The 43,907-nt window shown below is 73.3% G+C and carries 31 protein-coding genes and 1 other RNA gene (1 of these 32 only partly in view); 23 read left to right on the top strand and 9 right to left on the bottom strand.

The features are described from left to right. Positions 1 to 160: 160 nt before the first annotated feature. Positions 161 to 1,324, bottom strand: a complete 1,164-nt coding sequence (locus IE245_RS07065) for a hypothetical protein (protein ID WP_189945843.1) — start codon at positions 1,322 to 1,324, stop codon at positions 161 to 163. Between the two features lie 333 nt (positions 1,325 to 1,657). Here IE245_RS07065 and mtrA point away from each other — a divergent pair, with 333 nt between their 5' ends. The 6 genes from mtrA (at position 1,658) to IE245_RS07035 (ending at position 9,235) form a co-directional block, all read left to right on the top strand. Then, on the top strand, positions 1,658 to 2,335 hold the full coding sequence (mtrA, locus tag IE245_RS07060; protein ID WP_030498730.1) for a two-component system response regulator MtrA: 678 nt from the start codon (positions 1,658 to 1,660) through the stop codon (positions 2,333 to 2,335). Between the two features lies 1 nt (position 2,336). Next, on the top strand, positions 2,337 to 4,340 hold the full coding sequence (gene mtrB / locus IE245_RS07055; RefSeq protein WP_189945842.1) for an MtrAB system histidine kinase MtrB: 2,004 nt from the start codon (positions 2,337 to 2,339) through the stop codon (positions 4,338 to 4,340). Continuing rightward, positions 4,330 to 6,204 carry an LpqB family beta-propeller domain-containing protein gene (locus IE245_RS07050; RefSeq protein ID WP_373305284.1) on the top strand — a complete coding sequence of 625 codons (1,875 nt, stop codon included), beginning with the start codon at positions 4,330 to 4,332 and terminating at the stop codon, positions 6,202 to 6,204. Before mtrB ends, IE245_RS07050 begins: the two co-directional genes overlap by 11 nt. 229 nt (positions 6,205 to 6,433) lie before the next feature. After that, positions 6,434 to 7,288, top strand: coding sequence for a ComF family protein (locus IE245_RS07045; protein WP_189945841.1), 855 nt, complete (start codon positions 6,434 to 6,436; stop codon positions 7,286 to 7,288). 294 nt (positions 7,289 to 7,582) lie between these two features. After that, entirely contained in the window at positions 7,583 to 8,269 is a 687-nt protein-coding gene (gene hpf / locus IE245_RS07040) for a ribosome hibernation-promoting factor, HPF/YfiA family (RefSeq protein WP_229851113.1), read from the top strand. A 201-nt stretch (positions 8,270 to 8,470) separates the two neighbouring features. Next, complete coding sequence (locus IE245_RS07035; protein WP_189945840.1) at positions 8,471 to 9,235, top strand: response regulator; 765 nt, start codon at positions 8,471 to 8,473, stop codon at positions 9,233 to 9,235. 142 nt (positions 9,236 to 9,377) lie between these two features. On the opposite strand, the gene IE245_RS07030 is transcribed toward IE245_RS07035, so the two are convergent. Continuing rightward, complete coding sequence (locus tag IE245_RS07030) at positions 9,378 to 10,580, bottom strand: winged helix-turn-helix domain-containing protein (protein ID WP_189945839.1); 1,203 nt, start codon at positions 10,578 to 10,580, stop codon at positions 9,378 to 9,380. A 9-nt stretch (positions 10,581 to 10,589) separates the two neighbouring features. Next, complete coding sequence (locus tag IE245_RS07025) at positions 10,590 to 11,228, bottom strand: GNAT family N-acetyltransferase (protein ID WP_189945838.1); 639 nt, start codon at positions 11,226 to 11,228, stop codon at positions 10,590 to 10,592. A gap of 239 nt (positions 11,229 to 11,467) precedes the next feature. On the opposite strand from IE245_RS07025, the gene secA reads away from it, so the two are divergent. Further along, positions 11,468 to 14,269 carry a preprotein translocase subunit SecA gene (gene secA, locus IE245_RS07020; RefSeq protein ID WP_189945837.1) on the top strand — a complete coding sequence of 934 codons (2,802 nt, stop codon included), beginning with the start codon at positions 11,468 to 11,470 and terminating at the stop codon, positions 14,267 to 14,269. A gap of 53 nt (positions 14,270 to 14,322) precedes the next feature. On the opposite strand, the gene IE245_RS36730 is transcribed toward secA, so the two are convergent. Further along, on the bottom strand, positions 14,323 to 15,018 hold the full coding sequence (locus tag IE245_RS36730) for an Rv3235 family protein (RefSeq protein WP_229851112.1): 696 nt from the start codon (positions 15,016 to 15,018) through the stop codon (positions 14,323 to 14,325). Between the two features lie 217 nt (positions 15,019 to 15,235). On the opposite strand from IE245_RS36730, the gene IE245_RS07010 reads away from it, so the two are divergent. Then, entirely contained in the window at positions 15,236 to 15,742 is a 507-nt protein-coding gene (locus IE245_RS07010; RefSeq protein ID WP_189945836.1) for a DUF6912 family protein, read from the top strand. Between the two features lie 24 nt (positions 15,743 to 15,766). Continuing rightward, the gene (locus IE245_RS07005; protein WP_189945835.1) at positions 15,767 to 16,429 is read left to right on the top strand and encodes an HAD family hydrolase; all 663 of its coding nucleotides are present in this window, start codon (positions 15,767 to 15,769) and stop codon (positions 16,427 to 16,429) included. A 45-nt stretch (positions 16,430 to 16,474) separates the two neighbouring features. On the opposite strand, the gene IE245_RS07000 is transcribed toward IE245_RS07005, so the two are convergent. Further along, positions 16,475 to 17,029 (bottom strand): DJ-1/PfpI family protein, encoded by a 555-nt coding sequence (locus IE245_RS07000; RefSeq protein ID WP_169084264.1) that lies wholly within the window; start codon positions 17,027 to 17,029, stop codon positions 16,475 to 16,477. A 427-nt stretch (positions 17,030 to 17,456) separates the two neighbouring features. On the opposite strand from IE245_RS07000, the gene IE245_RS06995 reads away from it, so the two are divergent. Then, the gene (locus tag IE245_RS06995; protein ID WP_189945834.1) at positions 17,457 to 22,418 is read left to right on the top strand and encodes an NAD-glutamate dehydrogenase; all 4,962 of its coding nucleotides are present in this window, start codon (positions 17,457 to 17,459) and stop codon (positions 22,416 to 22,418) included. Between the two features lie 51 nt (positions 22,419 to 22,469). Here the strand turns inward: IE245_RS06995 and IE245_RS06990 are convergent, their stop codons facing one another. Beyond that, positions 22,470 to 23,798 (bottom strand): glycosyltransferase 87 family protein, encoded by a 1,329-nt coding sequence (locus IE245_RS06990; protein WP_373305283.1) that lies wholly within the window; start codon positions 23,796 to 23,798, stop codon positions 22,470 to 22,472. Positions 23,799 to 23,862: 64 nt separating this feature from the next. Continuing rightward, on the bottom strand, positions 23,863 to 27,261 hold the full coding sequence (locus tag IE245_RS06985) for an FHA domain-containing protein (protein WP_189945833.1): 3,399 nt from the start codon (positions 27,259 to 27,261) through the stop codon (positions 23,863 to 23,865). Positions 27,262 to 27,876: 615 nt separating this feature from the next. Between IE245_RS06985 and IE245_RS06980 the strand changes: the two genes are divergently transcribed. The 4 genes from IE245_RS06980 to IE245_RS06965 all read left to right on the top strand — a co-directional run bounded on the left by IE245_RS06980 (position 27,877) and on the right by IE245_RS06965 (position 33,791). Further along, complete coding sequence (locus tag IE245_RS06980) at positions 27,877 to 29,682, top strand: serine/threonine-protein kinase (RefSeq protein ID WP_189945832.1); 1,806 nt, start codon at positions 27,877 to 27,879, stop codon at positions 29,680 to 29,682. A gap of 148 nt (positions 29,683 to 29,830) precedes the next feature. Continuing rightward, positions 29,831 to 31,081, top strand: coding sequence for a serine/threonine-protein kinase (locus IE245_RS06975; RefSeq protein ID WP_189945831.1), 1,251 nt, complete (start codon positions 29,831 to 29,833; stop codon positions 31,079 to 31,081). Between the two features lie 83 nt (positions 31,082 to 31,164). Then, positions 31,165 to 32,274, top strand: coding sequence for a peptide chain release factor 2 (gene prfB, locus IE245_RS06970; RefSeq protein ID WP_189945830.1), 1,110 nt, complete (start codon positions 31,165 to 31,167; stop codon positions 32,272 to 32,274). Between the two features lie 365 nt (positions 32,275 to 32,639). After that, a complete protein-coding gene (locus tag IE245_RS06965) occupies positions 32,640 to 33,791 on the top strand; it encodes a hypothetical protein (RefSeq protein WP_189945829.1) in 1,152 nt (383 codons plus the stop codon). 86 nt (positions 33,792 to 33,877) lie between these two features. On the opposite strand, the gene IE245_RS06960 is transcribed toward IE245_RS06965, so the two are convergent. Then, complete coding sequence (locus IE245_RS06960) at positions 33,878 to 34,060, bottom strand: hypothetical protein (RefSeq protein WP_189945828.1); 183 nt, start codon at positions 34,058 to 34,060, stop codon at positions 33,878 to 33,880. 236 nt (positions 34,061 to 34,296) lie between these two features. Between IE245_RS06960 and ftsE the strand changes: the two genes are divergently transcribed. From ftsE to ssrA, 5 genes are all read left to right on the top strand, one after another. Next, positions 34,297 to 34,986 carry a cell division ATP-binding protein FtsE gene (ftsE, locus tag IE245_RS06955; RefSeq protein ID WP_031008389.1) on the top strand — a complete coding sequence of 230 codons (690 nt, stop codon included), beginning with the start codon at positions 34,297 to 34,299 and terminating at the stop codon, positions 34,984 to 34,986. Between the two features lie 21 nt (positions 34,987 to 35,007). Beyond that, positions 35,008 to 35,925, top strand: coding sequence for a permease-like cell division protein FtsX (gene ftsX, locus IE245_RS06950; protein WP_189945827.1), 918 nt, complete (start codon positions 35,008 to 35,010; stop codon positions 35,923 to 35,925). A gap of 78 nt (positions 35,926 to 36,003) precedes the next feature. After that, positions 36,004 to 37,170: a S41 family peptidase gene (locus IE245_RS06945; protein WP_189945826.1), complete on the top strand. Its 1,167-nt coding sequence runs from the start codon at positions 36,004 to 36,006 to the stop codon at positions 37,168 to 37,170. Between the two features lie 18 nt (positions 37,171 to 37,188). Next, on the top strand, positions 37,189 to 37,725 hold the full coding sequence (gene smpB / locus IE245_RS06940; RefSeq protein ID WP_051716858.1) for an SsrA-binding protein SmpB: 537 nt from the start codon (positions 37,189 to 37,191) through the stop codon (positions 37,723 to 37,725). 80 nt (positions 37,726 to 37,805) lie between these two features. Then, positions 37,806 to 38,174, top strand: a transfer-messenger RNA (tmRNA) gene (gene ssrA, locus IE245_RS06935). Between the two features lie 73 nt (positions 38,175 to 38,247). Here the strand turns inward: ssrA and IE245_RS06930 are convergent. After that, positions 38,248 to 39,492, bottom strand: coding sequence for an MFS transporter (locus tag IE245_RS06930; RefSeq protein ID WP_229851111.1), 1,245 nt, complete (start codon positions 39,490 to 39,492; stop codon positions 38,248 to 38,250). Positions 39,493 to 39,576: 84 nt separating this feature from the next. On the opposite strand from IE245_RS06930, the gene IE245_RS06925 reads away from it, so the two are divergent. The 4 genes from IE245_RS06925 to IE245_RS06910 all read left to right on the top strand — a co-directional run. Beyond that, positions 39,577 to 40,545, top strand: coding sequence for a LysR family transcriptional regulator (locus tag IE245_RS06925; protein WP_229851110.1), 969 nt, complete (start codon positions 39,577 to 39,579; stop codon positions 40,543 to 40,545). 233 nt (positions 40,546 to 40,778) lie between these two features. After that, on the top strand, positions 40,779 to 42,134 hold the full coding sequence (locus tag IE245_RS06920) for a nitrate/nitrite transporter (protein WP_189945824.1): 1,356 nt from the start codon (positions 40,779 to 40,781) through the stop codon (positions 42,132 to 42,134). 84 nt (positions 42,135 to 42,218) lie between these two features. After that, positions 42,219 to 43,337, top strand: coding sequence for a uroporphyrinogen-III synthase (locus IE245_RS06915; RefSeq protein ID WP_189945823.1), 1,119 nt, complete (start codon positions 42,219 to 42,221; stop codon positions 43,335 to 43,337). A 65-nt stretch (positions 43,338 to 43,402) separates the two neighbouring features. Beyond that, a protein-coding gene (locus IE245_RS06910; protein ID WP_189945822.1) for a GNAT family N-acetyltransferase crosses the window boundary here: on the top strand, positions 43,403 to 43,907 show its 5' portion. 14 nt of this gene lie beyond the right edge of the window; the window shows 505 of its 519 coding nt (coding positions 1-505); it begins with the start codon at positions 43,403 to 43,405; its stop codon lies off the right edge, out of view.

Below are 43,907 nucleotides of genomic sequence, written 5' to 3'. Positions count from 1 at the left end.
AGAGTAGGACGCCGCCGAACAATTATTGTGGGAAAGCCCCGCACCCTTGTGGTGCGGGGCTTTTCCGCGTTCACGGAACCCGCATCGGTGCGGTGCCCGCCGGTATGAGTACGGCCCCCGTCTCCTCGGATCGGAGAACGGGGGCCGTTGTGATGGGGGATCAGTCGTCGGTGCCGGCCGCGGCCTTGGTGAGTTCCAGGTCCAGGGCCTCGCGGCGGATGCGCTGGTCGACGTAGAGGAAGACGGAGACCCCTGCGGCGATCGGGTACGTCAGGGAGCTGGTGACGATTCCGCCGACGGCCATGATCGAGAGGTACGTCCACGTCAGCTCGAAGCCGCCGTCGACGGCGAACGCGATCGCGGTGAACGGGATCGTCAGGAGCATCGTGAAGATCATGATGAGGAGCTGGGTCAGCACCGTGATGCCGAAGACCCGCCACCAGGAGCCGTCGACCAGCTTCGCCGAACGCTTCAGCGCCGCCACGACGCCCTGACGCTCCAGCATGAGCGCCGGGGACGCCAGGCCGAAGCGGATCAGCAGCCAGACGACGGCCACGAAGGCCGCCGTGCCGCCGAGGAAGGCGAGCGTCGCGCCGCCCGCCCCGCCGAGCAGCAGACCCGGGAGCATCGCCACGAAGGCGAGCGCCCCGGCGCCGAGCGGCAGGGCCAGGGACAGGACCAGGAGCTGCGGCAGACGCGGGCTCGCCTCCCGCCAGGCCTCGGAGACCGTCACGGGCCGGCCCAGGATCGCCCGGCTGACCACGATGGTGAGCAGGGCGCTCGTGAAGACCGAGGCGGCCACGGACACCAGCATCGTCGGGGCCAGCTCGGTGACGGAGGCCCTCAGATACGCGGAGGCCGCCTCCAGCTGCTCCGTCGGGGACGCGTCCGCGTGCAGGTCCGGCAACTCCGCGGAGAGGTACCGCTGCACGAACACCAGCGCCACCTGGGTCACGACGGCCACCGGGACCGTCACCGCCAGCACCGTACGCCAGTAGCGGCGGAGGGTCTGGACCGCGGCGTCGAGGATCTCGCCGACGCCCAGCGGACGCAGGGGGATGACGCCCGGCTTCGGGGCCGCCGGGGCGCCGTAGCCGCCCCAGCCGCGCTGCGGAGGCGGGCTCCCCCAGGCCCGGCCGGGAGCCGGCGGTTGGTTCGGGCCGCCCGGAGGCGGCGACCAGCGGCCGGCGGGCGGCTGGTCCTTCGACCACTGGGGGCCGGAGCCCTCCGGCTCCGGCGCGGAGGGCTGCCCGGGGATCGCGGAGCCGTCCTGGCCGTCGGAAGGGGCGGATCCGGGCGTGTTCCGGCCCGGAGTGTCGTTCACGGTCGTCCACCTCGAAGGATTGGGTCGCGGTGCCGGTCGGCGAACCGGCCTGGTCACGGCGGCCGTCCACGGTCGGGCGGCGGGCCGGCTGCCATCGTGCCACGGGGAACCCCGCCATGGACCGGGCAGGAAGCACCGTCCCGGACATGGGCGTCCGCGGCCCGGCGGGGTACGGTTCAGGGCGACCACGGGGGCACGGGGGGTGACAGTCGTTACTGGCGGCGGGGCGCCCGGACACGGGGAGTCAGAGACTTCGTCCGGGACGTTGTCGCAGGTCAGTGAGGTATCTCACCAGCCGCCTTGAGACTGATACGGAAATGGGATGATGTCGATATGAAGGGACGCGTTCTCGTCGTCGATGACGACACCGCACTGGCCGAGATGCTCGGGATCGTGCTCAAGGGCGAAGGGTTCGAGCCGTCGTTCGTCGCGGACGGCGACAAGGCCCTCGCCGCATTCCGGGAGGCCAAGCCGGACCTGGTGCTGCTCGACCTCATGCTGCCCGGACGGGACGGCATCGAGGTCTGCCGGCTCATCAGGGCCGAGTCCGGCGTGCCCATCGTGATGCTGACGGCCAAGAGCGACACCGTCGACGTCGTCGTGGGCCTGGAGTCCGGGGCCGACGACTACATCGTCAAGCCGTTCAAGCCCAAGGAGCTCGTCGCCCGCATCCGGGCGCGGCTGCGGCGCTCCGAGGAGCCCGCGCCGGAGCAGCTCACCATCGGCGACCTCGTCATCGACGTGGCCGGGCACTCCGTGAAGCGGGACGGCCAGTCCATCGCGCTCACGCCGCTCGAGTTCGACCTGCTGGTCGCCCTCGCCCGCAAGCCGTGGCAGGTGTTCACCCGCGAGGTGCTCCTGGAACAGGTCTGGGGCTACCGGCACGCGGCCGACACCCGGCTGGTGAACGTGCACGTCCAGCGGCTGCGCTCCAAGGTCGAGAAGGACCCGGAGCGGCCGGAGATCGTGGTGACCGTCCGTGGCGTCGGTTACAAGGCGGGACCGAGCTGACATGAGCAAGGGCAGTGCTGCTCCGGAGTCCCCGGCCCCCGGGGGCCGTACCGGGCGGGCTGCCGGACCGGGACGGGGGGGCTCGCGTTCCGGCCGCCTCAGGCGCGGTGGACGGCTCCTCCAGGACGGGACGCCGGGAGGCAGGGTCTTCCGGATCGTCGCCCGCCTGGTGCGCCGGCCACTGCTGCCGGCGGTACGGCTGTGGCGGCGGAACATCCAGCTGCGGGTCGTCGCCGGCACCCTCCTGATGTCCCTCGGTGTCGTGCTGCTCCTCGGCCTCGTCGTCATCGGACAGGTCCGCAACGGCCTCCTGGAGACCAAGGAGAAGGCCGCCCAGATCCAGGCCGCCGGCGGATTCTCCGCCGCGCAGGACCGGGCCGCGACCACGCCGTTGACGCCCGGGCAGCAGGACGGCGTACGGGCCGGGTCATCGGTGAACTGGCGCTCCACCCTCGTCGAGCAGCTCGCCAGCGGCGGGCAGAACGCGTTCAACGTGGTGGCGCTCTCGCTGGACTCCGGCGACACCGCGAGCCGCGGCGCCCGCGCCTCCGGCGAGGTCGACCCCGCGCGGTCCGTCCCCGTCGACCTGCGGCACTACGTGGCGCAGGGCAACTCGCCGTTCCAGAAGTTCGGGCGCATCCACTACACCAGCGACAAGCCGTCCGAGCCGGGCCTGGTCATCGGGAAACGGCTCAACGACGCCGAGGGCAAGCAGTACGAGCTGTACTACCTCTTCCCCCTCACCCAGGAAGAGGACTCCCTCTCCCTGGTCAAGACCACCCTGGCGACCGCCGGACTCTTCGTCGTCGTCCTCCTCGGAGCCATCGCCTGGTTCGTGGTGCGGCAGGTCGTCACCCCCGTACGGATGGCCGCCGGGATCGCCGAGCGGCTCTCCGCCGGACGGCTCCAGGAACGGATGAAGGTCACCGGCGAGGACGACATCGCGCGCCTCGGCGAGGCCTTCAACAAGATGGCGTCCAACCTCCAGCTCAAGATCCAGCAGTTGGAGGAGCTGTCGCGGATGCAGCGGCGGTTCGTCTCCGACGTCTCGCACGAGCTGCGGACCCCGCTGACCACCGTACGGATGGCGGCCGACGTCATCCACGAGGCCCGCGTCGACTTCGACCCCGTCACCGCGCGCTCCGCCGAACTCCTCGGCGACCAGCTCGACCGCTTCGAGTCGCTGCTCTCCGACCTCCTGGAGATCAGCCGCTTCGACGCGGGAGCCGCCGCCCTGGAGGCCGAGCCGATCGACCTGCGGCAGGTGGTGCGCCGGGTCATCGGCGGCGCCGAGCCTCTCGCCGAACGCAAGGGCACCCGGATCGTCGTCGTCGGCGACGAGCAGCCCGTCGTCGCCGAGGCCGACGCCCGCCGCGTCGAACGGGTGCTGCGCAACCTGGTCGTCAACGCCGTCGAGCACGGTGAGGGCCGCGACGTCGTCGTCAAACTGGCCGCGGCCGGCGGGGCCGTCGCCGTCGCCGTACGCGACTACGGCGTCGGACTGAAGCCGGGCGAGGCCACCCGGGTCTTCAACCGCTTCTGGCGGGCCGACCCGGCACGCGCGCGCACCACCGGCGGAACGGGCCTCGGCCTGTCCATCGCCGTCGAGGACGCGCGGCTGCACGGCGGCTGGCTCCAGGCGTGGGGCGAGGCCGGCGGCGGTTCGCAGTTCCGGCTCACCCTGCCGCGCACCGCCGACGAGCCGCTGCGGGGATCGCCGATACCGCTGGAACCGGAGGACTCCCGGCGCAACCGGGAACAGGCCGCCACGGGCCGGGCACAGGAGACGGGGCGCACCGCCTCCGTACCCGCCCAGCCCGCCGGGGAACGGGCCCCGCTGCCCGGCGTGCCGCCGCGCGTCCCGGCGCCGCCGACCGCGGCCGTCGACCCGGCGGCGCTGCCCGGCAACGGCGCCCGGGTGGTGGCACGGACGGCGGCCGAGACGGAACAGGGCACGGACAGGGCGGGAAACGCGAAGCGGGAGGACGGCACACGTGAGCGCTGACGCGCGGAGGCGGGCGGGGCGGGGACGGGCCGGACGGGCGCTGGTGCTCGCAGCCTGCGGCGGAGTCCTGGCCACGGGCTGCGCCACCATGCCCGACAGCGGCGACGTCCAGGACGTACGCGGGGCCAACCCCGGCGACTCGCAGGTGCGGGTCTACGCGGTCGCCCCCCGGGAGAACGCGGACCCGGACGAGATCGTCGACGGCTTCCTGGAGGCCATGACCAGCGACGACCCCGGGTTCGCCACCGCCCGCAAGTACCTGACCCGGCAGGCGGCCGAGTCCTGGAAGCCGGAACAGAGCATCACCGTGCTCGCCACCGCGCCCGACCGCAAGAGCGCCGACCGCAACGCCGACCCCGAGAACCAGGGACGCGCGTACCCGATCTCCGGCCGGAAGATCGCGACCGTGGACGCCCGGCACGCGTACCAGCCGAACAGCCCCGTCGAGTACACGCAGACGATCCACGTCGTGCAGGAGACCGTGGCCGGCGGCAAGGACAAGGAGTGGCGGATCGACGGCCTGCCGCCCGGCCTGGTCCTCGGCGAGGCCGACTTCCTGCGGAACTACCGCTCGGTCAACAAGTACTACTTCGCCTCCGGCGAGGACTGGCTGGTCGCCGACCCCGTCTACATCCGGCAGCGCCAGGACCCAGTCACCCGCATGGACACGGTGACGCAGACCGTGAAGGCGCTCCTGGAAGGACCGACGCACTGGCTGAGGCCCGCCGTCGACTCGCCCTTCCCGTCCGGGACGGAGCTGAAGGCGGACGTCACCACGCTGACGACCGACGACCAGTTCACGCTCAAGGTGCCGCTCAACGCGAAGGCCGACCGGTTCGGCGGCGAGGTGTGCCGGCGGATGGCGGCCCAGATGCTCGTCACGCTAGGCGACCTGCCCTCCGTACGGGTCGACCAGGTGGAGCTCCAGGCCGACGGCGGCGGCGCCGTGTGCCGCCTCGGGAAGGGGCAGGCCGCGGAGTTCCGGGCCGTCAGGGACACGGGGCAGGACGAGACGCCGTTCTTCGTCGACGACGACGGCCGGATGACGGCGCTCGCCCCCGGCGGGAAGGACGGCGTCCCGCCGGCCCCCGTGCCCGGCCCGCTGGGCAAGGGCGCGGTGCCGCTGGGCTCCGTCGCCGTGGCCCGCGGCGAGACGCGGGCGGCCGGCGTGTCCGAGGACGGCACCGCGATGTACGTCTCCTCGATCACCACCGAGCAGGAGCAGCTGCCGCCCGTCTTCAAGAGCGCGGCCGTGGGCCCGGCGGCGGTCCGCGACGGGCTCTCGCAGCCCAGCTGGGACGGCCGCCGGGGCGACCTGTGGGTCGCCGACCGCGCCAAGGGCCACCAGCGGCTGGTGATCGTGCCCGACGGCACCGGCAAGTGGTTCGAGGTCCGCACCCCGTGGCTGACCGAGGACACCCGGGTCGAGTCGCTGCGCGTCTCGGCGGACGGGGTGCGGATCGCGCTCCTCATCACCCGCGACGGGCGCACCACCCTCCAGGTCGGCCGGATCGAGCGCCAGGACGGCGCGGACCAGCAGGTCGTGTCCGTGGTCGACCTCCAGCCCGCCGCGCCGCGCATGGAGTCGGTCTCGTCCGTCTCCTGGGCGGGCCCGAGCCGGCTCGTCGTCGTCGGCCGGGAGGCCGGCGGGGTCCAGCAGATCCGCTTCCTCCAGACCGACGGCTCCACCTCCGCCAGCTCCGTGCTCCCCGGCCTCAACGGCGTCAGCGCGGTCGCCGCGCCCTACCGGGAGACCGAGCCGCTCCTCGCCGCGTCGGGCAACGACGGCATCGTGCGGCTGGTGCCCGGCGCGAACTGGCAGCCGGTGGTGAAGTCAGGGAGCGTGCCGGTCTATCCCGGGTAGGCGGGACCGAGGCCCGGGGCGGTGTCGTCCCGGAGGTGCCGTCGAGAAGCTGTGCGGTCCGGGGGCTGTGCCGTCCGGGAGGTGTCGTCGAGGGGCTGTGCCGTCCCGGGGTGTGACGTCGAGGGGCTGTGCCAGGGGTTCTCGCCCCGGCACAGCCCCTTCCGCGGTTGTCCACAGGGTGTTTTCCACAGGGGTGGCACGCCCTCCCCCGTCCCGTCACAGTGGAGCCATGCGGGGCTGGTGGCGCGAGATCTCCGGGCTGGTGCTGCCGGGCACCTGCGAGGGCTGCGGGGCCCCTCGGACGGCCCTGTGCGGGGGATGCGCGGAGGAGCTGGCGGGGGCCGGGGCGGGGGAGGGGGGAGGGGGCGGGCGGGTGCGCCCCCTGCCGGAGCCGGAGGGGCTGCCCCCGGTGTACGCCGCCCTGCCGTACGAGGGCGTGGTGCGGGAGCTGCTGATCGCGCACAAGGAGCGGGGGGCCCTGGGGCTGGCGGGGCCGCTGGGCGGAGCGCTCGCGCGGGCCGTGGAGGGGGCTGTGCGGGCCGTGGGCGGTGGCGGGGGCCGCCCGCTGCTCCTGGTGCCGGTGCCGTCCTCGCGGGGCGCGGTGCGGGCGCGGGGGCACGATCCGACACGGCGGGTGGCCCTTGCCGCGGCGGCGCGGCTGCGGCGGGCGGGGCGGTCGGCGCGGGTGGTGCCGGTGCTGCGGCAGCGGCGGGCCGTGGCGGACCAGGCGGGGCTCGGGGCGCGGGGGCGGCGGGCGAACCTGGCGGGGGCGCTGGAGGTGGTGCCGGGCGGTGCGCGGCTCCTGGCGGGCGGGCGGGTGGTTCTGGTGGACGACCTGATGACGACCGGGGCGACGCTCGCGGAGGCGGCGCGCGCGCTCGGGGACGTGGCCCGGGGCCGCGGCGCGGGCACCGGAATCCTCCACCCGCCGTTCACCTCTGGGGCGGCGGAAAGATCCGGAAGTGATTTCGCGCAGCATGAATCCGAACAGCGGGTGGCGGCTGTGATCGCATCATCTCCCGCTTCGTTCGAAATAAACCGGAACTCGTCAGGAACTTGGATCGTTGCAGGTGGTGAGAGGTGAAAGCCTCCGAATGGAGCCAAGACTCGGCAGCGGGTGCCGACACCCGTCCGAAGGGGCTATGTTCGGTTGTGAGGGCGGGCGAAAATCCCGGTCCCTCACCGCATACATGGTTGCGCACAGGACAGGAGTTAAAGGCGAATTAACCTCCCGTCGACGGGGTGGCGATCTTGTCGGCTGGGGAGGAGGAGGTCGAAGTCGCCAAGTCCGAGCTCCGGTGAAACCGCCGGAGCTGGTGCAAAGGGAGATGCCCGCCGGCCTGGGAGCCGGGCGGGCTATCCGGGAACGGAGTTCTGCGTGGACATCGTCGTCAAGGGCCGCAAGACCGAGGTGCCCGAGCGGTTCCGCAAGCACGTGGCCGAGAAGCTGAAGCTGGAGAAGATCCAGAAGCTCGACGGCAAGGTGATCAGCCTCGACGTCGAGGTGTCCAAGGAGCCCAACCCGCGGCAGGCCGACCGGTCCGACCGCGTGGAGATCACCCTCCACTCCCGAGGCCCGGTCATCCGGGCGGAAGCGTCGGCCGCCGACGCGTACGCGGCCCTCGACCTGGCCAGCGACAAGCTGGAGGCCAGGCTCCGCAAGCAGCACGACAAGCGCTACACCCGCAGGGGCAACGGGCGGCTGTCCGCGGCGGAGGTCGCCGACGTCGTCCCCGGCGTGGCCCAGCTGAACGGCCAGGGCGAGCTCGTCGCCGACGAGACCGGCGGCGAGGTTCCCACCAAGATGGTGGGGTCGATCGAGGTCCAGGGCGAAGGTCCGCTCGTGGTCCGCGAGAAGACGCACCGGGCCGCCGCGATGGGACTCGACCAGGCCCTCTACGAGATGGAACTGGTCGGGCACGACTTCTATCTCTTCGTCGACGCCGAGACCAAGCAGCCGAGCGTCGTCTACCGGCGCCACGCGTACGACTACGGCGTCATCCACCTGGAGAACGACCCGCTCGCCGAGAACAGCGGCGGAGCGGGCGGCGCGCTCGGCGGCTGACCCGTCGAACGGCTGATCGTCCGGCTCTTCCGGTGCCCCTGGAGCGCCCCTCGCGCCCCCAGGGGCACCCTTGTGCGCCCCTGAGGAGACCCCGGGAGCGTCCGGGCATGAAATCATGGCGTGCACGCCAACCGGTGCCTCTTGGGCAGTGGTTGGAGGACCGGAAACGAATTCAGGCCACGGCCTTCAGGGGGAGGAACGATGGCAGACAGCTTCGGCCCGGTGCTCGGCGGTCACGAGCGCGGTGCGCTCGCCCATGAGGGTGTCGCGGAAGGACCGGATCCGGCCGCCGAGGTCTATCGGGCAGAGCCGATCCGGGTTCTGGTCGTGGACGACCACGCGCTGTTCCGGCGGGGCCTGGAGATCGTCCTCGCGCAGGAGGAGGACATCCAGGTCGTCGGCGAGGCGGGTGACGGCGCCGAGGCGGTCGACAAGGCGGCGGACCTGCTGCCGGACATCGTCCTGATGGACGTGCGGATGCCCCGGCGCGGCGGCATCGAGGCGTGTACCTCCATCAAGGAGGTCGCCCCCAGCGCGAAGATCATCATGCTGACGATCAGCGACGAGGAGGCGGACCTGTACGACGCGATCAAGGCGGGCGCGACGGGTTACCTGCTCAAGGAGATCTCCACCGACGAGGTCGCGACCGCGATCCGCGCCGTCGCCGACGGGCAGTCCCAGATCAGCCCGTCGATGGCGTCGAAGCTCCTCACCGAGTTCAAGTCGATGATCCAGCGCACCGACGAGCGCCGGCTGGTCCCGGCGCCCCGGCTCACCGACCGCGAGCTGGAGGTCCTGAAGCTGGTCGCGACCGGCATGAACAACCGGGACATCGCCAAGGAGTTGTTCATCTCCGAGAACACGGTGAAGAACCACGTGCGGAACATCCTGGAGAAGCTCCAGCTCCACTCCCGCATGGAGGCCGTGGTGTACGCCATGCGGGAGAAGATCCTGGAGATCCGGTGAGGTGACGGTCAGGTGAGGTGACGCCCGGGCGCTCAAGGCTCGGGCCCCCGAGGCCCCGCGCCTGAAGTCCCCCGCACGCAAGGCCCGGGCGTTCAGGGCCCCCGCACGCAGGGCCCCCCGCCCGAAGCCCCGCATGCCAGGCCTAGGCGTTCAGGGCCTTGACCAGGAGAGGGGTCAGCTCCGGCGGGTCCAGGCGCTCGACGCGCACCGTGTCGCAGCCGACCCAGTCGGCGGCCTCGCGGAGGGCCTGGGCGACCGGCTCCACGGCCTTGGGGCCCTCCAGGGAGACCTGCTTGGCGACGAGGGTGCGGCCCTCGCGGGCGGGGTCCACGCGGCCGACGAGGCGGCCGCCGGCGAGGACCGGCATCGCGAAGTAGCCGTGCACCCGCTTCGGCTTCGGCACGTAGGCCTCCAGGCGGTGGGTGAAGCCGAAGATCCGCTCGGTGCGCGCCCGCTCCCAGATCAGCGAGTCGAAGGGGGAGAGGAGCGTCGTGCGGTGCCGGCCGCGCGGCGGGGCGGCGAGGGCCGCCGGGTCCGCCCAGGCGGGCTTCCCCCAGCCCTCCACCTCGACCGGCACCAGCCCGGAGTCCGCGACCACGGCGTCGAACTGCTCGCCCTTCAGCCGGTGGTAGTCGGCGATGTCCGCGCGCGTGCCGACGCCCAGTGCCTCGCCCGCCTGCCGCACGAGCCGCCGTACGCACTCGGTGTCGTCGAGGTCGTCGTGGCGGAGCGGCTCGGGGATCGCGCGCTCCGCCAGGTCGTACACGCGCTTCCAGCCGCGCCGCTCGGTGACGACGACCTCGCCGAACATCAGCGCCCGCTCGACGGCGATCTTCGTGTCGGACCAGTCCCACCACTCGCCCTTGTTCTTGGCGCCGCCGAGCTCGGTCGCGGTCCGCGGTCCCTCGGACCGCAGCTGGTCGACGACCTTGGCGTAGGCGCCCTCCGGCAGGTCGTGGTACCACTGCGGCCGGGCGCGGTAGGCGCGGCGGCGGAAGGCGAAGAGCGGCCACTCCTCGACGGGCAGGATGCAGGCGGCGTGCGACCAGTACTCGAAGGCGTGGCCGTCGGACCAGTACGCCTCCTCGACCGCGGTCCGGCCGACGGCGCCGAGGCGGGCGTAGGGGATGAGCTCGTGCGAGCGGGCGAGGACCGAGATGGTGTCCAGCTGGACCTGGCCGAGGTGACGGAGTACGCCGCGGACGCCGGCCCGGCGGTCGGGGGCGCCGAGGAAGCCCTGGGCGCGCAGGGCGATCCTGCGCGCCTCGGTGGCGGAGAGGGCGGCGGTGGGCTTCGGAACGGGCTTCGGAGAGGTCGGCGGGGCGGTCTTCGGCTCGGTCGTCATGGGGAAACCCTAGGCCCCGGGACCGACAGTGCCGGAGGCTTCCGGGGCGGTCGGGCGGGGGGCCGCGGCGGGCGGGGCCTCGCGGGGCGGGAGGTACGGGACGGGGCTGGGCAGGCCGAAGTCGGAGGGGAGCAGGGAACCGGTCCAGCAGTCCCTGAGGGTGCCGTTGTGGAGGAGGCCGGCGCGCTGGACGCCCTCCAGGGCGAAGCCGACGCGTTCGGCGACGGCGCGGGAGGCGGTGTTGCCGATCTCGGCGCGCCAGACGAGGCGGACGCAGCCGAGTCCGGTGAAGGCCCAGTGGGCGACGGTGCGGACGACCTCGGTCATGTAGCCCCGGCCGCGGTGGCCGGGGGCGAGCCAGAAGCCGACCTCCCAGACGCCGCTGCCGCGGTTGTGGAGGCCGACGGAGGCGAACAGCGGGCCGCCCTCCAGCGGCTCGACGGCGAAGGTGTAGTCGGAGTCGTCGCGCCAGCCGTCGGGGACGAGCCGGGTGAGGAAGAAGGTGGCGGCTTCGCGGGGGTACGGGTCCGGGACGGTCGTCCAGCGTCGGATGGCGGGGTCCTGGCAGTGGGCGTACACGACGTCCTCGTCCTCGGGGACGAAGCCGCGCAGCCGGAGGCGGTCGCTGGTGAGCGTGATGGGATCCATGCCCGGATTGTGAGGACCGGGCGGGGCGGAAGCGAACACTTTTCGGAAGCCGCGGCACCTTCCGACCACCTCGTGCGTTCTCTATTGCGGGCGGACGTGCGGCGGCGGCCCTGCGGGCCTCCCTCCGTGAGGGTGGTCTCGCTTACGATGGCCGTTGCGGTGGGGACCACCTGCCGTGCCCGCGCTCGTGTCCGTACAAGACCCAGTGCCAGGCCCGACCGGCAAGGAGACCAGCCTCAGTGTCCGTCTTCAACAAGCTCATGCGTGCAGGCGAAGGCAAGATCCTGCGCAAACTGCACCGCATCGCGGACCAGGTCAACTCCATCGAAGAGGACTTCGTCAACCTCTCCGACGCCGACCTGCGGGCCCTCACCGAGGAGTACAAGCAGCGGTACGCCGACGGCGAGAGCCTCGACGACCTGCTGCCGGAGGCCTTCGCCACCGTGCGCGAGGCGGCCAAGCGCGTCCTCGGCCAGCGCCACTACGACGTCCAGATCATGGGCGGCGCCGCGCTGCACCTCGGCTACGTCGCCGAGATGAAGACCGGTGAGGGCAAGACCCTCGTCGGCACGCTGCCGGCGTACCTCAACGCGCTGTCCGGCAAGGGCGTGCACCTGATCACGGTCAACGACTACCTGGCCGAGCGCGACTCCGAGATGATGGGCCGCGTCCACAAGTTCCTGGGCCTGTCGGTCGGCTGCATCCTCGCCAACATGACGCCGGCGCAGCGCCGCGAGCAGTACGCCTGCGACATCACGTACGGCACGAACAACGAGTTCGGCTTCGACTACCTGCGCGACAACATGGCCTGGTCGAAGGACGAGCTCGTGCAGCGCGGCCACAACTACGCGTGCGTCGACGAGGTCGACTCGATCCTCGTCGACGAGGCCCGTACGCCGCTGATCATCTCCGGTCCCGCCGACCAGGCCACCAAGTGGTACGGCGACTTCGCGAAGCTGGTCACCCGCCTCACCCGGGGCGAGCCCGGCAACCCGCTGAAGGGCATCGAGGAGACCGGCGACTACGAGGTCGACGAGAAGAAGCGCACGGTCGGCATCCACGAGGCCGGTGTCGCCAAGGTCGAGGACTGGCTGGGCATCGACAACCTGTACGAGTCGGTGAACACCCCGCTCGTCGGTTACCTGAACAACGCCATCAAGGCGAAGGAACTGTTCAAGAAGGACAAGGACTACGTCGTCATCGACGGCGAGGTCATGATCGTCGACGAGCACACCGGCCGTATCCTCGCCGGCCGCCGTTACAACGAGGGCATGCACCAGGCCATCGAGGCCAAGGAGGGCGTGCAGATCAAGGACGAGAACCAGACGCTCGCCACGATCACCCTCCAGAACTTCTTCCGCCTCTACGACAAGCTGTCCGGCATGACCGGTACGGCGATGACCGAGGCGGCCGAGTTCCACCAGATCTACAAGCTCGGCGTCGTCCCGATCCCGACGAACAAGCCGATGCAGCGCAGGGACCAGTCGGACCTGATCTACCGGACCGAGGTCGCCAAGTTCGCTGCGGTCGTCGACGACATCGTGGAGAAGCACGAGAAGGGCCAGCCGGTCCTCGTCGGCACCACGTCCGTCGAGAAGTCCGAGTACCTCTCGCAGCAGCTGTCGAAGCGGGGCGTCCCGCACGAGGTGCTGAACGCCAAGCACCACGAGCGCGAGGCGAGCATCGTCGCCCAGGCCGGCCGCCGGGGCGCGGTCACCGTCGCGACGAACATGGCCGGCCGTGGTACCGACATCAAGCTGGGCGGCAACCCGGACGACCTGGCCGAGGCGGAGCTGCGGCAGGCGGGTCTGGACCCGGTCGAGCACGTCGAGGAGTGGGCCGCAGCCCTGCCGGGCGCGCTGGAGCGGGCCGAGAAGGCCGTGAAGGCGGAGTTCGAGGAGGTCAAGGAGCTCGGCGGGCTCTACGTGCTGGGCACCGAGCGCCACGAGTCGCGGCGCATCGACAACCAGCTGCGCGGTCGTTCCGGCCGTCAGGGCGACCCGGGCGAGTCCCGCTTCTACCTGTCGCTGGGCGACGACCTGATGCGGCTCTTCAAGGCGCAGATGGTCGAGCGCGTGATGGCCATGGCGAACGTGCCGGACGACGTGCCGATCGAGAACAAGATGGTCACCCGGGCCATCGCCTCCGCCCAGTCGCAGGTCGAGACGCAGAACTTCGAGACGCGCAAGAACGTCCTGAAGTACGACGAGGTGCTGAACCGGCAGCGCGAGGTCATCTACGGCGAGCGCCGCCGCGTCCTGGAGGGCGAGGACCTGCAGGAGCAGATCCACCACTTCATGGACGACACCATCGACGACTACATCCGCCAGGAGACCGCCGAGGGCTTCGCGGAGGAGTGGGACCTCGACCGGCTGTGGAGCGCCTTCAAGCAGCTCTACCCGGTGAAGGTGACGGTCGAGGAGCTGGAGGACGCGGCGGGCGACCGCGCGGGCATCACCGCCGAGTTCATCGCCGAGTCCATCAAGAACGACATCCACGAGCAGTACGAGGCGCGCGAGGCGCAGCTCGGCTCGGAGATCATGCGCGAGCTGGAGCGCCGGGTCGTGCTGTCGGTCCTGGACCGCAAGTGGCGCGAGCACCTCTACGAGATGGACTACCTCCAGGAGGGCATCGGCCTGCGGGCGATGGCGCAGAAGGACCCGCTGGTCGAGTACCAGCGCGAGGGCTTCGACATGTTCACCGCCATGATGGAGGGCATCAAGGAGGAGTCCGTCGGCTACCTGTTCAACCTGGAGGTCCAGGTCGAGCAGCAGGTCGAGGAGGTTCCGGTGCAGGCGGGCGCGCCGTCCCTGGACAAGGGCGAGGCCGTGCCGGCGGCCCGTCCGGAGATCCGCGCGAAGGGTCTCGACGCCCCGCAGCGGCCGGACCGGCTGCACTTCTCGGCGCCGTCGGTGGACGGTGACGGGGGTGTCGTCGAGGGCGACTTCGCGTCGGACGGCGAGGACGCGGGCGACGGCCTGACGCGGGCGGAGCGTCGCAAGGCGCAGAAGAGCGCGGGCGGGCGTCGCCGCAAGAAGTGACCCGCTGAGTCTGGCCGAGGGGCCCTGCCGGATCCGTCCGGCGGGGCCCTTCGTCATGGCCGGGCGCCGCCGACGAGCCGGCCGAGGCCGTCGAGTTCGACGGCGGCGCACCGCCAGCGGTGGTCGTCGCCGCGTTCCAGGCGGAAGGCGAGGGCGCGGACGCGGTGGCCGGTTGCGAGGGAGGCGAAGACCTCCAGGACGGTGTCCCCGGCGTGCGGCTGCGCGGCGCACCGGCGCAGGACGGGCCGGACTCCGAGCCCGCGCGGCACGGTCCTCGGGGCGAGCCGTACCAGCTGCTCGTACGCCTCCCCGACGGTCAGGCCCAGCATCGAGTGGACGGGCCGCTCCCCGCTGAGCACGGCGACGAGGCGTTCGGCGAAGGCGGTGTGCACGGGCAGCTCCCGCCGGGTGATGGCGCCCCGGCCGGGGCGGCCCGGCCGTCCGCCGGGTCCGCCCTGTCCGGGCACGGTCGGGCGCGAGGGGCCTCCGGGGCCGCCGGGGCGGCGGGCGGTGCGCGCGGCGGCGAGGGTGGCGGCCCGGCCCGCGCCGGCCGGGGCCGTGGCGTGGGCGTGGAGGGCGGCCGGGAGGCCGCGGGGCTCGGGGACGGCGCCGGCCGGGCGCGGGGCGCGCGGGGGGACGCCGGGGCCCTGCCCGCCGGGCTCCGCGACGGCGGTCGGGCAGGGGGCGCCCGCGGCGGCGGTGCCGGGGTGCTGTGTTTCGGGGGTGCTCGTGGTGGTCTGCCGGCGCATGGCGGTCCCTTCGGAGGGTGACCGGTCGGTACCGGTCGGTAACTTTCCGTGGGGATCTTGTACGGGGCGGGCGCCGGGGGTCGCAAGGGGGGCGCGGCGGGAGCGGACACGCAGGGTGATTCGCCTATCAGGGTGATGCGGGGCCACGGGTGGACATCCCGGGGTGGCGGGGGCGGACGTATCCTGAGGGCGTTTCCGACTACGAAAGCGGCCAGCCATGCGCGTGTACGTCCCCCTGACCCTTCCCGGTCTCGCACAGGCGCACAAGGCGGGCGAGGTGGGCCCCGGGCCGCTGACCGCCTACGCGGTGACCCCGGCGCTGCGCGAGTGGTACGTCTCGGACGACATCGAGGAGCTGGAGTACGCGGCGCTCAGCCGGGCCGCAGCCGCCTCGCTGCGGCTCGTCGCGGGGGACCCGGAGGCGCCGCGCCGCCGGGTGGTCGTGGCCGTCGACGTCGCCGACAAGGACGCCGTCGTGGACCCGGACCGGGGGCTCGACGCCGGCGCGATCGGCGAGGTCCGGATCGCCGGGCCCGTGGTCCTCGCGAAGGCCGCCGCCGTGCACGCCGACGCCGACGACGCCGAGGCGGACGTGACCGCCGCGGCCGCCGCGCTCGGCGCCGCCGACCAGGGCGACGACGACGCGCAGTTCGTCGTGGACGGGGCCGAGGACCACGAACTGCTCTGGTTCGGGATCCAGGAGATCCCCTCCCTCCTCGGCTGAGGCCACGGGCTGTACCGTCGCTCCATGGGGAAGCACCACTCGGGGAAGCATCTGGTCTGGGACTGGAACGGCACCCTGCTCGACGACATCGCCGCCGTCATCGGCGCCACCAACGCGGCCTTCGCGGAGCTCGGCCTCGAACCGATCACGCTGGAGCGGTACCGCGAGCTGTACACCGTCCCGGTGCCGAGGTTCTACGAGCGGCTGATGGGCCGGCTGCCCACCGACGCCGAGTGGACCCTCATGGACGGCACCTTCCACCGCCACTACTGGGAGCGGGCGGAGGGCTGCGGGCTGACCCCGGGCGCCGCCGAGCTGCTGGCCGCCCGGCAGGCCGCCGGCGCCACCCAGTCGCTGCTCTCGCTCGCCCCGCACGCCGACCTGCTGCCGCTGGTGCGGCGGCACGGGATCGCGGAGCGGTTCGTCCGGGTCGACGGGCGCCCCGACAGCTCCACGGACGGCAAGTCCGGCCACATGGTGCGCCACCTGGAGGCGCTGGCCGTCCCGGCCGAGCGGATCGTCGTCATCGGCGACGCCGCCGACGACGCGGTGGCGGCGGGGCACGTGGGGGCGCGGGCGGTGCTCTACACCGGGGGCTCGCACAGCCGGGCCTCGTTGGAACGGGTCGGCGTGCCGGTGGTCGACTCCCTGGAGGAGGCCGTCGCGGTCGCGGAGGAGCTGGTCTGACCCGCGTACGGGGGCGGCCCCTGCGGGTCGCCCCCGCCCGGGCCTTCAGCCCTTGGCGCGCAGCACCTTCAGGAACTCGCGCATCCACGTCGGGTGGTCCGGCCAGGCCCGCGAGGAGACGAGCAGGCCGTCGACGACCGCCGCCGAGTCCTGGAAGTCGGCGCCCGCCGCCTGCATGTCCAGCTCCAGGGCCGGGTACGCGGTCACCCTGCGGCCCTCCAGGCCGCCGACCGCCGCCGTGAGCAGCGGGCCGTGGCAGATCTGCGCCACCGGCTTGTCGGCGTCGAAGAAGGACTTCAGGATCTTGCGGAGCTCCGGGTCGTTGCGGAGGTACTCCGGGGCACGGCCGCCCGGGATCACCACGGCCGCGTAGTCGCCCGGGTCGACCTCCGAGAAGGCGAGGTCGGCGGGCCAGGTGTAGCCGGGCTTCTCGGTGTACGTGTCGTAGCCGGGTTCGAAGTCGTGGACGACGAACCGGAGCTGTTTGCGCGCCGGGGCGGCGATGTCGACCTCGTACCCTTCTTCGAGCAGACGCTGGTACGGGTACAACACCTCCAGCGACTCCGCCGCGTCACCCGTCACGATCAAGATCTTCGCCATGGCTCTCCCGGTCTCCAGGGACGGTCGGTCCTCGTCGTGCACGCGCCCACGCTGCACCGTTCCGCGCGATCCGCCAAGAGTGCATGTGTCGCTGTCCATAACGTCAAACTTCCGCCCCCGCTTTTGTACACATACGGCTCATGACGGGGCAGGGGGCTCGAGCGATAGGCTTTTCCCGTGATCAGCGCGATACGCCGCGGGGGCAGTGCGGCCCCCGGCTGCCGCCCGGCCCGCTCACGCGGCCGGGCCGCCCGTGCGTTCGCCGATCCCCTCCGTCCGGAAACGCCGCCCTCCGTGGCCGGTTCCGATCCGGGCATCTCTCATCCGGGCATAGCGTCGACCTCGACAGGAACCACCGCGTCGAGGCGTTGTGCCCTTTCTTCCTTCCACCGACGTCACGCAACGGCGCGCGACAGGAGCAGAGGACATGCAGACCAAGCTGGACGAAGCAAAGGCCGAGCTGCTCGAGAGGGCCGCCCGCGTAGCTGAGCACAGCCCGGTCGGGGGGCGACTTCCGACGGGCCCGGAGGGCGCGCGCCCGGACCGGGACACCGTGCTCGACTATCTCCAGCGCTACTACCTGCACACCGCCCCCGAGGACCTCTCCGACCGCGATCCGGACGACGTCTTCGGCGCCGCGCTCTCCCACTACAAGCTCGCGGAGAACCGCCCGCAGGGCACCGCGAACGTCCGCGTGCACACCCCGACGGTCGAGGAGAACGGCTGGACCAGCAGCCACTCCGTCGTCGAGGTCGTCACCGACGACATGCCCTTCCTCGTCGACTCCGTCACCAACGAGCTCTCCCGCCAGGGCCGCGGCATCCACGTCGTGATCCACCCGCAGGTCCTCGTCCGCCGTGACATCACCGGCAGGCTCATCGAGGTCCTGTCGACGCAGATCCACGGCGAGCTGCCGCACGACGCGCTCGCCGAGTCCTGGATCCACGTCGAGATCGACCGCGAGACCGACAAGGCCGACCTCAAGCAGATCACCGCCGACCTGCTCCGCGTCCTCTCCGACGTCCGCGAGACCGTCGAGGACTGGGAGAAGATGCGCGACGCCGCGCTGCGCATCGCCGACGGCCTCGCCGGCGAGCCCACCGCCTCCGACCTGCGGCCCACCGAGGTCGAGGAGGCCCAGGAGCTGCTCCGCTGGCTCGCCGACGACCACTTCACCTTCCTCGGCTACCGCGAGTACGAGCTCGTCGACGGCGACGCGCTCGCCGCCGTCCCCGGCACCGGCCTCGGCATCCTGCGCGCCGACCCGCACCACACCGACGGCGAGTCCGGCCACCACGCCCACCCGGTCTCCCCGTCCTTCAGCCGGCTGCCCGCCGACGCCCGCGCCAAGGCCCGCGAGCACAAGCTGCTCATCCTGACGAAGGCCAACAGCCGCGCGACCGTGCACCGCCCGTCGTACCTCGACTACGTCGGCGTGAAGAAGTTCGACGCCGACGGCAACGTCATCGGCGAGCGCCGCTTCCTCGGCCTCTTCTCCTCCGCCGCCTACACCGAGTCCGTGCGCCGCGTGCCCGTCGTCAAGCGCAAGGTCCAGGAGGTGCTGGCCGGCGCCGGCTTCTCCCCGAACAGCCACGACGGCCGCGACCTGCTCCAGATCCTGGAGACCTACCCGCGCGACGAGCTGTTCCAGACCCCGGTCGACCAGCTCCAGTCCATCGTCACCAGCGTCCTGTACCTCCAGGAGCGGCGCCGGCTGCGGCTCTACCTGCGCCAGGACGAGTACGGCCGCTACTACTCGGCCCTCGTCTACCTGCCGCGCGACCGCTACACCACCCGCGTCCGGCTGCGGATCATCGACATCCTGAAGGAGGAGCTGAACGGCACCTCCGTCGACTTCACCGCCTGGAACACCGAGTCGATCCTCTCCCGCCTCCACTTCGTCATCCGCGTCGAGCCGGGCACGGTCCTCACCGCCCTCACCGACGCCGACGTGGACCGCATCGAGGCCCGGCTCGTCGAGGCCGCCCGCTCCTGGGCCGACGGATTCGGCGAGGCCCTCAACGCCGAGTTCGGCGAGGAGCGCGCCGCCGAGCTGCTCCGCCGCTACGGCAACGCCTTCTCCGAGGGCTACAAGGCCGACCACTCGCCGCGTGCCGCCGTCGCCGACCTGGTCCGCATGGAAGCCCTCATCGCCGGCGGCAAGGACTTCGCGCTCTCCCTGTACGAGCCCGTCGCCGCCGGCCCCGGCGAGCGCCGCTTCAAGATCTACAAGACCGGCGAGCAGGTCTCCCTCTCCGCCGTCCTGCCGGTCCTCAACCGCCTCGGCGTCGAGGTCACCGACGAGCGTCCCTACGAGCTCCGCTGCGCCGACCGCACCCACGCCTGGATCTACGACTTCGGTCTGCGGATGCCGGCCCCCGCCGGCAACGGCGGCGACTTCGTCGGCGACGACGCCCGCGAGCGCTTCCAGGAGGCCTTCGCCGCCACCTGGACCGGCGAGGCCGAGAACGACAACTTCAACTCCCTCGTCCTCTCCGCCGGGCTCACCTGGCGCGAGGCGATGGTGCTGCGCGCCTACGCCAAGTACCTCCGCCAGGCCGGCGCGATGTTCAGCCAGGACTACATGGAGGACACCCTCCGCAACAACGTCCACACCACCCGGCTGCTCGTCTCCCTCTTCGAGGCCCGGATGGCACCGGAGCGCCAGCGCGCCGGCACCGAGCTCATCGACGGCATCCTGGAGGAGCTCGACGGCGCCCTCGACCAGGTCGCCAGCCTGGACGAGGACCGGATCCTGCGGTCCTTCCTCACCGTCATCAAGGCGACGCTGCGGACGAACTTCTTCCAGAAGACCGCGGACGGCCGCCCCCACTCCTACGTGTCGATGAAGTTCGACCCGCAGGCCATCCCCGACCTCCCCGCGCCGCGCCCCGCCTTCGAGATCTGGGTGTACTCGCCGCGCGTCGAGGGCGTCCACCTGCGCTTCGGCAAGGTCGCCCGAGGCGGCCTGCGCTGGTCCGACCGCCGCGAGGACTTCCGTACCGAGATCCTCGGCCTGGTCAAGGCGCAGATGGTGAAGAACACCGTCATCGTGCCCGTGGGCGCCAAGGGCGGCTTCGTCGCCAAGCAGCTCCCGGACCCCGCCGTGGACCGCGACGCCTGGCTGGCCGAGGGCATCGCCTCGTACAAGACCTTCATCTCGGCGCTGCTCGACATCACCGACAACCTCGTCGCCGGCGAGGTCGTGCCCCCGGTCGACGTCGTCCGCCACGACGAGGACGACACCTACCTCGTCGTCGCCGCCGACAAGGGCACCGCCACCTTCTCCGACATCGCCAACGGCGTCGCGGAGTCGTACGGCTTCTGGCTCGGCGACGCCTTCGCCTCCGGCGGCTCCGCCGGCTACGACCACAAGGGCATGGGCATCACCGCCCGCGGCGCCTGGGAGTCCGTCAAGCGGCACTTCCGCGAGCTGGGCCACGACACCCAGACCGAGGACTTCACCGTCGTCGGCGTCGGCGACATGTCCGGCGACGTCTTCGGCAACGGCATGCTGCTCTCCGAGCACATCCGCCTGGTCGCCGCCTTCGACCACCGCCACATCTTCATCGACCCGAACCCGGACGCGGCCACCTCGTACGCCGAGCGCCGCCGCCTCTTCGAGCTGCCCCGCTCCTCCTGGGCCGACTACGACGCCTCGCTGCTCTCCGCGGGCGGCGGCATCCACCCCCGCACCGCGAAGTCCATCCCGGTCAACGCCCACATGCGGGCCGCGCTCGGCATCGAGGAGGGCGTCACCAAGCTCACCCCGGCCGAGCTGATGAAGGCGATCCTCCAGTCGCCCGTCGACCTGCTGTGGAACGGCGGCATCGGCACGTACGTGAAGGCGAGCGTCGAGTCCAACGCCGACGTCGGCGACAAGGCCAACGACGCCATCCGCGTCGACGGCCGGGACGTCCGCGCCAAGGTCGTCGGCGAGGGCGGCAACCTCGGCGCCACCCAGCTCGGCCGCATCGAGTTCGCCCGCGCCGGCGGCCCCGAGCGCACCGGCGGCAAGATCAACACCGACGCCATCGACAACAGCGCCGGCGTCGACACCTCCGACCACGAGGTCAACATCAAGATCCTGCTCAACGGGCTCGTCGCCGAGGGCGACATGACCGTCAAGCAGCGCAACAAGATCCTCGCCGAGATGACCGACGAGGTCGGCCGGCTCGTCCTGCGCAACAACTACGCGCAGAACACCGCCCTCGCCAACGCCGTCGCCCAGTCGCCGTCCCTGCTCCACGCCCACCAGCGGTTCATGCGCCGCCTGGGCCGCGACGGGGCGCTCGACCGCTCGCTGGAGTTCCTGCCCAACGACCGGCAGATCCGCGAGCTGCTCAACACCGACAAGGGCCTCAGCCAGCCCGAGCTCGCCGTCCTCCTCGCGTACACCAAGATCACGGTGGCCGACGAGCTGATCGGCACCGGGCTGCCCGACGACCCGTACCTGGCCGGCCTGCTCCACGCCTACTTCCCGACGCTGCTGCGCGAGAAGTTCGGCGAGGCCGTCGACCACCACGCGCTGCGCCGCGAGATCATCACCACCGTCCTGGTCAACGACACCGTCAACACCGGCGGCTCGACCTTCCTGCACCGCCTCCGCGAGGAGACCGGCGCGTCCCTGGAGGAGATCGTCCGCGCCCAGACCGCGGCCCGGGTCATCTTCCGGCTCGCCGAGGTCTGGGACGCCGTCGAGGCGCTCGACAACACGGTCCCGGCCGAGGTCCAGACCCGGATGCGGCTGCACTCCCGCCGGCTCGTCGAGCGCGGCACCCGCTGGCTGCTCAACAACCGGCCGCAGCCGATCGCGATCGGCGAGACCATCGAGTTCTTCGCCGAGCGCGTCGACCAGGTCTGGCGGCAGCTGCCGCAGCTGCTGCGGGGCTCGGACGCGGAGTGGTACCGGTCGATCCTCGACGAGCTGACCGGCTTCGGCGTCCCGGAGGAGCTGGCCGTGCGCGTCGCGGGCTTCTCGTCCGCCTTCCCGACGCTCGACATCGTCGCGATCGCCGACCGCACGGACAAGGACCCGCTGGCCGTCGCCGAGGTCTACTACGACCTCGCCGACCGGCTGCGGATCACCGACCTGATGGACCGGATCATCGAGCTGCCGCGGGCCGACCGCTGGCAGTCCATGGCCCGCGCCTCCATCCGCGAGGACCTCTTCGCCGCCCACGCGGCGCTCACCTCCGACGTCCTGGCCGCCGGCAACGGCACCTCGACGCCCGAGGAGCGCTTCAAGGCGTGGGAGGAGAACAACGCGCCGATCCTCGGCCGGGCCCGGGCGACCCTGGAGGAGATCCAGGGCTCGGACACCTTCGACCTGGCGAACCTGTCGGTCGCGATGCGGACGATGCGGACGCTGCTGCGCGCGCACAGCTGACGGTCGACGCGTGAAGGCCCCGCCGGACATCCCGTCCGGCGGGGCCTTCGGCTACTCCTCCGCCGGGGGCACCGTGGCCCGCCACAGCCGGTGGGCGGCGACGGCGGCGGCCGCGAGCAGGAGCCCGTTGCGGGCGGCCGTCACGGCCAGGCCGAGCGGAGTGCCGGTGACGACCTCGGCGTACAGGACGGGGTACGCGAGCGAGCTGAGGGCCGCCGCGGGGAGCAGCAGCAGTGCCACCGGGCGCATCACGGTCCGCCGGGACGTCAGGCAGACGGCGGCGAGGCCGAGCAGCCAGACCAGGTACTGGGGGCTGATCACCCGGCTCGTGACGGTGAGGAGCAGGACGGCGGCGAGGGCCGCGTCGAGCGGGGTCGCCTCGCTCCAGCGGGTGGCGCGCAGCCGCCACAGCACCAGCCAGAGGACGGCGGCGACGGTCAGCAGGAGGAAGAGGTGGCCGAGGGTGGAGACGTACGGGCCGACGTACTCGTAGGCGCCGTAGCGCAGCTCCGTCGTCCCCGGCCAGAGCCCCGACGCGCGGCCGAGGGCGAGCGCGGTGCCGCCCAGGGACTCCACCTGGACGCCGCGGGCGCCCTGGTGGCGCAGGAAGCCGAGCGAGTCGGAGAAGAAGAGCGCGAGGACGGCGAGGAGCGTGGCGGCGGTGACCGCGGCGGCCGTCCACGCCTCCCGGGTGGTACGTCCCCGGGGCGTGCCGATCAGCGCGAGCGCCGGCCACACCTTGACCAGCGCCCCGAGGCCGGCGAGCGCCCCGCCGAGCCGGTGCGCGGCGGGCGCGCGGATCTTGAGGAGGAGGAGCGAGAGGACGGCGAGGGCGGTGGCCTGGACGTCGTACCGGGCCAGCGGCAGGTGCAGGAGGAGCGGCAGGCCGCACACCCAGTACCAGGCGCCGTGGGTGAGCCGTGCGCGGTCGGCGACGGCCAGGCCGAGGGTGACGGCCGCGTCGGCGAGCAGGGTGAGGACGACGAACGCCTGCGTGTAGCCGAGCCAGGGCATCAGCACCCCCGGCGCCATGACCACGAGGCCGGCGCCGGGCGGGTACTGCCAGGTGGGGTCGGCGGGCGGGAACGCGCCGTCGGCGAAGAAGCCGTACCAGTGGCGGTAGAGGAGCCGCACCTCGTTGCCGACCCCGCCGATGCCGAGGCTGTCGCTCGCGAGCAGCGCCAGCATGCCCACCCGCGTGACCAGCCAGACGACGGCGAGCGCGAGGGCGGGGCCGTTCCCGACGGTGACGAAGGTGGCGGAGGTGAAGGAGTCCGACTCGAAGGGGGAGCGGGTGAGCGAGGGGGGTGCGGGCGCGGCCGCCGGAGGGGAGGCCGGGGTGGAGTCTCGGGGGTGATTGCGGTGATCGGGCGGCGTCACGTTCTGACGATATGTCCGGTGTGCGTCGGATGCCTTGTTCGTTGGGGCGTGCGGGTGTGCGGGGTCAGGCGTGGGTCAGTGGGGGCATGGGGGTGGCTTCGACCGAGCGGGCCGCGCGGTCCAGGGCGCTGGCCAGGAGGGCCAGGTCCGTGGGGCCGTTGCCGAGTTCGCGGACCGGGCGGCGGGCGGGCGGGTCGCCCATGCGCTCCCACTCCAGGGGGACGACCGTCGGGCGGAGCGTCGCCGTGCGCGGGATCCTGCCGGTGACGCGTCCCGCCTGGAAGGGCGTCACGCGGCCGTCGGGGTGGCCGAGCCGGCCCCGGCCCGGCGCCGGCACGTCGGGGCCCGGCGTGCTCGGCGGGGCGTCCAGGACCACGCGGAGGCGGGCGCCGTGCGCCAGGTCCGTGTCGGCGGTCCGGTCCGGGCGCGCGGAGGTCGCGATCAGGTGCACGCCGAGCCGTTCGCCGTGCCGCGCGACCGCCTCCAGGGCCCGGACGACCGACCCGGCGGCCGGCCGGCCCGGGGCGCCCAGGGCGGGGGCGACGAGGGCGTCGTAGTCGTCCACGAGCACGACGAGCCGGGGCAGCGGTGGCCGGGGCGCGCCGGGGCGTGCCGCGGCCAGGTGGGCCTCCTCGCTCGCGGGGCGCGGCACGCGCGCGCCCAGCGGCCCGGGGCGGCCCTCGTCCGTCCGCAGCGTCCGTCCGCCGGCCCGTTCCCCCAGGTCCGCGGCCCCCGCCGACCGCCCGCCGAGCCGGCCGCCCGACGGGGAGGAGAGGTCCCCCGTGCCCGGGTACGCCGTACGGCCGCTGGTGGTGCCGGGGACGTCGCCCGCGCCCGGGTGCGCCGCGCGGGGGGCGCGGGCCAGGCGGTCGCTGGGCGTGTCGGGGAGCTCTTCGGAGGCGCGGGGGGACCGGTAGGGGGTGCGGGCGCCGGGGACGGTGTCGCCCACGGCGCCGGCGCCGGTGCGCAGGGTGCGGCCGCTGGGGCGGTCGGCGAGGTCGGCGGCGGCCCGGGCGGGGAGCTGCTCGGCGGGGCTCGGCGAGCGCTGGCCGATGAGGGTGCGGGTGCTGCGGAGGTCGGCGATGTCGCCGTCGCCGAGCAGCTCGGCGCGGCGCTTCAGCTCCGCGCCCAGCGCCTGGGCGAACTCCCGCATGCGGACCGGGTCCGACGCCACCAGGTGCCCGGTGACGTGCGGCAGCTCCGTACAGGCCGTGAGGCCCTCGCCGCGTTCGCCGCCCGCGCCGTCCACCAGGAGCAGGCCGAGCCGGTCCGGGCGGCCGCCGGCCGCGAGGGAGGCGGCGACGGCGCGGAGGAGCTCCGTGCGGCCGCTGCCGGCGGGGCCTTCGATGAGCAGGTGCGGGCCCTCCGCCGTGAGGTCGACGGCGAGCGGGCCGCGCGGGCCCGCGCCCAGGATCGCCGTGCCCTCGCCGGCCGACGCCCAGCGGGCCATGAGGGACGCCGGGGTGGCCCGGGCCAGACCCAGCTCGTCCAGGAGGCGGGAGGAGAGCGGCAGCGCGGCCGACCGGCCCTGGGCCGCCGCCGTCGCGTCCGTCCGCAGGGGGGCCAGCGCGCGGCCGAAACGCTCCGCCCAGGCGACGGAGACCGCGTCCACGACACCGACCGTGCCGTGGCCCGCGACCCGCCCGCCGGAGGTCCGCAGCAGCCGCAGCGCCGTGGCCACGTCACCGCTGAGCAGCGCCGCCGCCCCGCACTCGCGGAAGGCGAGGGAGGCCGCGCAGGCCGTCTCGTACGTCGCGGCGAGCGGCGAGGCGGGGGAGGCGGAGGGCGCCTCGGCGAGGCAGACGAGGTGGATGCCGGCCGCCGCGCCCGCGCCCGCGAGCCGGGCCACCGTCTCGCGCAGCGCCGCCGTGCCCGGGTCGCCGTCGACGACCACGACCGTCGCCGGGCCCGTGTACGCCGCCGCCGCCTCCGCGACCGCCGCCCGGTCGGCGCTGGCCCAGCCCGGCCCGAGCGGGCCGTCGTCGAGCCGGCGGGTCAGCTCGGCCGTACGGGCCTGCGCCTGCTCGCGGTCGTACGCGAGGAGCAGCCGGCAGTCCTGGCCGTGCGCCGGCCGCGTGTGCGGGAGCCAGCCCAGCCAGCCCCAGGCGCGCCGCCGCTCCTCCAGGGGGCGGTTGCGGTCCGCGCTGACGAGGACGATCTCCAGGTCGGCGGGGGAGTGCAGGGCGGCCAGCTGGGCCACCACGGCCCGGGCCAGGCCGGCCAGGCGGTCCGCCGGGCCCGCCAGGCCCAGGGAGCCGGCCTCGCGCAGGCCCACGGTGACGGGCACCCCGGACAGCTCCGCGCGGTCGGCGGTGCCGAGCCGGACCGTCAGGGCCTCGGGGTGGTCCTGCGTCCGCTCCCACAGCCGGGGGCCCGGGCCGAGCGCCGTGAGCAGGACGGCCGCCGGATCGGGCCAGGTGCCGGGTGCGGCGGTGTCGCCGGGGAGCTCGGCGGGCCAGGGCGACGCGGTGGCGGCCGGGGACGGTCCGGCACCGGTCGCCGGCTCGGCCTCGCGGCCGCCGGCGAGCCGCCGCGCCCACGCGCCGAGACCGCGCCGGCCGGTCCTGCGGGTGACCGGCCCGGACGGGTCGGTGTCGTCGGGGGAGGCCGTCCGCACGCGGGCGTGCGTCGCGCCGCCGTTGCCGCCCTCGGGCTCCCGCGCCCGCCCGTGGCCGGCGTCCGCCCAGGTCTCGGAGGCGGCCGGGGCCGTGGGGGGCACGGGGGGCGTCCCGGGGCCGTGGCCCGCCCACGCGTGCGTGACGCCGCCGTCGCCCGTGCCGTCCTCGGGGGGCGCGGCCGCCAGGGGGACGCGCAGGTGGCCCTCGCCGTCGGGGGAGGTGGGGAGGGAGCCGGGGCCGGCGTCGTCGTGCGGGACCGTGAGGCGGAGGGTGGACTCGCCGAGGCGGAGCAGGGCCCCGGGGCGCAGCGGGACGGGGCGGTCGCCGACGGGGGCGCCGTCGAGGGTCGTGCCGTTGGTGGAACCGAGGTCGGCGACGGTGACCCGGCCGTCGCCCGCGACGGTCACCGTGCAGTGCGCGCGCGACACGTCCGGGTCGTCCAGCGGCACGTCCGCCTCGACGGAGCGGCCGATCCTGATGGGCCCGCCGTGCAGCAGGTGCACCCCGCCCGCGTCGGGGCCCGCGACCACGTGCAGCCGGGCGGTGGACCCGGCGGCGGCGAGGTCGGTCCGGTCGTCCGGGTCGGGGGCCTGGAGGGCGATGACCGCACCGTCCACCAGGGGCGGCTCGCCCAGCACGCAGCGGCGGGCGTCCAGGCGCTCCGCGCCCGCGTACAGCACGGGCGTGCCGGTGCCGCCGGCGGTGTCGGGGCCGGTGACGGCGGCGGCGAGGTTCGAGGCCACGGCGGACAGCGCCGTGCCCGCGGGGGCCGTGACGAGCACGTCGCAGGCGCGCCCGGCGCCGTGGCCGGCGTGCGGCGCGAGGACGGTCAGCCGGATCTGCATCGCCGTCAGCGGTCCCTTCTGCGCGACGTGCCCGGCAGGGGACCGCCCCGTTCCACCCCCCACCCGGCACGGACGCGTCGCCCGGTACAGGTCGGCACGGCGCGGGGGCTCCCGGCCCCACCGACGCGACGTGCTGGAGGCATCCTCGCACCTGCCGCCGACAACCTGCCGCCGGGTCACCCCGAATTGATCTTGAACCGTTGCCGGCGGTCCTCCGGCGTGACGCGAAAACGCCGGGCCGACCTGGGGCGCGGGGCCGGTGCGGCAACCATCCGGGGCGGGGGAGCGTCTTCTTCCGGACAAGTTCGGACGCCACCCGGGTGGGTGTCCGCGCCGGGATCCGGGTGGGATCGCGGCGCGGAGCGAGGGCGGGGAAGGAAAGCCTTCGGCCATCCGGCGGTCGGCCTCCGGGCCCTCCGCGGACACCCGGCGGTTCGCACGCGTCAGCGGGAATCCGCCTGTGGACGACCGACCGATGACCCGTTCGGCGGCACTAGAGTGGGTCGGACACCCGGACGGGTCACAAGAGAGAAGACAAGAGGCCTCCGGGGCCCGGCTCGGTCGCACCGAGCGGCACCGGCCACCCAGGACCACGATCAGCAGGGAGCGCGTGACGTGCGGCCTATCGGCAGCAAGTACCTGCTCGAGGAGCCGCTCGGCCGCGGCGCCACGGGCACCGTCTGGCGAGCCCGCCAGCGGGAGACGGCGGGCGCCGAGGCGGCCGTGGCCGGCCAGCCCGGCGAGACCGTCGCGATCAAGGTCCTCAAGGAGGAGCTGGCCAACGACGCGGACATCGTGATGCGCTTCCTGCGCGAGCGGTCCGTCCTCCTCCGGCTCACCCACCCGAACATCGTGCGCACCCGCGACCTGGTCGTCGAGGGTGACGTCCTGGCCCTGGTCATGGACCTCGTCGAGGGCCCCGACCTGCACCGCTACCTGCGGGAGAGCGGCCCGCTGACCCCCGTCGCCGCCGCCCTGCTCACCGCCCAGATCGCCGACGCGCTCGCCGCCAGCCACGCCGACGGCGTCGTCCACCGCGACCTCAAGCCGGCCAACGTGCTGCTCGCCGAGCGGGACGGCGCCATGCACCCGATGCTGACCGACTTCGGCATCGCCCGCCTCGCCGACTCCCCGGGCCTCACCCGCACCCACGAGTTCGTCGGCACGCCCGCGTACGTGGCGCCGGAGTCCGCCGAGGGCCGCCCGCAGACCTCCGCCGTCGACATCTACGGCGCCGGCATCCTGCTCTACGAGCTGGTCACCGGCCGCCCGCCGTTCGCCGGCGGCACCGCCCTCGAAGTCCTCCACATGCACCTCAGCGAGGAGCCCCGCCGCCCCTCCACGGTGCCCGCGCCCCTGTGGACGGTCATCGAGCGCTGCCTCAGCAAGAACCCCGACCGGCGGCCCAGCGCCGTCAACCTGGCGCGCGGCCTGCGCACGGTCGCCGCCGGCATCGGCGTGCACTCCTCGCCCGCCCAGATCGAGGCCGCCGAGGGCGTCGGCGCCCTCCTCGCGCCGGACCCCGACCCGGCGCAGGTCCCCGGCGCGCCCGGCGCCGCGGACCCCACGCAGGTGCTGCCCGCCGGCTCCGGCGCGTCCGCGTCCTTCGACCCGGCCGCCGCCACCAGCGTCCTGCCCACGAGCGGTCCGGCCGGCGCCGGCGACCCCACCACGGTGCTGCCCGCGGGCGGCCTCGCCGGCGCGGCGGACCCGACCGCCGTCATGCCCGCCATGCCGCCGAACCCGCCGGCGGAGGACCCGCACCCCTGGCAGACCCAGCTCCGCGCGGCCCGCGACCGCAACGAGCAGACCCAGGTCCAGTACCTGGACCCCAGCGAGGACCCGCTGCGCCGCCGCCCCGCGCGCCGCCCGCAGCAGCCGCCGCAGCCCCCGCCGTACCAGCAGGGCCCCCCGCCGCAGCAGTACCAGCAGCAGCCCCAGGGGTACCAGCAGCCCCAGCAGCCGCCGCCGTACCAGCAGCAGCGTCCGCCGCAGCCCCAGCGGCCCGCCCCGCAGCCGTACGCCCCGCCGCAGCCTCCGCAGCAGCAGTACGCCCCGCCGCAGCAGCCGCAGCAGCCGCAGCAGCCGCAGCAGCCCCAGCGGCCGCAGCAGCCCCAGCGGCCGCAGCCCCAGCCGCCCGCCCCGCGCGAGCCGCGGCCGCCGCGCCAGCGGAGCGCCAACCCGGTGCGGATCCCCGGCCTCGGCTGCCTCAAGGGCTGCCTGATCATGGTGGTCCTCTTCGTGGTGGCCGGCTGGCTCGTCTGGGAGCTCACCCCGCTCCAGGACTGGATCGCCCAGGGCAAGGGCTACTGGGAGGCCATCGGCGACGGCATCTCCACCGTCACCGACTGGATCTCCACCATCGGGGAGGCCACCGGCTCCTCCGGAGGAGCCGGCGGATCGGGCGGTACCGGCCAGTAGGGCCGGGGAGCGGGGCGGTACGACCGCCGGAAACGCGGTCGTACTGCCGATTTATCGACTTCCGAGGGGTGATTTCCCTCCGGGAGTGACGTCCGGCGGCCCGGGACGCGTAACTTTGACGCGAACCGCAGCCGCTGAGGGAGCAGTCTTGGCACGGAACATCGGCAGTCGCTACACCACCCACCAGATCCTCGGGCGGGGCAGCGCCGGAACGGTGTGGCTCGGCGAGGGCCCCGAAGGGCCCGTCGCCGTCAAACTGCTGCGCGAGGACCTGGCCTCCGACCAGGAGCTCGTCGGCCGCTTCGTGCAGGAGCGCACCGCCCTCCTCGGACTCGACCACCCGCGCGTGGTCAAGGTCCGCGACCTCGTCGTCGACGGCAACGACCTCGCCCTCGTCATGGACCTGGTCCGCGGCACCGACCTGCGCACCCGCCTCGACCGCGAGCGCCGCCTCGCCCCCGAGGCCGCCGTCGCGATCGTCAAGGACGTCGCCGAGGGCCTCGCCGCCGCCCACGCCGCCGGCGTCGTCCACCGGGACGTGAAGCCGGAGAACATCCTCCTCGACATGGAGGGCGCGCTCGGCCCCGGCGGCGCCCACCCCGCCCTCCTCACCGACTTCGGCGTCGCCAAACTCATCGACACCCCCGGCCGCACCAAGGCCACCCGGATCATCGGCACCCCCGACTACCTCGCCCCCGAGATCGTCGAGGGCCTGCCGCCCCGCGCCGCCGTCGACATCTACGCCCTCGCCACCGTCCTGTACGAGCTCCTCGCCGGCTTCACCCCCTTCGGCGGCGGCCACCCCGGCGCCGTCCTGCGCCGGCACGTCACCGAGACCGTCGTCCCGCTCCCCGGCATCCCCGAGGAGCTGTGGCAGCTGCTCGTGCAGTGCCTCGCCAAGGCCCCCGCCTCCCGGCTGCGCGCCTCCGAGCTGGCCGCCCGCCTCGCCGACGTCCTCCCGCTCCTCAAGGGCATCCCGCCGCTGGACGTGGACGAGCCCGGTGCCGAACCCGCGCCCCAGGAGCCGTACGAGGACCCCGCCCACGCCACCTCCGCCGGCGCGCCCGCCGACACCGGCCGCCGCCGCGCCGCCGTCCCGCTGGTGCCCGGCGCCTCCGCCGACTCCCACCGCGACACCCACACCTCCATGCGGGTGCCGGGCCCCGACGAGCTGTCCGGCGGCCCGCACGGCACCGCCCGCGCCCCCCGCCCGGCCGGCGCCCGCAGGCCCGGCTCGGCCCGCAACAAGGCCGGGGCCGTCCGCAAGCGCCGGATCACCCTCGGCATCGCGGCCGCCGTCGCGGCGGCCGCGCTCGGCGTAGGCGGCTACCTGGCGCTCGCCGGCGGCGACGGCACCCCGCCGCAGGACTCCCGCCCGACCTCCCAGCCCGCGCCCTAGGCCGGGGCACCTTTCGGATCGGTTGTCCACAGGCCGGGCGGCCGCAGGTTCGGCTCGGGGCCCGGAGCCGTTACGCTGGACGCGTGGCAGTCGTCGATGTATCCGAAGAGCTGAAGTCCCTCTCCTCGACCATGGGGTCGATCGAGGCCGTCCTGGACCTCGACAAGATGAGGGCAGACATCGCCGTGCTCGAAGAGCAGGCCGCGGCCCCGTCCCTGTGGGACGACCCGGAGGCGGCGCAGAAGATCACGAGCAAGCTTTCCCACCTCCAGGCCGAGGTCCGCAAGGCCGAGGCGCTGCGCGGCCGCATCGACGACCTGGGCGTCCTCTTCGACCTCGCCGAGGAGATGGACGACGCGGACACCCGCGCCGAGGCCGAGACCGAGCTGACCGCCGTGCGCAAGGCGCTCGACGAGATGGAGGTCCGCACCCTCCTCTCCGGCGAGTACGACGAGCGCGAGGCACTGGTCAACATCCGCGCCGAGGCCGGCGGCGTCGACGCCTCCGACTTCGCCGAGCGCCTCCAGCGCATGTACCTGCGCTGGGCCGAGCGCCACGGCTACTCGACCGAGATCTACGAGACCTCGTACGCGGAAGAGGCCGGCATCAAGTCGACCACCTTCGTCGTCAAGGCGCCGTACGCCTACGGCACCCTCTCCGTCGAGCAGGGCACGCACCGCCTGGTGCGCATCTCGCCCTTCGACAACCAGGGCCGCCGCCAGACCTCCTTCGCGGGCGTCGAGATCCTCCCCGTCGTCGAGTCCTCGGACCACGTCGAGATCGAGGAGTCGGACCTCCGCGTCGACGTGTACCGCGCCTCCGGCCCCGGCGGCCAGGGCGTCAACACCACCGACTCCGCCGTGCGCATCACGCACCTCCCGACCGGCATCGTGGTCTCCTGCCAGAACGAGCGCTCGCAGATCCAGAACAAGGCGAGCGCCATGAACGTCCTCCAGGCCAAGCTCCTGGAGCGCCAGCGCCAGGAGGAGCGGGCCAAGATGGACGCCCTCAAGGACAGCGGCAGCTCCTGGGGCAACCAGATGCGGTCGTACGTCCTCCACCCGTACCAGATGGTCAAGGACCTCCGTACGGAGTTCGAGGTCGGCAACCCGCAGTCGGTCCTGGACGGTGAGATCGACGGCTTCCTGGAGGCCGGCATCCGCTGGCGCAAGCAGCAGGAGCAGGCGAAGTAACCGCCCCGCAGCGTTCGTTTCCGGGCCCCGCACCTCTCGGTGCGGGGCCCGGCGCGTTCGCCGCTGCAAGCGGTTCGAGGGCGTGCGGAGCGCTTTGTCGACAAGGGAACTGGCGCCGCAGAGCCGGTAGTTCCGGGTTTACGTCACAGTTGCATCGTCACATGCCGTCCAACTGGTGATCTTTCGGGCATCGCACGCGCAACGGCCTTGACGCTGCTTCGGAAACTCGGAAGGGTGGCTGGATGGCATGCGCATATCTGGGGCGCGTGTGAACGGGGGCAGGTCCAGTAACCATGTCGCTTCCCGTGCCCGGGGCCCCTGGCGCTGCCCCATGACGAGATGAAGCTACTGGGGGTAGCAACCAGATGACCAACAAGACGCGAGTCCGCCTGGCGCGAGTCGCGGCCGGTGCCGTGATCATCGCCGGTGCGTCCCTGACCGCGGCGGGCGCCGCGCAGGCCGTCAACAGCGAGGACGCCGCGACGCTGGAAGTGACCGTCGGCGCGCTCAACGGCGACGGCAACGACATTGCGGGCAACATCGAGGGCCAGGACGGCGGCGCCGATGGCGGTGCCGATGGTGGCGCTGACGGTGGTGCGGCCGACGGTGGCGCTGATGGCGGCGCGGCTGACGGCGGTGCCGACGGTGGCGCTGACGGTGGTGCGGCCGACGGTGGCGCCGATGGCGGTGCCGATGGTGGCGCTGACGGTGGTGCGGCCGACGGTGGCGCTGACGGTGGCGCGGCTGACGGTGGCGCTGATGGCGGCGCGGCCGATGGTGGCGCTGATGGCGGTGCGGCCGATGGTGGCGCTGATGGCGGTGCGGCCGATGGTGGCGCTGACGGTGGCGCGGCCGATGGTGGCGCTGACGGTGGCGCGGCCGATGGTGGCGCTGATGGCGGTGCGGCCGATGGTGGCGCTGACGGTGGCGCGGCCGACGGTGGCGCTGATGGCGGTGCGGCCGATGGTGGCGCTGACGGTGGCGCGGCCGACGGTGGCGCGGCCGACGGCGGCGCCGATGGCGGCGCGGCCGACGGTGGCGCCGCTGACGGCGGTGCCGACGCCGGCAACGGTGGCAACGGCAACGGCGGCAACGGATCGAACGGCAACGGTTCCAACGGGAACGGCAACGGCTCGAACGGGAACGGCAACGGGGGCAACGACTCCGGCGCCGCCACCACGACCGGCGGTTCCTCCACCGACGGCGGTGCCTCCACCACCGGCGGTTCCTCCACCGGCGGTGACACCGGCAACTGCACCGTCGACATCGACGGCGTCGAGTGCGTCGAGACCGGCACGACCGGCTCCAACGGCTCGACCGGCTCGAACAACAACACCGACACCCAGCAGGCCGGCTCCCAGCCGGTCCAGCAGGGCGAGGCCAAGGAGGAGCTCGCCGAGACCGGTGCGGCCGAGACGTCCTTCCTGATCATCGGTGCCGCCACCATGATCGCCGGTGGCATCGGCTTCCGCTTCCTGCCGCGCCTGGTGGCCGGCGGTCGCGGCGCGGCCGCCTGAGCCGCGTAACGACGCCAGTACGACGAAGGGCCGGGGAGGCTTCCTCCCCGGCCCTTCGCCGTTCCGCTTTCCGGCTCGTGTACCGCTCAGACCGTGCGGACCGCCGCCAGCAGCGCCAGCGTGCCCAGCAGGGCGATCACCAGCGTCAGCACCATCGCGGGGGACAGGCCCTGTGGTGTCAGGCGCTCACGACTGGCCCGGCAGACGGGGCAGCGTCCCTCGGCGACCGGGGCCGCGCAGTTTGCGCACACCAGTCGGTCGTAGGCCATACGCTCTCCTCCTCCCGCACGGGGCTCACACCAGGACAACGGCCGACACCATCCGGACGTTCCCCCTACCACTCTGCCAGCTCCGCGAGGTTCCGGCGCGCCCCGGCGGCAAACGGCCCACGCCGCCTCCGAGGGCGAAAAAGGATAAAGCACACAAGCCAGGACCGCGACTGCGCGGGGCTTCCCGGTTCGCGTAAGGTCACGCACACCTACTCCCGGCCGACCGTGGTGCATCCGTGATCCGATTCGACAACGTGTCCAAGTCCTATCCGAAGCAGAACCGCCCCGCGCTCCGGGAAGTCTCCCTGGAGATCGAGAAGGGGGAGTTCGTCTTCCTCGTCGGTTCCTCCGGCTCCGGAAAGTCGACCTTCCTCCGGCTGATCCTGCGGGAGGAGCGCGCCAGTACTGGGCAGGTGCACGTCCTCGGCAAGGACCTCGCCCGGCTCTCCAACTGGAAGGTGCCGCACATGCGGCGCCAGCTCGGCACCGTCTTCCAGGACTTCCGCCTGCTGCCGAACAAGACGGTCGCGCAGAACGTGGCCTTCGCCCAGGAGGTCATCGGCAAGCCGCGCGGCGAGATCCGCAAGGCCGTGCCCCAGGTGCTCGACCTGGTCGGCCTCGGCGGCAAGGAGGACCGCATGCCGGGCGAGCTGTCCGGTGGTGAGCAGCAGCGCGTCGCGATCGCCCGCGCGTTCGTCAACCGCCCGATGCTGCTGATCGCCGACGAGCCGACCGGCAACCTCGACCCGCAGACCTCCGTCGGCATCATGAAGCTGCTCGACCGCATCAACAGGACAGGGACCACCGTCGTCATGGCGACCCACGACCAGAACATCGTCGACCAGATGCGCAAGCGCGTCATCGAGCTGGAGAAGGGCCGTCTCGTCCGCGACCAGGCGCGCGGCGTCTACGGCTACCAGCACTGACGGCGGGGGAACCAGAACACCATGCGCGCTCAGTTCGTGCTCTCCGAGATCGGCGTCGGCCTCCGGCGCAACCTGACGATGACCTTCGCGGTCATCGTCTCCGTGGCCCTGTCGCTGGCCCTCTTCGGCGGTGCCCTGCTCATGCGCGAGCAGGTCAACACGATGAAGGACTACTGGTACGACAAGGTCAACGTCTCGATCTACCTCTGCACCAAGGCCGACGCGACCAACGGGGACAAGTGCGCCAAGGGCGCGGTCACGGCGGAGCAGAAGAAGCAGATCGAGGCCGATCTGAAGAAGTTGAGCATCGTCGAGAACGTCTACTACGAGTCGGCCGAGGAGGCCTTCGGCCGCTACCAGGAGCAGTACGGCGACACCGCCATCGCCTCCGTCATCACCCCGGACCAGATGCCGGAGTCGTTCCGGGTGAAGCTGAAGGACCCGGAGAAGTACAAGGTGGTCGCCACCGCCTTCGAGGGGCGCGACGGCATCGAGTCGGTCCAGGACCAGCGGAACATCCTGGAGACGCTCTTCAACATGATGCGCAGCGTCAACTACGCGGCGGTCGCGCTCATGCTCCTGATGCTGGTGATCGCGCTGATGCTGATCATCAACACGGTCCGCGTCTCGGCCTTCAGCCGCCGCCGCGAGACCGGCATCATGCGGCTCGTCGGCGCCTCCAGCTTCTACATCCAGATGCCGTTCATCATGGAGGCCGCCTTCTCGGGCCTCATCGGCGGCGCCTTCGCCTGTGTGCTGCTCGTGGCCGGCCGGTACCTCCTCGTCGACCACGGTCTGAACCTCGCCGAGCAGATGCCGCTGGTGAACTTCATCGGCTGGGACGTGGTCCTCGCCCAGCTGCCGCTGGTGATCGTCATCGGACTGCTGATGCCGTCCGTGGCGGCGTTCATCGCGCTGCGCAAGTACCTGAAGGTGTGAGAAGAGACCCCTGACGGCGGATGGCGTCCTCGGGCCAAAGCCCCTGCGGCGCCACCGCCCTGTCCTAGAGTGGGCGCCATGCCGGCCGGCCGCGCACCCCTCTGTCTCCGGCCCCGCGGTGTCGTCCGCGGGGCCGTTCTCACGCTCGTCTTCGCCGGGGTCCTCGCCACCGGCGCCGCGACCGGGGCACTGCCCCGGGAGGAGGACGCCGGGCGGGAGCCCCGTACCGGCGCCGGGGACCGGGCCGCCTTCGACCGGGCGGCCCTGCACCGCTTCGCCGCCGAGGCCGTCGCCGACGGCAAGTCGGGCAAGCAGGCCGCCGAGGAGTTCGTCAGCCGCAGCGGCGACCGCTGGGGCGCGGTCTACGACCGGCGGGAGTACGCCGAGTTCGAGCGGTCCCTCGACGGCGCCTACACCGGCGTCGGCCTCTCCGCCGGCGCGGCGGACGACGGGATCCGGGTCACCCGGGTGCGGTCCGGCGGCCCCGCCGAGCGGGCCGGGGTGCGCGTCGGGGACCGGCTGCTCGCGGTCGGCGGGATCGCCACCGACGGCCGGTCCGCCTCCGAGGTCGTCTCCCTGCTGCGCGGCGACGGCGTGCCCGGCTCCACGGTGGCCCTCCGGATCCGGCGGGGCGGCATGACCTGGACCCAGACCCTGCGCAGGGAACGGCTCGCGACCGAGCCCGTCACCGTCACCCGCCCCGACGCCCGGACCGTCGTCATCCGGGTCGCCGCCTTCAGCAAGGGCGCCGGCGCCCGGGTGCGGGAGGCCGTCAGGACCGCCCCGGCCGGCGCGGGCGTCCTGCTCGACCTGCGCGGCAACCCCGGCGGCCTGGTCGACGAGGCCGCCTCCGCCGCCTCCGCCTTCCTCGACGGCGGGCTGGTCGCCACGTACGACGTCGAGGGCGAGCAGCGGGCCGTGTACGCGGAGCGGGGCGGCGACACGGGCCGGCCGCTGGTCGCGCTGGTCGACGGCGGCACCATGAGCGCGGCCGAGCTGCTCACCGGCGCGCTCCGGGACCGGGGGAGGGCGGTCACCGTCGGCTCCCGGACCTTCGGCAAGGGCTCGGTGCAGATGCCGAGCGCCCTCCCGGACGGTTCCGTCGCCGAGCTGACCGTCGGTCACTACCGCACCCCCGCCGGGCACGAGGTCGACGGGCGCGGCATCGCGCCCGACCTGCCGGCCGAGGAGGGGGCGGAGGAGCGGGCCCGCACGGTATTGAGTGGCCTCGGAGGGGGCTCGTAGTGCGAAAATGACCGCACTATGGCTAAGGGACTCGTCAACGTGCAGGGCAAGCCTGCCAAGAAGGCCCAGGACAAGGGGCCCGAGCGCAAGCTCATCGCGCAGAACAAGAAGGCGCGCCACGACTACCTCATCCTCGACACGTACGAGGCGGGCGTGGCGCTCATGGGCACGGAGGTGAAGTCGCTCCGGATGGGGCGGGCCTCGCTGGTGGACGGCTTCGTCCAGATCGAGGGCCACGAGGCGTGGCTGTACAACATCCACGTCCCCGAGTACATGCAGGGCAGCTGGACCAACCACTCGGCGAAGCGGAAGCGGAAGCTGCTGCTGCACCGGGCGGAGATCGACAAGCTGGAGCAGAAGGCGTCGGAGACCGGTCACACGATCGTGCCGCTCGCGCTGTACTTCCTCGGCGGCCGTGTGAAGTGCGAGATCGCGCTCGCCAAGGGCAAGAAGGAGTACGACAAGCGGCAGACGCTGCGGGAGAAGCAGGACACCCGCGAGACCGCCCGCGCCATCGCGGCGGCGAAGCGGCGCCAGCGCGCCCAGGAACGTTAATACGCTGGCAACCGGGCCCGCCGGTCACGTACCATGGGCCACGCACCCCACCGAGGGCGCACGGATTGAAAAATCAACATGGGGATGATCGGTTTCGACAGCGGATGTCGAAGCAGGGGAAGCGTGTCGAGGAAGCGGCAATGATCTCGTAAACCACGCGCCGAAACCAATAATCGCCAACACCAAGCGCGATTCCTTCGCCCTCGCTGCCTAAGTAGCGACTTGCGAAGTGTCAGCCCGGGGCTGTTCCCGACCCGGATCCTGGCATCATGAAGGGGACTAAACCTTGATCCCGGTCACGGGGTGAAGAGGGAAATCAAACAGTGACTGAGCCCGTTCCGGACTTGTCTGGGTGATCCGGAGGGCTGAGAAACTCGTACCAGACTGCACACGGAGAAGCCCTGGTTCCGCACCGTTGGACGCGGGTTCGATTCCCGCCATCTCCACTCATCCCATGTGGGCAGAGGCCCGGTGGTCGCTCGTGCGACCGCCGGGCCTCTGTCGTTCCCGGCCCCCGCCGGATCACCCCCGGGCGCGGCGGCCGACGCCCGTCGCCGCGCACAGGGCCAGCGCGAGGCCGGCCGCCGTCACCGGCAGGAGGAAGCCGGCCACGGGGTCCGGGGCGTGGTCGGCGGTCCAGCCGGCCGTCGCGGAGCCGGTGGCGACGCCCGCGAGCAGGGCGGTCACGGCCAGCGTCATGCCCTCGTTGAGCCGGGAGGGCGGGGCGAGCTGCTGGACCAGGCCCATGCCCGTGACCATCGTCGGGGCCGTCGCCATGCCCGCCACCAGCAGGCCGGCGGCCAGCGCGAGCAGGGAACCGGTCCGCGCCATCAGCAGCGGGGCCGCCATCAGCACCGTCATCGCCGCCAGGCAGAGCCGCAGGCCGGCGGTGCGGCGGGCCCGGCCGTAGAGCAGGCCCGCCGCGCAGGAGCCCGCCGCCTGGAGGGCGAGCACCGGGCCCGCGGCCGGGCCGTCCACGTACGCCAGGGCGGTCACCTCCATCGAACCGAAGACCGCCCCGGTCGCGAGGAACACCACGAGCAGGGGGAGCATCCCCGGCAGCCGCAGCGGCGAGCCCGCCGCCGTGCGCGGGGCGACCGGCGGCTCGGTCGAGCGCTGGGCGGTGAAGAGCAGGACGCCGGTCAGCAGGAGGACGGCCGCCACCAGCGTCCCCGCCTCCGGGAAGAACGCCGAGCAGACCACCGCCGCCACCACCGGGCCCAGCATGAAGCACAGCTCGTCGGCGGCCTGCTCGAAGGAGTTCGCGGTGTGCAGCGCGGCCGCGTCGCCGCGCAGCAGGTGCGCCCAGCGGGCCCGGGACATGCCGCCCGTGTTCGGGGTGGTCGCGGTCAGCGCGATCGCGCAGAACAGCGCCCACGCGGGCGCGTGCCCCCGGACGCACAGCAGCAGCGCCAGCTGGCCCAGGACGGCGACGAGCGTGGCGGGGACGGCGACCCGCGCCTGTCCGTGCCGGTCGATCAGCCGGGCGATCCAGGGCGCCGTCAGCGCGCCCGCCGCCAGGCCGGTCGCGGTGACCGCGCCGGCCAGGGCGTAGGAGTCGTACCCCGCCGAGATCATGATCACCGCGCTGATGCCGGACATCCCCGAGGGCAGCCGGGCGATCAGGTTCCCGGCGGTGAACGCGCGCGTGCCCGGCAGGGTGAAGAGCCGCAGGTACGGGTTGCGGGGCAGTACGGCGGGGCGCTCGTGGTAGCGGGGGGCCAGGCCCGGACCCGCCGGGGTGGGGACGAGAAGCTGAGGTGGCATGGACCAAGGCTCCGGCCCGACCGCCCGGACCGTCCAACACCCATCGGGTCGCGATTCACGCACCCGTGTTGTTGAATGCGGCGGGTGGCCACACCCTACGACATCGAACCCCGGCTGCTGCGCGCCTTCACCGCCGTCGCCGAGGAGCTCCACTTCACCCGGGCCGCCGGCCGGCTCTTCGTGGCCCAGCAGGCGCTCAGCCGGGACGTCCGGCGCCTGGAGCGGGAGGTCGGCGCCCAGCTGTTCGTCCGGACCACCCGGCAGGTCGCGCTCACCCCGGACGGCGAGCGGCTCCTTCCGTACGCCCGCCGGGTCCTCGACGCCCACGACGCGCTCCGCGACGCCTTCCGGGCCGGGGCCCGCCCCCTCCTCGTCGACCTGAACTCGCCCGGCCTCGTCCAGGACCGCATCCTGCGCCGGGCCCGCGAACTCGCCCCCGAACAGGAGCTGATGGCCCGCTTCGAGTCCGGGCTCACCGGCGCCGTGCGGGAGATCCTGGCCGGCCGGCTCGACGCCTCCTTCGGCCGGTACGGCGGGCTCGCGCCCCGGCTGCGCGCCGGCCTCGACGCGCGGTTCGTCCGGTACGAGCCGATGGCCGTGCTGCTGCCCGAGGACCATCCGCTCGCCGCCCTCCCCGAGGTGCCGCTCGGCCGGCTCGCCGGCGAACGCCTCTACGCCGGCGCCGGGAACGACCGCACCCCCGAGTGGACCGACCTCGCCACCCGGCTCTTCGCCGGCCGCGGCATCCACCTCGCGCCGCCCGCACCGCTCGCCGTCGGACAGGAGGAGTTCCAGCGGATCATGGCCAAGCACCGGCACCCGGTCCTCGCCGTCGTCGGCTTCCCGCCCCTGCCCGGCTGCGTCCTCCGCCCCCTCGTCGACCCCGTCCCGCTCTCACCCGTCAGCCTCGTCTGGCGCAAGGGCCTGCGCCACCCCGCCCTCGACGCCCTCCACGAGGCCGTCGCCGAACTGGCGGAGCGCGAGGGCTGGCACGACCGGCCGGCCGACTCCTGGCTGCCGGAGGGGGAGCCGGGGCTGCCGGGCGCCCGATGAGCCCCGGCGAGCGAGCCGAAGGGCCGTGAGCCCGGCTGTGGCGCCCCGGAGGCGAACCGAGCCGAAAAACGGGAGTGCCGGGCGTGCCTCCGGTCCCGCTCACACGGACCGCCCCGTCCGGGTGAGAGCAAGGTTCCGCCGCCGTCACCTCACGGCACTGTCCTGAAACGCGCCCTCCCTAGCGTCGGATGCACCAGGATCCGAGACCGGATCCGACACGGTGGAGGTGCGAGATGGGCGGGCGCTGGATCGACGTCTGGGAACCCGAGGACGAGGCCTTCTGGCGGGAGAAGGGCGAGCGGATCGCCAAGCGCAACCTCGCCTTCTCCGTCCTCTCCGAGCACATCGGCTTCTCCGTCTGGAGCCTGTGGTCGGTGATGGTCCTCTTCATGGGGCCGGAGTACGGCGTCGACGCCGCCGGCAAGTTCTTCCTCATCGGCACCGCGACCTTCGTCGGCGCGCTGATCCGCATCCCGTACACCTTCGTCGTCGCCCGCTTCGGCGGACGCAACTGGACGGTCTTCAGCGCCCTGCTGCTCCTCCTGCCGACCGGCTTCGCCTACGCCGTGATGGAACCGGGCACCTCCTACTCCACCTTCGTCCTGGTGGCGGTGCTCACCGGCGTCGGCGGCGGCAACTTCGCCTCCTCCATGACCAACATCAACGCCTTCTTCCCGCTCCGGAAGAAGGGCTGGGCGCTCGGCCTCAACGCGGGCGGCGGCAACATCGGCGTCCCCGTCGTCCAGCTCGTCGGCCTCCTCGTCATCGGCACCGCCGGCGCCCTGCACCCCAGGATCGTCCTCGGCGTCTACCTGCCGCTGATCATCGTCGCCGCCGTCTGCTCCGCGCTCTTCATGGACAACCTCACGCCCGTGAAGAACGACACCGGAGCCTTCCGCGAGGCCGTCCGGGCCCGCCACACCTGGATCATGGCCTTCCTGTACATCGGGACCTTCGGCTCCTTCATCGGCTACAGCTTCGCCTTCGGCCTCGTCCTCCAGACCCAGTTCGGCCGCACGCCGCTCCAGGCGGCCTCGCTCACCTTCATCGGCCCCCTGCTCGGCTCCCTCATCCGCCCCTTCGGCGGCTCCCTCGCCGACAGGCACGGCGGCGCCCGCATCACCCTCGCCACCTTCGCGGCGATGTCCGCCGCGACCGGCATCGTCATCTGGGCCTCCGTCATCGAGTCGCTCGCCGTCTTCCTCGTCGGCTTCATCGCCCTCTTCGTCCTCAGCGGCCTCGGCAACGGCTCCACCTTCAAGATGATCCCGGCGATCTTCCTCGCCCAGGGGCACCGCAAGGGCCTCGCCGGCGAGACCGCGGAGGCGTACGGACGGCGGCTCTCCGGCGCCTCCATGGGCCTCATCGGGGCCATCGGCGGCCTCGGCGGCCTCGGCATCAACCTCGCCTTCCGGCAGTCCTTCCAGACCGTCGGCAGCGGCACCGGCGCCTTCGTCGCCTTCCTCGCCTTCTACGCCGCCTGCATGGCCGTCACCTGGGCGGTATACCTTCGGCGCCCGCCCGTCGTCCCCGACACCGCCGAGTCCGCCGAGGAGCCGGAGACCCGGCCCGGATACGCGAAGGTGTGAGCCGAGGTGCAGGGCGCGTACCGTAACGGCCAGGAAATACGCGTGAACCCCGACTGTCACGCGTCCGCGCCACTCTCGATGCCCATGGACCAGCACGAACACGGACCCCTGGCCGGTTTCACGGTCGGCGTCACCGCGGCCCGGCGCGCGGACGAACTCATCGCCCTGCTGCGCCGGCGCGGCGCGGCCGTCGTGCACGGCCCCGCCCTGCGGATCGTCCCCCTCGCCGACGACACCGAACTCCTCGCCGCCACCAAGGACATCATCGGCGACACGCCGGACGTCGTCGTCGCCACCACCGCGATCGGCTTCCGCGGCTGGGTCGAGGCGGCGGAGGGCTGGGGGTACGGCTCCGAGCTCCTCGACGCGCTGCGCGGGGTCGAACTCCTCGCCCGCGGGCCCAAGGTCAAGGGCGCGGTGCGGGCCGCCGGGCTCACCGAGTCCTGGTCGCCCTCGTCCGAGTCCATGGCGGAGGTCCTCGACCGGCTCCTCGCCGAAGGCGTCGACGGGCGGCGGATCGCCGTCCAGCTCCACGGCGAACCCCTCCCCGGCTTCGTCGAGTCGCTCACTGCGGCCGGGGCGTCGGTCGTGGGCGTGCCCGTCTACCGCTGGATGCCGCCGGAGGACCTCGGGCCGCTCGACCGGCTCCTCGACGCGGTGCTCTCCGGCTCCGTCGACGCGGTCGCCTTCACCAGCGCGCCGGCGGCGGCCTCGCTCCTCGCGCGGGCCGCGGAGCGGGGGGTGCGGGAGCGGCTCGTGGAGGCGCTGCGGCACGAGGTGCCGGCGATGTGCGTGGGGCCCGTGACGGCGCTGCCGCTGCAGGCCGAGGGCATTCCCACGCACCAGCCCGAACGCTTCCGGCTCGGGCCGCTCGTCCAGCTCCTCTGCACGGAGCTGCCCGCGCGGGCGCGGGTGCTGCCGGTCGCCGGGCACCGCGTCGAGATCCGGGGGCACGCGGTGCTCGTCGACGGGGCGCTGCGGCCCGTGCCGCCGGCCGGCATGGCCCTCCTCGGGCTGCTGGCCCGCCGGCCGGGCTGGGTCGTCTCGCGGGCGGACCTGCTGCGGGCGCTGCCGGGGGCCGGGCGGGACGAGCACGCCGTCGAGACGGCGATGGCCCGGCTCCGGGCCTCCCTGGGCACGCCCAAGCTCATCCAGACCGTCGTCAAACGCGGCTACCGCCTCTCGGTGGACCCGACGTCGTGACGCACCGCGTCCCGCGGGACGGCGTCCCGTCCCGCGGCCCCGCGTGGGCGGAGTAGGTTGCTCGCATGGACGTTTCGGTAGGGGTTCGGAAGGCCCGGGCGGAGGACGCCGAGGCGCTCGCGGAGGCGCTCGCGCGGAATCGGGGGCACATGCGGGCCACCGAGCCGTACCGGCCCGAGCGGTACTACACCGCCGAGGCGCAGGCCGAGCGGCTGGCCGACGGCGGGCGGCGGTGGTTCGCGTGGGAGGGGGAGCGGATCGTGGGGGCCGCGATCCTGTCCGGGATCGTGTGGGGACCCTTCAGGAGCGCCTCGCTCGGGTACTGGGTGGACGGCGGGCGCACCGGCCGCGGCATCGCCGGCGCGCTCGTCGACGAGGTGCTGCGGGCCTCGCGCGACGAGCTCGGCCTGCACCGGATCGAGGCGTCCACCCTGCTCGACAACCACGCCTCGCAGCGCGTCCTCGCCAGGGCGGGGTTCGAGCGGATCGGGCACGCGCCCCGGTACCTGCACATCGCGGGGGAGTGGCGCGACCACTTCCTCTTCCAGCGGATCCTGCACGATCGGCCGC

This window comes from Streptomyces roseolus (assembly GCF_014649855.1).
Lineage (GTDB): Bacteria > Actinomycetota > Actinomycetes > Streptomycetales > Streptomycetaceae > Streptomyces > Streptomyces roseolus.
The sequence above is the reverse complement of the archived record's forward strand: the minus strand, read 5'-3'. Positions and strand labels throughout refer to the sequence as shown.

Bases quoted from the DNA above. Each gene is read 5' to 3' on its own strand.
- mtrA (WP_030498730.1), top strand. From the start codon at position 1,658: ATGAAGGGACGCGTTCTCGTCGTCGATGACGACACCGCACTGGCCGAG.
- mtrB (WP_189945842.1), top strand. From the start codon at position 2,337: ATGAGCAAGGGCAGTGCTGCTCCGGAGTCCCCGGCCCCCGGGGGCCGT.
- IE245_RS07045 (WP_189945841.1), top strand. From the start codon at position 6,434: ATGCGGGGCTGGTGGCGCGAGATCTCCGGGCTGGTGCTGCCGGGCACC.
- IE245_RS07035 (WP_189945840.1), top strand. From the start codon at position 8,471: ATGGCAGACAGCTTCGGCCCGGTGCTCGGCGGTCACGAGCGCGGTGCG.
- IE245_RS07030 (WP_189945839.1), bottom strand. From the start codon at position 10,580: ATGACGACCGAGCCGAAGACCGCCCCGCCGACCTCTCCGAAGCCCGTT.
- IE245_RS07025 (WP_189945838.1), bottom strand. From the start codon at position 11,228: ATGGATCCCATCACGCTCACCAGCGACCGCCTCCGGCTGCGCGGCTTC.
- IE245_RS36730 (WP_229851112.1), bottom strand. From the start codon at position 15,018: ATGCGCCGGCAGACCACCACGAGCACCCCCGAAACACAGCACCCCGGC.
- IE245_RS07010 (WP_189945836.1), top strand. From the start codon at position 15,236: ATGCGCGTGTACGTCCCCCTGACCCTTCCCGGTCTCGCACAGGCGCAC.
- IE245_RS07005 (WP_189945835.1), top strand. From the start codon at position 15,767: ATGGGGAAGCACCACTCGGGGAAGCATCTGGTCTGGGACTGGAACGGC.
- IE245_RS07000 (WP_169084264.1), bottom strand. From the start codon at position 17,029: ATGGCGAAGATCTTGATCGTGACGGGTGACGCGGCGGAGTCGCTGGAG.
- IE245_RS06995 (WP_189945834.1), top strand. From the start codon at position 17,457: ATGCAGACCAAGCTGGACGAAGCAAAGGCCGAGCTGCTCGAGAGGGCC.
- IE245_RS06985 (WP_189945833.1), bottom strand. From the start codon at position 27,261: ATGCAGATCCGGCTGACCGTCCTCGCGCCGCACGCCGGCCACGGCGCC.
- IE245_RS06965 (WP_189945829.1), top strand. From the start codon at position 32,640: ATGACCAACAAGACGCGAGTCCGCCTGGCGCGAGTCGCGGCCGGTGCC.
- IE245_RS06960 (WP_189945828.1), bottom strand. From the start codon at position 34,060: ATGGCCTACGACCGACTGGTGTGCGCAAACTGCGCGGCCCCGGTCGCC.
- ftsX (WP_189945827.1), top strand. From the start codon at position 35,008: ATGCGCGCTCAGTTCGTGCTCTCCGAGATCGGCGTCGGCCTCCGGCGC.
- IE245_RS06945 (WP_189945826.1), top strand. From the start codon at position 36,004: ATGCCGGCCGGCCGCGCACCCCTCTGTCTCCGGCCCCGCGGTGTCGTC.
- smpB (WP_051716858.1), top strand. From the start codon at position 37,189: ATGGCTAAGGGACTCGTCAACGTGCAGGGCAAGCCTGCCAAGAAGGCC.
- IE245_RS06930 (WP_229851111.1), bottom strand. From the start codon at position 39,492: ATGCCACCTCAGCTTCTCGTCCCCACCCCGGCGGGTCCGGGCCTGGCC.
- IE245_RS06920 (WP_189945824.1), top strand. From the start codon at position 40,779: ATGGGCGGGCGCTGGATCGACGTCTGGGAACCCGAGGACGAGGCCTTC.
- IE245_RS06915 (WP_189945823.1), top strand. From the start codon at position 42,219: ATGGACCAGCACGAACACGGACCCCTGGCCGGTTTCACGGTCGGCGTC.